Annotated in this window: 51 protein-coding genes and 1 pseudogene (2 of these 52 running past the window's edge); 25 read left to right on the forward strand and 27 right to left on the reverse strand. The window is 54.8% G+C overall.

What is annotated here, in order from left to right; translation table 11 throughout:
- Together fabF and mltG are read left to right on the forward strand one after the other, a co-directional pair.
- Positions 1–434 carry the 3' end of a beta-ketoacyl-ACP synthase II gene (fabF, locus tag ACXAF0_RS08945; protein WP_475345530.1) on the forward strand. It extends 826 nt beyond the left edge of the window, so the window shows 434 of its 1,260 coding nt (coding positions 827–1,260); its start codon lies beyond the left edge, outside the window; the stop codon is at positions 432–434.
- Between the two features lie 28 nt (positions 435–462).
- Positions 463–1,437 carry an endolytic transglycosylase MltG gene (gene mltG / locus ACXAF0_RS08950; RefSeq protein ID WP_475345531.1) on the forward strand — a complete coding sequence of 325 codons (975 nt, stop codon included), beginning with the start codon at positions 463–465 and terminating at the stop codon, positions 1,435–1,437.
- Between the two features lie 62 nt (positions 1,438–1,499).
- Here the strand turns inward: mltG and ACXAF0_RS08955 are convergent, their stop codons facing one another.
- Positions 1,500–2,291 (reverse strand): SDR family NAD(P)-dependent oxidoreductase, encoded by a 792-nt coding sequence (locus tag ACXAF0_RS08955; protein ID WP_475345532.1) that lies wholly within the window; start codon positions 2,289–2,291, stop codon positions 1,500–1,502.
- Between the two features lie 193 nt (positions 2,292–2,484).
- On the opposite strand from ACXAF0_RS08955, the gene ACXAF0_RS08960 reads away from it, so the two are divergent.
- Both ACXAF0_RS08960 and gmk read left to right on the forward strand, forming a co-directional pair.
- Entirely contained in the window at positions 2,485–3,369 is an 885-nt protein-coding gene (locus tag ACXAF0_RS08960) for a YicC/YloC family endoribonuclease (protein ID WP_475345533.1), read from the forward strand.
- A 21-nt stretch (positions 3,370–3,390) separates the two neighbouring features.
- A complete protein-coding gene (gene gmk / locus ACXAF0_RS08965; protein WP_475345534.1) occupies positions 3,391–4,023 on the forward strand; it encodes a guanylate kinase in 633 nt (210 codons plus the stop codon).
- Positions 4,024–4,046: 23 nt separating this feature from the next.
- Here the strand turns inward: gmk and rsmA are convergent, their stop codons facing one another.
- From rsmA to ACXAF0_RS09000, 7 genes are all read right to left on the reverse strand, one after another.
- The gene (gene rsmA, locus ACXAF0_RS08970) at positions 4,047–4,916 is read right to left on the reverse strand and encodes a 16S rRNA (adenine(1518)-N(6)/adenine(1519)-N(6))-dimethyltransferase RsmA (protein WP_475345535.1); all 870 of its coding nucleotides are present in this window, start codon (positions 4,914–4,916) and stop codon (positions 4,047–4,049) included.
- Between the two features lie 5 nt (positions 4,917–4,921).
- Positions 4,922–5,938, reverse strand: coding sequence for a 4-hydroxythreonine-4-phosphate dehydrogenase PdxA (pdxA, locus tag ACXAF0_RS08975; RefSeq protein ID WP_475345536.1), 1,017 nt, complete (start codon positions 5,936–5,938; stop codon positions 4,922–4,924).
- A 24-nt stretch (positions 5,939–5,962) separates the two neighbouring features.
- Positions 5,963–7,243: a peptidylprolyl isomerase gene (locus ACXAF0_RS08980; protein WP_475345537.1), complete on the reverse strand. Its 1,281-nt coding sequence runs from the start codon at positions 7,241–7,243 to the stop codon at positions 5,963–5,965.
- Positions 7,244–7,249: 6 nt separating this feature from the next.
- The gene (locus tag ACXAF0_RS08985) at positions 7,250–9,436 is read right to left on the reverse strand and encodes an LPS-assembly protein LptD (RefSeq protein WP_475345538.1); all 2,187 of its coding nucleotides are present in this window, start codon (positions 9,434–9,436) and stop codon (positions 7,250–7,252) included.
- 3 nt (positions 9,437–9,439) lie between these two features.
- Entirely contained in the window at positions 9,440–10,603 is a 1,164-nt protein-coding gene (gene lptG / locus ACXAF0_RS08990) for an LPS export ABC transporter permease LptG (RefSeq protein WP_475345539.1), read from the reverse strand.
- Positions 10,540–11,658: an LPS export ABC transporter permease LptF gene (lptF, locus tag ACXAF0_RS08995; RefSeq protein ID WP_475345540.1), complete on the reverse strand. Its 1,119-nt coding sequence runs from the start codon at positions 11,656–11,658 to the stop codon at positions 10,540–10,542. The genes lptG and lptF overlap by 64 nt, the downstream gene beginning before the upstream one ends.
- Positions 11,659–11,872: 214 nt before the next feature.
- The gene (locus tag ACXAF0_RS09000; protein ID WP_475345541.1) at positions 11,873–13,639 is read right to left on the reverse strand and encodes an acyl-CoA dehydrogenase; all 1,767 of its coding nucleotides are present in this window, start codon (positions 13,637–13,639) and stop codon (positions 11,873–11,875) included.
- Positions 13,640–14,020: 381 nt separating this feature from the next.
- On the opposite strand from ACXAF0_RS09000, the gene ACXAF0_RS09005 reads away from it, so the two are divergent.
- Positions 14,021–15,517 (forward strand): S41 family peptidase, encoded by a 1,497-nt coding sequence (locus ACXAF0_RS09005; RefSeq protein WP_475345542.1) that lies wholly within the window; start codon positions 14,021–14,023, stop codon positions 15,515–15,517.
- A gap of 89 nt (positions 15,518–15,606) precedes the next feature.
- Here the strand turns inward: ACXAF0_RS09005 and ACXAF0_RS09010 are convergent, their stop codons facing one another.
- The 3 genes from ACXAF0_RS09010 to ACXAF0_RS09020 form a co-directional block, all read right to left on the reverse strand.
- Complete coding sequence (locus ACXAF0_RS09010) at positions 15,607–16,494, reverse strand: NAD(P)-dependent oxidoreductase (RefSeq protein WP_475346235.1); 888 nt, start codon at positions 16,492–16,494, stop codon at positions 15,607–15,609.
- 105 nt (positions 16,495–16,599) lie between these two features.
- Positions 16,600–17,664, reverse strand: coding sequence for a polyphosphate kinase 2 (gene ppk2, locus ACXAF0_RS09015; protein ID WP_475345543.1), 1,065 nt, complete (start codon positions 17,662–17,664; stop codon positions 16,600–16,602).
- A 238-nt stretch (positions 17,665–17,902) separates the two neighbouring features.
- Complete coding sequence (locus ACXAF0_RS09020) at positions 17,903–18,145, reverse strand: DUF1127 domain-containing protein (RefSeq protein ID WP_475345544.1); 243 nt, start codon at positions 18,143–18,145, stop codon at positions 17,903–17,905.
- Between the two features lie 138 nt (positions 18,146–18,283).
- Here ACXAF0_RS09020 and ACXAF0_RS09025 point away from each other — a divergent pair, with 138 nt between their 5' ends.
- The gene (locus tag ACXAF0_RS09025; protein WP_475345545.1) at positions 18,284–19,225 is read left to right on the forward strand and encodes a transcriptional regulator GcvA; all 942 of its coding nucleotides are present in this window, start codon (positions 18,284–18,286) and stop codon (positions 19,223–19,225) included.
- A gap of 8 nt (positions 19,226–19,233) precedes the next feature.
- Here ACXAF0_RS09025 and ACXAF0_RS09030 read toward each other — a convergent pair whose 3' ends face one another.
- The gene (locus tag ACXAF0_RS09030; RefSeq protein ID WP_475345546.1) at positions 19,234–19,650 is read right to left on the reverse strand and encodes a DUF1489 family protein; all 417 of its coding nucleotides are present in this window, start codon (positions 19,648–19,650) and stop codon (positions 19,234–19,236) included.
- Between the two features lie 216 nt (positions 19,651–19,866).
- Here ACXAF0_RS09030 and ACXAF0_RS09035 point away from each other — a divergent pair, with 216 nt between their 5' ends.
- The 4 genes from ACXAF0_RS09035 to ACXAF0_RS09050 all read left to right on the forward strand — a co-directional run bounded on the left by ACXAF0_RS09035 (position 19,867) and on the right by ACXAF0_RS09050 (position 24,339).
- The gene (locus tag ACXAF0_RS09035; protein ID WP_475345547.1) at positions 19,867–20,160 is read left to right on the forward strand and encodes a DUF2849 domain-containing protein; all 294 of its coding nucleotides are present in this window, start codon (positions 19,867–19,869) and stop codon (positions 20,158–20,160) included.
- 11 nt (positions 20,161–20,171) lie between these two features.
- Entirely contained in the window at positions 20,172–21,827 is a 1,656-nt protein-coding gene (locus tag ACXAF0_RS09040; RefSeq protein WP_475345548.1) for a nitrite/sulfite reductase, read from the forward strand.
- Positions 21,814–22,332: a DUF934 domain-containing protein gene (locus tag ACXAF0_RS09045; RefSeq protein ID WP_475345549.1), complete on the forward strand. Its 519-nt coding sequence runs from the start codon at positions 21,814–21,816 to the stop codon at positions 22,330–22,332. The genes ACXAF0_RS09040 and ACXAF0_RS09045 overlap by 14 nt, the downstream gene beginning before the upstream one ends.
- A gap of 339 nt (positions 22,333–22,671) precedes the next feature.
- Positions 22,672–24,339 (forward strand): methyl-accepting chemotaxis protein, encoded by a 1,668-nt coding sequence (locus ACXAF0_RS09050; protein ID WP_475345550.1) that lies wholly within the window; start codon positions 22,672–22,674, stop codon positions 24,337–24,339.
- Here the strand turns inward: ACXAF0_RS09050 and ACXAF0_RS09055 are convergent.
- A complete protein-coding gene (locus ACXAF0_RS09055; RefSeq protein WP_475345551.1) occupies positions 24,336–24,851 on the reverse strand; it encodes a GNAT family N-acetyltransferase in 516 nt (171 codons plus the stop codon). The two genes, ACXAF0_RS09050 and ACXAF0_RS09055, sit on opposite strands and share 4 nt — an antisense overlap.
- Before the next feature lie 56 nt (positions 24,852–24,907).
- On the opposite strand from ACXAF0_RS09055, the gene ACXAF0_RS09060 reads away from it, so the two are divergent.
- Complete coding sequence (locus ACXAF0_RS09060; protein WP_475345552.1) at positions 24,908–25,885, forward strand: DUF2971 domain-containing protein; 978 nt, start codon at positions 24,908–24,910, stop codon at positions 25,883–25,885.
- Here the strand turns inward: ACXAF0_RS09060 and ACXAF0_RS09065 are convergent.
- The 4 genes from ACXAF0_RS09065 to ACXAF0_RS09080 are packed head-to-tail and all read right to left on the reverse strand — an operon-like array spanning position 25,882 to position 31,234.
- Entirely contained in the window at positions 25,882–26,799 is a 918-nt protein-coding gene (locus ACXAF0_RS09065) for a hydroxymethylglutaryl-CoA lyase (RefSeq protein WP_475345553.1), read from the reverse strand. The two genes, ACXAF0_RS09060 and ACXAF0_RS09065, sit on opposite strands and share 4 nt — an antisense overlap.
- Entirely contained in the window at positions 26,799–28,802 is a 2,004-nt protein-coding gene (locus tag ACXAF0_RS09070) for an acetyl/propionyl/methylcrotonyl-CoA carboxylase subunit alpha (protein WP_475345554.1), read from the reverse strand. The genes ACXAF0_RS09065 and ACXAF0_RS09070 overlap by 1 nt, the downstream gene beginning before the upstream one ends.
- A 1-nt stretch (position 28,803) precedes the next feature.
- The gene (locus tag ACXAF0_RS09075) at positions 28,804–29,616 is read right to left on the reverse strand and encodes an enoyl-CoA hydratase/isomerase family protein (RefSeq protein WP_475345555.1); all 813 of its coding nucleotides are present in this window, start codon (positions 29,614–29,616) and stop codon (positions 28,804–28,806) included.
- A 7-nt stretch (positions 29,617–29,623) separates the two neighbouring features.
- Positions 29,624–31,234, reverse strand: coding sequence for a carboxyl transferase domain-containing protein (locus ACXAF0_RS09080; RefSeq protein ID WP_475345556.1), 1,611 nt, complete (start codon positions 31,232–31,234; stop codon positions 29,624–29,626).
- A 360-nt stretch (positions 31,235–31,594) separates the two neighbouring features.
- On the opposite strand from ACXAF0_RS09080, the gene ACXAF0_RS09085 reads away from it, so the two are divergent.
- Positions 31,595–32,434 carry a hypothetical protein gene (locus ACXAF0_RS09085; RefSeq protein ID WP_475345557.1) on the forward strand — a complete coding sequence of 280 codons (840 nt, stop codon included), beginning with the start codon at positions 31,595–31,597 and terminating at the stop codon, positions 32,432–32,434.
- Between the two features lie 11 nt (positions 32,435–32,445).
- Here the strand turns inward: ACXAF0_RS09085 and ACXAF0_RS09090 are convergent, their stop codons facing one another.
- Positions 32,446–33,078 (reverse strand): DsbA family protein, encoded by a 633-nt coding sequence (locus ACXAF0_RS09090; RefSeq protein WP_475345558.1) that lies wholly within the window; start codon positions 33,076–33,078, stop codon positions 32,446–32,448.
- A 122-nt stretch (positions 33,079–33,200) separates the two neighbouring features.
- Entirely contained in the window at positions 33,201–33,674 is a 474-nt protein-coding gene (locus ACXAF0_RS09095; protein WP_475345559.1) for an Lrp/AsnC ligand binding domain-containing protein, read from the reverse strand.
- Between the two features lie 205 nt (positions 33,675–33,879).
- Between ACXAF0_RS09095 and putA the strand changes: the two genes are divergently transcribed.
- The 3 genes from putA to ACXAF0_RS09110 all read left to right on the forward strand — a co-directional run bounded on the left by putA (position 33,880) and on the right by ACXAF0_RS09110 (position 38,960).
- Positions 33,880–37,683 (forward strand): bifunctional proline dehydrogenase/L-glutamate gamma-semialdehyde dehydrogenase PutA, encoded by a 3,804-nt coding sequence (putA, locus tag ACXAF0_RS09100; RefSeq protein ID WP_475345560.1) that lies wholly within the window; start codon positions 33,880–33,882, stop codon positions 37,681–37,683.
- A 249-nt stretch (positions 37,684–37,932) separates the two neighbouring features.
- Positions 37,933–38,562 carry a BON domain-containing protein gene (locus tag ACXAF0_RS09105; RefSeq protein WP_475345561.1) on the forward strand — a complete coding sequence of 210 codons (630 nt, stop codon included), beginning with the start codon at positions 37,933–37,935 and terminating at the stop codon, positions 38,560–38,562.
- Between the two features lie 164 nt (positions 38,563–38,726).
- On the forward strand, positions 38,727–38,960 hold the full coding sequence (locus tag ACXAF0_RS09110; protein WP_062957449.1) for a (2Fe-2S)-binding protein: 234 nt from the start codon (positions 38,727–38,729) through the stop codon (positions 38,958–38,960).
- 93 nt (positions 38,961–39,053) lie between these two features.
- On the opposite strand, the gene ACXAF0_RS09115 is transcribed toward ACXAF0_RS09110, so the two are convergent.
- Positions 39,054–40,103 (reverse strand): Glu/Leu/Phe/Val dehydrogenase dimerization domain-containing protein, encoded by a 1,050-nt coding sequence (locus ACXAF0_RS09115; protein WP_475345562.1) that lies wholly within the window; start codon positions 40,101–40,103, stop codon positions 39,054–39,056.
- Between the two features lie 542 nt (positions 40,104–40,645).
- Here ACXAF0_RS09115 and ACXAF0_RS09120 point away from each other — a divergent pair.
- Positions 40,646–40,879, forward strand: a complete 234-nt coding sequence (locus ACXAF0_RS09120) for a hypothetical protein (RefSeq protein ID WP_475345563.1) — start codon at positions 40,646–40,648, stop codon at positions 40,877–40,879.
- 112 nt (positions 40,880–40,991) lie between these two features.
- Here ACXAF0_RS09120 and ACXAF0_RS09125 read toward each other — a convergent pair whose 3' ends face one another.
- The 4 genes from ACXAF0_RS09125 to ACXAF0_RS09140 form a co-directional block, all read right to left on the reverse strand.
- The gene (locus ACXAF0_RS09125; RefSeq protein WP_475345564.1) at positions 40,992–41,582 is read right to left on the reverse strand and encodes a DsbA family protein; all 591 of its coding nucleotides are present in this window, start codon (positions 41,580–41,582) and stop codon (positions 40,992–40,994) included.
- A gap of 403 nt (positions 41,583–41,985) precedes the next feature.
- The gene (locus ACXAF0_RS09130) at positions 41,986–43,107 is read right to left on the reverse strand and encodes a hypothetical protein (RefSeq protein WP_475345565.1); all 1,122 of its coding nucleotides are present in this window, start codon (positions 43,105–43,107) and stop codon (positions 41,986–41,988) included.
- Between the two features lie 83 nt (positions 43,108–43,190).
- On the reverse strand, positions 43,191–44,327 hold the full coding sequence (locus tag ACXAF0_RS09135) for an NAD(P)/FAD-dependent oxidoreductase (protein ID WP_475345566.1): 1,137 nt from the start codon (positions 44,325–44,327) through the stop codon (positions 43,191–43,193).
- A 57-nt stretch (positions 44,328–44,384) separates the two neighbouring features.
- A complete protein-coding gene (locus ACXAF0_RS09140; RefSeq protein WP_475345567.1) occupies positions 44,385–45,374 on the reverse strand; it encodes a hypothetical protein in 990 nt (329 codons plus the stop codon).
- 238 nt (positions 45,375–45,612) lie between these two features.
- Here ACXAF0_RS09140 and ACXAF0_RS09145 point away from each other — a divergent pair, with 238 nt between their 5' ends.
- The 6 genes from ACXAF0_RS09145 to pgmG all read left to right on the forward strand — a co-directional run bounded on the left by ACXAF0_RS09145 (position 45,613) and on the right by pgmG (position 51,951).
- Entirely contained in the window at positions 45,613–46,512 is a 900-nt protein-coding gene (locus tag ACXAF0_RS09145; RefSeq protein WP_475345568.1) for a division plane positioning ATPase MipZ, read from the forward strand.
- Positions 46,513–46,579: 67 nt separating this feature from the next.
- Complete coding sequence (locus ACXAF0_RS09150) at positions 46,580–47,302, forward strand: VWA domain-containing protein (RefSeq protein ID WP_475345569.1); 723 nt, start codon at positions 46,580–46,582, stop codon at positions 47,300–47,302.
- The gene (locus ACXAF0_RS09155) at positions 47,302–48,129 is read left to right on the forward strand and encodes a DnaJ domain-containing protein (protein WP_475345570.1); all 828 of its coding nucleotides are present in this window, start codon (positions 47,302–47,304) and stop codon (positions 48,127–48,129) included. The genes ACXAF0_RS09150 and ACXAF0_RS09155 overlap by 1 nt, the downstream gene beginning before the upstream one ends.
- Before the next feature lie 113 nt (positions 48,130–48,242).
- Positions 48,243–49,130: a UTP--glucose-1-phosphate uridylyltransferase GalU gene (gene galU / locus ACXAF0_RS09160; RefSeq protein WP_475345571.1), complete on the forward strand. Its 888-nt coding sequence runs from the start codon at positions 48,243–48,245 to the stop codon at positions 49,128–49,130.
- Positions 49,131–49,210: 80 nt separating this feature from the next.
- Positions 49,211–50,527: a UDP-glucose dehydrogenase family protein gene (locus ACXAF0_RS09165; RefSeq protein WP_475345572.1), complete on the forward strand. Its 1,317-nt coding sequence runs from the start codon at positions 49,211–49,213 to the stop codon at positions 50,525–50,527.
- A gap of 8 nt (positions 50,528–50,535) precedes the next feature.
- Positions 50,536–51,951, forward strand: a complete 1,416-nt coding sequence (pgmG, locus tag ACXAF0_RS09170) for a phosphoglucomutase/phosphomannomutase PgmG (RefSeq protein WP_475345573.1) — start codon at positions 50,536–50,538, stop codon at positions 51,949–51,951.
- Positions 51,952–51,991: 40 nt separating this feature from the next.
- Here the strand turns inward: pgmG and ACXAF0_RS09175 are convergent.
- Together ACXAF0_RS09175 and ACXAF0_RS09180 are read right to left on the reverse strand one after the other, a co-directional pair.
- Positions 51,992–52,934 (reverse strand): annotated as a pseudogene (locus ACXAF0_RS09175) (IS110 family RNA-guided transposase).
- A 266-nt stretch (positions 52,935–53,200) separates the two neighbouring features.
- A complete protein-coding gene (locus ACXAF0_RS09180; RefSeq protein ID WP_475345574.1) occupies positions 53,201–54,469 on the reverse strand; it encodes a serine hydrolase in 1,269 nt (422 codons plus the stop codon).
- A 283-nt stretch (positions 54,470–54,752) separates the two neighbouring features.
- Between ACXAF0_RS09180 and ACXAF0_RS09185 the strand changes: the two genes are divergently transcribed.
- Positions 54,753–55,433, forward strand: coding sequence for a hypothetical protein (locus ACXAF0_RS09185; RefSeq protein WP_475345575.1), 681 nt, complete (start codon positions 54,753–54,755; stop codon positions 55,431–55,433).
- Between the two features lie 267 nt (positions 55,434–55,700).
- On the opposite strand, the gene ACXAF0_RS09190 is transcribed toward ACXAF0_RS09185, so the two are convergent.
- On the reverse strand, positions 55,701–56,297 hold the full coding sequence (locus ACXAF0_RS09190; protein ID WP_475345576.1) for a hypothetical protein: 597 nt from the start codon (positions 56,295–56,297) through the stop codon (positions 55,701–55,703).
- Here ACXAF0_RS09190 and ACXAF0_RS09195 point away from each other — a divergent pair.
- Positions 56,290–57,120 carry a phasin family protein gene (locus ACXAF0_RS09195; RefSeq protein WP_475345577.1) on the forward strand — a complete coding sequence of 277 codons (831 nt, stop codon included), beginning with the start codon at positions 56,290–56,292 and terminating at the stop codon, positions 57,118–57,120. The genes ACXAF0_RS09190 and ACXAF0_RS09195 overlap by 8 nt on opposite strands.
- A 323-nt stretch (positions 57,121–57,443) precedes the next feature.
- Positions 57,444–57,671 carry the 5' portion of an ATP-dependent Clp protease adapter ClpS gene (clpS, locus tag ACXAF0_RS09200; protein WP_008890601.1) on the forward strand. Its footprint extends 99 nt past the window's final position, so 228 of the gene's 327 nt are visible here — the first part of the coding sequence; the start codon lies at positions 57,444–57,446; the stop codon falls past the right edge of the window.

The raw sequence follows: 57,671 nt of genomic DNA on the forward strand, positions 1-57,671 counted from the left end.
TCACCGCACCGGCCGAAGACGGCAATGGCGGTTTCCGTTCGATGCGCAATGCGATCCGCAATGCGGGTCTGAACCCGGAAGACGTCGATTACGTAAATGCCCACGGTACTTCGACTCCGTTGGGCGACGAAATCGAACTGGGTGCCGTCAAACGTCTGTTTGGCGATCATGCCCAGAGCATGTCGATGTCTTCGACCAAATCGGCAACCGGTCACCTTCTCGGTGCTGCCGGTGCGATTGAAGCAGTGTTCTCGATCCTTGCGATCCACGAAGGCGTCGTTCCGCCGACCCTGAACCTGCGCGATCCTTCGGAAGCCTGCAAAGGCATCGATCTGGTTCCGTTGGAAGCCAAAAAGCGCAAAGTCAATGTTGCGCTGTCGAACTCGTTCGGCTTCGGTGGCACCAACGCGTCGCTTGTGTTCAAAGCCGTTTAAACAGCAGAGCAAACCCGGGAGCATTCCCTTGAAGCGTTTTCTGCTTTTTCTTGGCTTTCTGATCATCACCGCTGCTCTCACCACAGGTGGGGCAGCGGTGTATGTTTATGTGCAATACACATCCCCCAGTAACATGGCGCAGGAACGCGACATCATCATCCCGCAGGGGACCGGTGTGCGCGGTATTGCCGAGATTTTCCAACGTGAAAACATCATCACCGAGCCGCTGATCTTCCTGGCAGGTGTCCGTGTCAGTCAGTTGGACCGGTCACTGCGTGCGGGGGAATACCATTTCCCGGCGCGTGTCAGTCCGAAGCAGGCGGCAGAAATCCTTGCGACCGGTGACACGGTCAAACGGTTTGTCACCATCCCCGAAGGGCTCCGTTCCGGTGAAATCGTTGAGCGGATCAATCTGGTTGACGGGCTTGATGGCGAGATCACCGATATTCCATCGGATGGCACACTGTTGCCGGAAACCTATCAGTTCTCGTTTGGGGATACGAAGCAAAGCATCATTGAGCGCATGCGTGCGGCCCATGACGAGATGGTCGAGCAGCTTTGGCCGGGCCGTCAGGAAGGCTTGCCGTTCGATACCGTTGAAGAGGCGGTCATTCTGGCCTCCATCGTTGAGCGCGAAACCGGTGTTGCGGGCGAACGTGCGCGGGTTGCCGGGGTGTTTGTCAATCGACTGCGTCGGGGGATGCGCCTGCAGTCTGATCCAACAGTTGCCTATGCCATCAGCCCGGACAAGCGTCTTGAGCGCGCCTTGACGCGCAAGGACTGGCGTTTTGACAGCCCCTATAACACCTATGTGACCGCTGGCTTGCCGCCGGGCCCGATTACCAATCCAGGCCGTGACGCGTTTTATGCTGTCCTGCATCCGGCCGCGACCGAGGATATCTATTTCGTTGCGGATGGTACGGGCGGCCATGCCTTTGCCCGTACGCTCAAGGAGCATAATCGCAATGTCGCCAAATGGCGGCGGATCCGTGACGGGCAATAAGCTGGCTCGTGATCGGGCGAAAATGACAAAGGCGGCATCATGTGAATGCCGCCTTTCTTGTTTTAAGGGTCGCTTGGGCTGTCGGGCGATGATGTTTTCTTCGGGATCTTTGAGGCGGCAAGATCAAGCAGCCATTGCGGCGCCATCTTCAGCATCCCGATGATCAGGTTCATTTGCCAGGGGAAGGCGATCATGCCCTTGTTGCGTTCAAGGCCGCGCACGATCTTGCGGGCGGCTTTGTCGGCCTGCATGAAGAACGGCATCGGGAAATCATTGGCATCGGTGATGCGGCTTTTGACAAAGCCCGGGCAGATCACATTGACCTTTATCCCATCAGATGCCAGTGCGCCGCGCAACCCTTCTCCGTAAACTCTTACCGTTGCCTTGCTGGCGCAATAGGCCGGGGCAGAGGGCAAACCGCGCCAGGAAGCCTGTGATGCGACAAGGGCGATCTGACCTCGCTTGCGCGTGCGCATAACCTTGATCGCCGGATCAATAGTGTTGAGCACACCGGCAACATTGGTGGCAAAGATATCGCGGACTTGTTCGGGGCTTTCACCAAGCCCACCGGTCCCGGCCGAAATACCGGCATTGGCGATCACAAGGCTGAGCGGGGCGATTTCGTCACAATGGGTGACATAGGCTTCCATGGTTTCACGGGATGTCACATCCAGAACATCGGCATAGACATTTGCTCCGGCTGCCCGGCAATCATTTTCCACCAGTTGCAGGCGCGTTTGATTGCGCCCGCTGATAAAAAGCGTCACGCCGGTGCGGGCAAAATGGCGGGCAAGAGCCGCCCCTATGCCGGAACTTGCACCCGTGATCAGAATGGCATTGTACTGAAAGGACATTTTCGCTCTTACGCGGTTTTGAATTATCGACTTTGATTTTCGCGGAACATGCTGCAGCAATAGGGCAGCATTATGAAACAGCAGCAATCAATACCATATTGTCGATATCGCATGGATGATCGGTGTTCACCCTTGGCGGAATTGGGGGCAATCGTTATAAACGCCGAAACACAAAAGCAGATTGGATGAAAGTATGACCGTTTCAAGCATGACCGGCTTTGCGCGCGTTGATGGCGCAGCAGATGGTTTTGGCTGGACCTGGGAGTTGCGCAGCGTCAATGGCAAGGGCCTTGATGTTCGCTTGCGTCTGAATGGCGGGTTCGAACGCCTTGAAGCCAAGGTACGCGATGCGGTGTCCAAACGTTTCAAGCGCGGCAATATGGGCGTCACGCTCAATGTGTCGCGTTCTGGTGATACGAATGCCTATTCGGTGAACCGGGAACTGCTTTCCGAACTGGTCCAGATCGCCGAGGAATTTGATAATACCAGCAGCCTGACGGGCGGCTCGATTGCCGACCTTTTGAATGTACGTGGCGTGCTTGAGGCCTATGAGCCACAGGAAGACGAAGCAACCCGGGACGCCAATGATGCCGCTGTGCTGGCAAGCCTCAATGAGGCGATCGATCAGATGGCCGCCCACCGTGCGGAAGAAGGCGAAAAACTTGATGCGATGCTGCGCGGGCATATCGATAATATGGAGGCAACCGTCACCCGCGCCCAGAATTGTGAAGCCGCCCGTGCCGAGGCGATCAAGGACCGCCTGAAACGTCAGGTCGAAGAATTGATGGATGCGGGCAAGTTCGATCCGGAACGCCTGCATCAGGAAGCCGCGATCCTGGCGACCAAGGCCGATATCCGCGAAGAGATTGATCGCCTGAAAGCGCATATTACGGCCGCCCGCGACATGCTTTCAAAGGGTGGATCAATCGGGCGCAAGCTTGATTTCCTCTGTCAGGAATTCAATCGCGAAGCCAACACCTTGTGCTCAAAGGCCAATGATATTGAGCTGACCAATTGCGGGATGGAGCTTAAAGTGATCATTGATCAGCTCCGCGAGCAGGTTCAGAACGTCGAATAAGCGGGCAGGGAAGGAAGTTTGATGACTGATCCACATAACCGCCGTGGCGTGATGCTGGTTTTCTGTGCCCCGTCCGGTGCCGGCAAAACGACCATCACCCGTCAGTTGCTTGAAAATGATGACAAGATATCGTTGTCGGTATCGGCAACAACGCGTGAAGCCCGCCCGGGTGAGGAAGAAGGCAAACACTACTTCTTCAAGTCGGTTGATGATTTCAAACACATGATCGCCGATGACGAGTTGCTGGAATGGGCCGAGGTGTTTGGCAATTACTATGGCACGCCGCTTGGCCCGGTGGACAGGGCCCTTTCGGAAGGGCGTGACGTGCTGTTTGATATCGACTGGCAAGGCGCGCGTCAGCTGCGCGACAAGGGCGGCGACGATGTTGTGTCGGTCTTTATCCTGCCGCCATCATCGGGCGAGTTGGAGCGCCGCCTGCGGGACCGTGGGCAGGATGCTGATGATGTGATCATGAAGCGCATGGCCAAGGCCGGTGCGGAAATCAGCCATTGGGAAGAATTTGACTATGTGCTGATCAATGATGATCTCGATCGTTGCATCGCCGATGTTCAACACATTATCGGCGCCGAACGGATCAAACGTGAACGACAAACCGGCTTGCCGGGCTTTGTCAAAAAGCTTCTGACCGACTGATACAGAATATGACAATGGCCGCTTTACGAAGCGGCCATTTCATCATGAACCTGTGTCAGGCGAACGAAGTCTGCGACTGTCAGTTCCTCGGCCCGGGCTGTCTCCGTAATGCTGGCCTTTGCAAGCAACTCACCGACATTGACGTTTAACGTTTTCAGGCTGGCGCGCAGCATTTTGCGGCGCTGGCCAAATGCGGCCTGGGTGATTTTCGCCAGGCTATCAAGATTGATATCTGTTCCCCGGTCCGCCTTGGGACGGAGCTGCACGACCGCCGAGGTTACCTTGGGGGGTGGGGTAAAGGCACTGCGGTGAACATCAAACAGGATGTCACAGTCACACAGATACTGACACAGCACCGACAAACGCCCATAGGCCTTTGTTTTCGGGCGGGCCACGACCCGCTCGGCAACTTCCTTCTGGAACATCAGGGTCAGGCTGGCGAATTGATCAATCTGCATCAACCAACCCAGCAACAACTGCGTACCGACATTGTAAGGCAGGTTGGCGACAATCTTGCGCGGGGCGGGGCCCAATGTCGTGACATCAACATCCAGCGCATCGCCATCGATGACGTGTAGCGCACCCGGATAGTGATTGCTGATCTGTTCCAGAACCGGTTGGCAGCGCGGGTCACGCTCAATCACCGTCAGGTTCTTCGCACCGTGAAACAGCAAGGCACGCGTCAGCCCACCTGGACCCGGCCCAATTTCAATAACGGTGGCGTCTTCCAACGGGGCGGCCGCACGTGCGATGCGCCCGGTCAGGTTCAGATCAAACAGAAAGTTCTGACCGAATTTCTTTTGTGCCGACAGGTCATGGGTTGCGATGACCTCGCGCAGCGGCGGAAGGCCGTCATTGGCAAGTTTGCCGGTTGGTTCGCTTTGTTCTGACACGTTGATCAGGCTCCTGTCGCAAGGCGTTTGGTTGCCATTTCTGCAGCCATCCTAAGGGCCGCGATCAGGCTATCGGCACGTGCAATCCCTTTGCCCGCGATATTCAGTGCGGTGCCGTGATCGGGCGATGTTCTTATAAATGGCAATCCCAACGTGACATTCACACCACCATGAAAATCAAGCGTCTTGACCGGAATCAGCGCCTGATCGTGATAGGGGCACAGGGCGACGTCATAATTGGCGCGTGCTTCTTCATGGAACATGGTGTCAGCCGGAAGCGGCCCGATAACATCAATACCTTCGCTGCGAAGCTGCTCGATGGCTGGGACCATAATGGTTTGTTCCTCGGTCCCCATCGCACCGTCTTCGCCCGCATGCGGGTTCAACCCGGCGACAGCAAGGCGTGGTGCCGCAATCCCGAAGGCATTTTGAAGTGAGTGATGTGTGATCCGGCAACGCTCGACAATCAGTGCGGTTGTCAGCTGTGTCGGTACATCCTTGAGCGCGATGTGGATGGTCAGCGGTACCACACGCAACTGGCTGTTTGCCAGCATCATGACCGGGATTGTGCCCGGACCGGCAAGCTCAGCCAGAAATTCTGTATGACCGGGATGGCTGAACCCGGCCTCATACAACGCGCTTTTCTGGATCGGATTGGTGACAACAGCACTGGCATCGCCATTGGTAGCCAGTTCGACAGCCCTTGTGATGCTTTCAATCACGACACTTGCCGTTTTTGCAGACGCTACACCGGAAATTGCATCAACAGTGACATCCGCGATCTCCAAGACCGGCAGGGCGCGATCAAAGATTGATGTTGCTGCGTCAATCGTTTTGACGACCTCCAACGGGACATCAGTCCCGCTTTGCGCGATCGCCTGTTTGACAATGCTGACAGGTGAGATCAGGCAGAATGGTGCGATCCCGTCCTCTGCGCGCCGCAGCCATGCCTTCACCGCAAGCTCCGGCCCAATGCCGCCGGGTTCGCCGATGGTCAGTGCGATGGGTGCGGGTTTCGTCATCCTCTCTGGGTCCTGTCGACCGGATTACATCCGGATATCGATAAAGGCCTGACGGCGCAGTTCACGCAGTTTACGACGCGCCAGGATATCAAGACGTTCCATCCGCAGACGGTTTTCAATGTCCTGACGGGTGGGCAGGTTGCTCTCTTCGGTGATGTTACAGATCATCACCATCAGGGCACCCCCATCAACGCGAATGATGTTCGATGGCGTGTTTTCATCAAGGTTTCCGACAGCTTGGCGGATCGGGCCTGACAATTCTTCCGGCGAAATGCCTTCCATCTTGCCGCTTAGCTCAGAACCAAGGTCAACGGCGACATTTGCCATGGCCTGACAGCTATCGGCGGTTTCGCGGGTGTTTTGCAAAACCGCGACTTTGGCATCAATCTGATCCTGCGGCATGTCGCCGCTGATCGGGACAAACAGCTGATAAAGATCAAGACGTGTATCGGTTACCGCATTGGTGTCACCCACACGACGATCGAGCAGTTTCAGGATGTAATATCCACGGATGGTCTGGATCGGGGCGCTTACGTCACCGGGCTGAAGCTGGTTGACCGCCTGTTGCAATTCACCGGCCATCTCGCCGGCATAAAGCCAACCAAGGTCACCACCATTTGCAGCACTGGCACTTGCCGAAAACTGGCGCGCCAGACCGCTAAAATCAGCACCCTGATTTACAGCATCGAGGATTTCCTGCGCAGTTTGATAGACGCGCGTGCTGTCCTGGGGATTGTCGACGGGCAGGAAGATTTCCTGAACCCGGTTGCGCGGCTTGTTCTGATTGCTGATGATGCGTTCAAGGTTTTCATCGATCTCGGCCTCGGAAATCTGAACCTCACTCCGCATGCTGCCCAGGACTTTTTGCCAGGCCACCTGCGGGCGAATCTGGTTTTCAATCGTGCCCGGCGCGACTTGTCGCTGAGCGAGGTAAGGTTCAAGCGCACCATCCGGAAGGCCGGCATTCTGCTCAATCATGGACTTGCCGCGTGCAATGTCCTCATCCGTCACTTCGATGCCACGGCGCTCGGCTTCCTGCAACTGCAGCTTTTCATTGATCAGCTGCTGCAAAATCTGCGGCGCCATCTCGTTGCTGCGTTGGGGCGTCATCTCGATATTCGAGGACACGGCCACCAGCTTGATACGCTCCACCAGATCAATCACCGAAATCGGATCATCGTTGACCACTGCCGCAACGCCAACAGGCGACTGCGCTCGGGCCGGTGAAGACGGCATTAGCACTGCAAAAGCAGCCATCACGGTGCAGATTTTCAAATATGTGGAAATCGAAAGCTTGGAAATCATTTTTACTTACAATCCGGCTGCAGATGCAAACTCGCCGAGTGTCTTGAACACTAGACGGAAAAGGAATTCGTCAGACTCACCAAGGTCCTGATCCTGATAGAAGGTTCGGCGGACTCGGCCATCAAAGATGAAGCACTCGTCTTCATAAACGAAACCGATACCATATTCCAAGGGATCAGACTGATCGACGTCATAGCGTCCATAGGCGCGGCCAGACCAGTATTGGCTGAATTGACGTTGTGCCTGGAAGTAGAACTCTTCGCGCTCGTCGAACTCTTCACTGCCGGCGTCATCAGTGAAGTGAACATAAGATGTGTTGATTCTTAAGGTATCCATGGAACCGGCGGACAAGTTGACCTGATTGCGGCGTGCGGAAAAATTATCATTGTCCAGTCGATAACGATACGTCAGATCAAGGTACTTGTTTGGTGATACAGTTACGCGTCCAACATAATCAGAAAGGTGTTCTTCAAGGCCGGAGCCAACGGCAAATGTATCATTCTCGTTTGCGCGATAGCTTTGGCCGAACATGGCACTGGTATAGCCGCCATCGGGGCCGTAAACGCCCCACTCAAGTCCATAGCTCGCCCTGAAACCATCTTCTGCCCGATCGAGCCCACCAAAGCGGTCGTGTGCGAAGAGATTGATGTCATCAAATTCAAAGGACTGAGAGTCTTCGTTTGATATTTCCGTAGGGTTGCCCTCATTGGGAGACCAGGCGGCCATGGCAATTGGCGTGATGACCTGATGATAATTACCTTGGTTGCTCACAAAAGGCATCTGCCAATCAAGTGCTGCGAGAGGCAGGATACGACCTGCATATCCACTGTACTCGTCCCTTCCTTCGCGACTTACATCGGAGACAAGGTAATTGTCGCTGCGGACCGAAAGGCTCAATTTTGTCACATCGCCCATTGATCCAACATGCGGGAGTTCCCAACCAGCCTTTGCTGAAAAACGATGTGAGTCCGCACCCTCTTCACGGGTTAAGGATAGTGCATCAAGATCAAGCGTTGTGATGCTACCATATTGCGCAGGTGCCGACTGTCCATGGAACTGTATGTGCGGAAGTACGACCGGGGTGGTGTCCCGATCATCATCTTCTTTTAGTCCCTGGAAGTAGTAAGCATCTGCCCGAGTGTAGCTTGCGCCTCGGAAACCCTCTGTAAAAAGATTCGATGTCAATTCAGATGGTGATGCAAATCCGTAGCGTGACAAGTAGGTTTTTTCAGTGGCCTGTTCCGCGTCAAAACCCCAGCGCCAAGTCGGATCAATGTCAAAACGACCTTCAGCATCTATATGACCTTGCCAGTTGTCTTCGCTATCATTGGTCACACTGCCAACAACTTCCATTTCGCCGCTGTCAAAACGCTGACGGTATTCGGTTGCAAGCAGCGGGCCTTCATCCGTTGTGTAAGTCGGGGTGAAGGTAATGTCCTTGCTTTTGTCAATCGCCCAGTAATATGGCTGGCTGAAATAGGTGCCGACATGACTGGTGCTGCCGAAAGACGGGGCAAGCAGACCGGATTGACGTTTTACGGTTGGGTCCGGGTGCTGGAAATAGGGTGAGTACAAAACAGGGATTCCGGCAACTTCCAGCCGGGCATCTTCATATTCCACCGTTTTGCTTTCTGCGTCATGTAGGACGCGTGCGGCACGAATACGCCACAATGGGGTTGCGCCGGAACCATCATCTTCGCAAACCTTGCAAGGGGAGTAGACAGCCTTGGCGATCTCCGTGAAATTGCCACCACTTCGCCTGGCGCCAGAGCCAGCAATCCGGGTATTCTCATCAAGCAGGACATAAATATCTCTGACGATGCCATCCTTGAAGTCGCCGCTGAGTTCGACATAACTCGCAAACGTTACTTCGCCACTTGGTTCGGTAATGCTGACATTACCTGATGCTGTCAGAACATCCTGTGACTGGTCGTAGCTCACTGTATCGGCCAGCAAAATCCGGCCTTCACGCGATATCTCGACATTGCCACGTGCAGTGACGGTTTGAAGGTCCTGATTGTAGTCAACCTCATCCGCACTAAACAGAATGGCTGGTTCCTGCTGGGGAGCTTCGGGGACAGTGGTTTGTGCCGTGGCAGGATGCAAGGTTGCAAAGCTGCCCCCAGCAAAAATCCCACAGCCCAGAATAGTGCCTGTTGCCAGTCTTTTTATCATTCCCCCCGCCATGACCATAGGCTAGCCGTCCTCAAGATGTAGCAATGTGGTAACCCCCAGCAACAAAGATATCCCCGCAGGCGCCCAAGCCGACAAAACCGGAGGAATACCGCCTGAAACGCCGAGTGCCGAAATCACGTCTGTGCAAAAATACAGTATGAAACCGGTCGCAACACCGCCTCCGATAACAAGCGAGGCCCGACGACGTCGCGAAAACTTAAGGCAAAATGCCGCTGCAATCAAAACCATGGCACATAATAGTAAAGGCCTCGACAACAGACTGTGAAAATGAATCTGATGACGAGTGGCGTTAAACCCAGCGCGTTCAAGCAAAGTGATAAAGGGTTTAAGGTCCCAGAAAGACATGGTTTCAGGCGAGGCGAAACTGTCCTGAATTTTTCGCGCGGTCAGGTTTGTCGGCAACATCATCTCTTCGGAGAAAGTGCTGGCCTGTCCGGGGACAAAGGTCCACGCTTCGTAGAAATGCCAAGTCCCCGGTTCGAGAACCGCACGCCCGGCATCAATCCGGGTCGTGAAATCATCAGCGTCTTCAAATCTGAAAATTGTGACGTTTCGCAGATCGAGCTGGTCGCCTTGCTGGCTGCTGACCGAACGTGCAAAGATAACGGCTTGCCCATCCTGCGTTCCCTGACGCAACCATAGCCCGCTTGAAGACAGGTTCATGACACTGGCGTTGTTTTGCAGATAGCGCGCTTCAAGCGTTTCGTATTTTTGCAGCAGGATCGAGGACAATGGATTGAGTGCACCAACCTGAATGCTGCCAAGAAGAAGCGCGGACAGGATTGGTGGCAGCATGAATTGCCATGCAGAAACACCAGCCGCACGCGTCACAACCAGTTCCTGATTCCCGGTTAATTTCCAGAAAGAAAACATTGAACCGAACAGAACAGCAAAGGGCAGGACTTTCTCCGTCATGAACGGAATACGACTGGTCGCCATTTGCAAGACAATACCAACCGTTGCATCTGGTTTGTTGCCCGCACGACGCAGTAGCTCAATCGTGTCCCCGATTAGGATCAGACCAATCAGTAGTATCAAAATAGACAAAACGGAAATCAGGACATGCTTACCAAAATACCATGTCAGAAGCGGCGAAATTCTCATGCTTCTGCCTCTTGGTTCACTGCGCGCCGAGCCTTGACTACCGGTCCGCGGAATGTCCAATAGAGTCCGAAGGCAATCGGAATGATCGCGTTCATATACATCAGCGGAACAAGAGCGGGATTTTTGGCTGCCAGGTTTTTCATGGCGATACCGGTTGCCTGACACAAAACCATGACCCCAATGGCGATCAAAAGCCTGCCGGTCTGACCGCGTCTAGAGAAACTGCTTGAGACCAGCACAGCCAATGCAACGCTCGCAAAGGCAATGGCGTTGAGAGGCGAAAGTATTCGGTCATGGCCTTCCGCTCTGAAAGCGTAGATGTCGCGCTCTTGGATGTCTGGCGGTGTTCCTGTCAAAAGGTTTTGCACACTTCGTTCTCTTGCGTCTTGATAACGCAAACCCTCCTCGGTCGATCCATGCGCGATATCAACCGCATATCGATCAAAATACAGGATCGACATGGTGCCGTCGTCGGCGTTTACTTCTTGGCGGTTGCCATCCAGCAGGACGATGCGCGGCCCTTCGTTGGTGCGGACCAAGGCACCGTGTTTGGCCATCATGGTGGTTTGTGCATCCGGATCGCGGGCATCATGGACCAGAATGCCAAGCAGCTCATTGTCCCGGCCTACTTCGCGGACATAGACGGTTAAGCCGTCGAGGTCGGTGAAGCTGCCTTCCTGTAACAGAACCGACGAAAAATCGTTGCGGATCGAGAACTGCAGTTCCTTGAACTGTGTGTAGCTGTAGGGCAGGTAAAAAAGGGTCAGGAAATAACAGACAGCTGTCGAAAGCAGTGCAACGATCAATGCAGGTTTGGCCAACGACCACTGGCTTAAACCCGCCGCGCGCATAATGATCAGCTCGCGGTCCTGGATCAGTTTGTTATAGGTAAAGACAATAACGAAAAACAGTGCGATCGGAATAATGATCGTCAGAAAGCTGGGCAACAGTAAGGATGTCAACTGCAGAAACACAGTAACCGACAAGCCGCGGTTCACGATCATCTCGACAAAGCGCAAGCTTTGCGACAGCCAGATGACACACAGAAGACCCAGTGTGACAAAGACCATCATGATCAGCTGCTGTTTGAGCATATATCGGGTTAAGCGATTCATTGGGCGGATTATAGAGAAGCAATCGAAAACCGAAACAGGAAATTATCGTCAAACCCGTTCAAATCTTGCGGGATTTCCGAATGTTGACCTGCTTGCGCGGGAATGATCGGCTTGGTTGAATTGGAGCAATCAGAAAGTCGCACCATCGTTCCGTTTTGGCAGCGATGGTGCGGCTTGGTTCTGATCAACAAGCACGGCGAAAATGTGACTGTCGTTAATACAATTTCGGGTCCGTACAATTTCGCACTTGGGCGGCCATGAAAGCCGCTTCTGGCAGGAGTTGTTTAAAGAAAAACATGCAGCTTTTTGTTTTGGATTTACGGAAGTCTTCTGGCGTTTCGGCACTGTTCGCAGCATTGAGCGCGCGCAGCATCAACCATCCGGAAAGACACAAGGCAGCTTGGCGCAAATATGGCGTGGCCAATACCTGCGCCATGTCCGCATCCGCCGCACAGCGTTCAAGCACGATAGTTGTCGATTTTTCAAGATCGGCAATTGCGTGATCCAGTTCACCGCTTGCCTTCGTAAGGTCGGTCGTTTCATGGCCCGTTTTAAGCTCGCGGATGGTTTCCTTGATCTCGGCGAGCAAAGCGTTAAGGGCATCGGCTTGATCGCGCAGCACCTTACGCCCGATGAAATCAAGCGCCTGAATGCCATTGGTGCCCTCATAGATCGGAGCGATACGCGCATCACGAAGGTGTTGGGCAGCACCGGTTTCCTCAATAAAGCCCATACCGCCGTGAACTTGTACGCCAAGCGATGCGTTATCAACGCCCAGATCGGTCGACCAGCCCTTGACCAGCGGGATCAGGAGGTCCGCGCGCGCCTGTGCTGAGAAGCGTTCCCCCGCGCCAGGCAGGTGATGGGCGAGGTCAAGTTGGGTGGCGGCGTAAAGCGAAAGCGCACGTGCTGCATCGGTTGAGGATCGCATGCGCATCAACATGCGTTGCACATCGCCATGAACTGCAATCGGCGCTTCTTCGCCAGTTCTGCTATCCCGGCCCTGTTTGCGGGTATTGGCATACTCAAGGGCCTGCTGATAGGCGCGCTCGGAAATGGCAACACCCTGTTGGCCGACCGCAAGGCGGGCATTGTTCATCATTGTGAACATGTATGCCAAGCCTTTGCCTTCTTCACCAACCAGATAGCCGGTCGCGCCGCCCTTGTCGCCAAACTGCAGAACCGCTGTCGGGCTGGCATGAATGCCAAGTTTGTGTTCAAGCGACACACAGGTCACGTCATTGCGGGCACCGATTTCACCGCTATCAGAGACCAGATACTTCGGAACGATAAAGAGCGATATGCCTTTAACACCTGCCGGCGCATCCGGTGTGCGGGCCAGCACAAGATGCACTATATTTTCCGTCATCTCGTGATCGCCATAGGTAATGAAGATCTTCTGGCCGGAAATTTTATAGCTGCCATCATCCTGTGGAACCGCTGTGCTGCGAACCTTTGATAGATCGGATCCCGCCTGCGGTTCGGTCAGGTTCATGGTGCCGGTCCATTCGCCTGAGATCATGCGCGACAGATACAATTCCCGCTGCTGATCCGATCCATGGGCAATCAGCGCCTCGATCGCACCGGATGTCAGCATCGGGCAAAGCGCAAAGGCCATGTTGGCCGCCTGCCACATTTCGGCAACCGCAGCCCCCAGTAACATCGGAAGCCCCATGCCCCCTTCGCTTTCAGGGGCGGAAATACCTTGCCAACCACCTTCGCAGAACTGCGCATAGGCATCGCGCCAGCCGGTTGGCGTCCGTACCGTGCCGTCTGCCTGAAGTTTTGCACCTTCCTGATCGCCGATCCGGTTAAGTGGGGCGATGACGGAGCCTGCAAATTTGCCGGCTTCTTCAAGGATGGCGTCTACCAGATCGGGGCTGGTTTCGGTGTAAGGCGGTAGCGTGGAAACAGTATCCAGACCGATCACGTCATGGATCAGAAAACGGATATCTGAAATGGGGGGCGTAAAGTCGCTCATGAAAAAAGACGTCTCCCTGAAATGTGAGCCGCCCGCTCGGAACAGTCAGCTTTGTGCCGACCTTGTTTTGTTGTCGCGTAGCATACCGATACAGCGAACCAAGATCGAGTCCGTTTCGCATGGATATCCAAAAGGACGCATTGAACATTGGTTGAAGCCCCGCATTTTGGCCCCAACACTGGCGAAATGACACAAGCCTACCGATATGTTGCCAAGGCGTACACTTGAACGCCCCGACAGGTAAAAGTTGCGTGATATCGTGCTGATTGCATGCCAAGGGGTCGCCAATCGAAAAAAGGCAGGCTAGACTTGCCGCAATTGAAGGTCGAGTGATGCCCGATATGCATTCGGTCGAAAAAGTCGAAGGACAGGAGCAAGCTGTTGCTGCGTAAAGGAATATTGCCAATTTTGTTCGCGGTGCTGATTTCGTTCGCCGGGACAAGACTGGTGGCCTGTGCCGGACCGGCATGGCCAAGCAATGAAGAACGCAGATTTCTCGATGCCTACCGCACTAGTGTAACCGCGGGTGCGAGCGAGGAGCAGTTTGCCCATGCCGACAAGCTGTATGTCGAAGCGCTGGAAGTGCTGTCGGAAACCTATGTCGAGAAAATTGATCGCATGGCGTTTATCGATAACAGCATTGCCATGCTGGGTGATCTCGAAACCGATGACACATCGCCGATCGGGGTTGTCGGTGCGGTGCTTGATGACAGCCTGCACGATCTTGATCCCCACAGCGCCTATATGACGGACGATATGTTCCGCCGTTTGCAGGAAAGCACAGAGGGCAGCTTTGCCGGTGTCGGTATCGTTATTGCGCTTGATGATGAGCAGCGCATCCGGATCGTCTCCCCGATTGACGATACCCCGGCCGCACGGGCTGGTTTGAAGCCCGATGACCGCATCACCCATATTGATGGCTATCAGATGGTCGGCGAACCGATTTCCGAGGCGGTCCGACGCATGCGCGGGCGCGTTGGCGATCCGGTGACACTCACCATCAAACGTGTCGAAGACAGCTTTGATGTCACGGTAAAGCGTGCGCGGATCGAAGTCCCATCGGTGACGGCAAGCATCATTGATCAGGATATCGGCTATATCCGTGTGTCACGCTTCGATGCCACCACCCTTGATCAGACGCAGGAATACTTGCGTGAGCTCGAAGACCGGATCGCGTCGCCGCGTGGCGTGATCGTTGATTTGCGGCGCAATCCGGGCGGTTTGCTCGATAGCGCCGCCGACATTGCGGACCAGTTCCTGAAAGACGGTTTGATTGTTGCCACCGAAGGCCGTGGTGAGCGGAAATTGCGCAGCTATGAAGCTGACCGTTCCGATTTCTTTGATGAAGTACCGATGGCGATCTTGCTCGATCGTGGTTCTGCATCGGGTGCGGAACTGATGGCGGCCGCCCTTCGTGAAAACGGGCGCGGCATCATCATTGGTGAGCGTTCCTTTGGCAAAGGTTCCATGCAGCGCATCATGCCGCTGGCGTCTGGCGGGGGGCTTAAAATCACGACGGGGTATTACACCACGCCGGAAAACCACATTGTGCAGGGCCATGGCGTAATCCCCGATATCGAAGTCACCTTGGCCGATGCCGAAGAGTTCGAACGCGAAATTGATCTTGAGCACGCCTTGCCGTCGCGCCGTCGCGACCCGCGCCAATCGTTGGCAACGCTTGAAGCGGCAAGCTGCGAACAGGATATCGAGATCGAGCGCCTTGGCAAATCAAGCCGCGATAACCTGGAAGAAAATCTGGCAGAGGGCGAAGAACCGCCACGGGATTCCGTTCTTGAATGTGCCGTCGGCTATTTCGATAACGGCCCGCTGGCTAATTACCGCAATCAGGTCGAGCCGCTTCTGCGTGCCGGTCTGTAACAGGTTCGCCTGATAAGGCATGAATGAAAAAAGCGCGGCCCGCCAAGGCCGCGCTTTTTGTTTGTTTCGATCTTTGGATCGCCCTCGGCTTAGCCGCGAGACAGCAGATCAATCAGGCTAGACGTGTCCCAGCGATTGCCACCACGTTCCTGCACCTGGGCATAGAACTGATCAACAAGTGCGGTGACCGGCAAACGCGCCCCATTGCGTTTGGATTCTTCAAGGCAGATGCCCAGATCCTTGCGCATCCAGTCAACTGCAAAGCCAAAGTCGAACTTGTTTTCGACCATGGTGCTGCCGCGGTTTTCCATCTGCCAGCTGCCAGCAGCCCCTTTGGAAATCACATCCAGAACCTTTTCCATATCAAGGCCGGCCTTCACGCCGAAATTGACACCTTCGGAAAGGCCCTGCACCAGACCGGCAATGCAGATCTGGTTGACCATTTTGGTGAGTTGTCCCGAACCGCTGTCACCCATCAGTTTGCAGGACTTGGCGAAGGCATCAATGACAGGGGCCGCACGATCAAACGCATCCTGATCACCGCCACACATCACAGTCAAAACACCGTTTTCGGCGCCGGCCTGACCACCGGAAACCGGGGCATCGATGAATGAAATGCCCATATCCTTGGCAGCAGCGTAAAGTTCGCGCGCGACATCCGCCGATGCGGTGGTGTTGTCAATCAGGACAGCCCCCTTGTCCATGCCGGCAAACATGCCCGCATCGCCCAGCATCACGCTGCGCAGGTCATCATCATTGCCAACACAAGAAAATACGAATTCTGCACCCTTTGCCGCCTCGGCCGGGGTGGGGGCAGATGATCCGCCATATTCAGAAACCCATTTTTCCGCCTTGGCAGCGGTACGGTTGTAAACGGTAACGTCGTGACCTGCTTTTTGCAGGTGACCGGCCATCGGATATCCCATGACACCTAGACCGATAAATGCACATTTTGCCATTGTTTGCCTCCCGAAGATTTATATGCATCCAGTAAAGGTTGCGGTGAGGGCAATGTCAATGAACGCAAATGTGACCGGGACAATGTTTTCACGATCTGGAAGGCCAGAGGTTGAGGAGTCCGCTCAATCCTCGTCCAGTTCTTCAGCCACGCTGTGAATTATCCGCCGGTCATAAACCAGGATTTCCGGGCGCTTTCCGGGATAATCAAATTGCGACAGATAGAAACGAATTGCGTTGATGCGCGCACGTTTCTTGTCATCGGACTTTACGATCACCCACGGGCTGTCGGTCGTCGACGTATGGAAGAACATGTCGCGTTTGGCTTCGGTATAGGACTCCCACAGGTTCTGGGACGCCAGATCTACCGGGCTCAGTTTCCATTGTTTCAACGGGTCAGTCTGACGCTGCTTGAAGCGGCGGGCCTGCTCCTTCTTGCTGACCGAGAAATAGAACTTCGTCATGTGAATGCCGGACCGGATCAGCATGCGTTCAAGTTCCGGCACGGATTGCAGGAATTCGCTGACGTCAAACATGCTGCAGAACCCCATCACGCGTTCAACCATCGCTCGGTTGTACCAGGACCGGTCAAACAGGGTCATTTCACCCCCGCTTGGCAGGTGTTCGACATAGCGTTGGAAATACCATTGCGTCAGTTCGCGGTCGTTCGGCTTGCCAAGGGCAACAATGCGCGCACCACGCGGATTAAGGTGTTCGGTAAACCGTTTGATGGTGCCGCCTTTGCCCGCGGCATCGCGCCCTTCGAAAATGATCAGGGATTTGAGGTTTTCCGCCTTGATCCAGTTTTGCAGTTTCAGCAGCTCAATATGAAGCGGCGCAATCAGTTCCAGATACTGCTTGCCGCGCATCTTCTTGGCCCGGGCCTTGGGATTAAGGTCAATGTCTGGCGGCAACTGATCTTCGGGAATGTTGGCGAGGTTCTGGCTGGTGGCCTTGCTTGAGCCGGACGGGAAATCGTCAAGTCGGTCCATGGTCATGTTCTCGGAGTCCAGCAAGAACCGATCCTTTGCTTCGCTATCAAGGGTGGAAAGGGTTTCGGTCCGGTTGGCTGCAGATCGGCTTTTGGCCGTTCGGCGCGTCGCATCGCCCACTGTATCGCGCATGGCATCGCCTTTGTCATGCTTGGCAGGTTTGTCGGATTTTTTTGCCGCTTTCTTTTCCGCAGTCATACGCCGGGTCCCATCGGTTATGGCCAGATACAGCGATAACTTTGCGGGATTATTCAATTCGCCGCAATGCAATGGATCAAATTATCGCAGATAGGGCGGTCTGTGGTCTCGGCCACGAAAATGCCCGGCCAATGTGGGGGCATTGACCGGGCGATAAGCGGGGTGTGCGGTGGCACGAAGGGTGGATCTGCCGTGCGGGTCATTCCGTGGGGGCGGAGGCGACAGATCCCGTGCGGGGTTAACGCAGTTTGAAAGACTGCCGGTATTCTTCTTCGGCCTGGGCGCGGGTAATGCCGATGTCCGAAAGTTGCTGGTCCGACATTCTCAGCAACATCCGGCGTTCTTCACGGACGGCAAGAAAGCGTGAAAACCGGTTGGCGAGGTCATTCAGGCGACCAAGAAGGTTGAAAACGGACGTACTGATTGATGCTCTGGGTTGGCGCTCCACGGCAGACGGAGCGGGGCTCAGGGAATAAGCCATCATTCTCTCCATAGGTTAATATTGCTAATGCAATGTTTGCTGTTGAAGCCATAGTGAGGCTATATTCGTCGCAGAACAAACGAGTATTTCTGATCATATGGATTAGGAATGCTAATCCATATGATCAGAGCAATATTGATGCGGCTTCCGCCCTTGCAATCCGTGCGTGCCTTTGATGCCGCTGCCCGCCATCTGAGCTTTACCAAGGCGGCCGAAGAACTGTTTGTGACCCAAGGCGCGATCAGTCAGCAGGTTCGCCAGCTTGAAGAATATCTTGGCTTCAAGCTGTTCCATCGTTTGCCGCGCCAGATCCATCTGACCGAAGAAGGCGCACAGCTGGCCCAGGCAACCACAGCCGGCTTTTCACGCATCGCGGATGAGATCGAACGCCTGACCCGGGTTGAAGAAACCGGTGTGGTCACGGTCAGTGTCCTGCAAAGTTTTGCCGTGAAATGGCTGGTGCCGCGCCTTGGCCATTTTCGCGATGCCTATCCGGATATTGATGTGCGCATTCATGCCGATGACCGGCTTGTTGATCTGCGGACCGAAGGCATTGATCTGGCGGTGCGCTTTGGCAGTGGTAACTATCCCGGGCTTGTCTGCGAGAAGCTAATGCGTGACGAGTCCTTCCCGGTCTGCAGTCCGGCCTATCTTGCCGCCCATCCGGTTTCTAAGGACCCGACCGACGTCGCCGGCCATCAGCTGTTGCATGATGCGACCACCTTTATCGACCACCCGCACGCAGCCGACTGGGAATTCTGGCTTAAGGGTGTTGGTGCCGAAGGCGTCGATGTCAGTCGTGGTTTGCGGTTTAATTCCGGGGACATGGTCATTCAGGCCGCCCTGATGGGGCAGGGGATTGCCATGGCACGCACCAGCCTGGCTGCGCTTGATCTTGCGGCGGGCAATCTGGTGCGCCCGTTCCCGCAAAGTGTCGCATCAAGCGGGGCCTATTATCTGGTGTATCCCGAAGAGCACCTGCGGCGGCCGCGCGTGAAGGCGTTTGTGGACTGGCTTAAGAACGAAGTCACTGAGACGCTTCGTGAAATTGACCCGGATGAGGAAAACACACCGGCGTAAGGCGTGCCTCAGATCAGACCGAGGTCACGCAACTCATCGGCCATGTCATCGGGCAGGGCATCGGTGCCGCCGCCCTGTTTTTCATCGGGTGGGCATTTATCATCGGTGAAGTAACGCCATCCCTGAAACGCACGGTGTGGATAGGGACGGGTGGCAATCAGTTCATCATCGAGCACGATGCGGCAGTATTTCGTGCCTTCTTCATTGACGAATTCCTCGAGGTCAATGACCCGCTGGCGGCAGCGCACAGCCCCCTTGATCACCCAATAGATTGATCCGCCGTCGAGAATCTCTTTCTTGCGTTTGGGCGTCATGCGTGTGGTGTGGAAAATTCGCCCGTGCATGGCCTGAAAATAGGTCTGCCATTCCTTGAGGCTTTCGGGGCTGTCTGTGCCGACACTCAGTTTGATGATGTTCAAAGGCATATCAGGAAGGTTTCTTGTGCGGTGGGGATCAATGACTGATGAGGTAGAACCCGTACGCGGAACGGTCAATAGTGGATTATTAAAACACAAATTAAAGTGTAGTATATGTTATTTCACAAAAAAACTTGACCAATAAGGGGTGATCAGCCAAATTCTGGTGCAGAAAAGGTCCATGACAGGACCAAACCCGAGAGATTTACAGGCTGAGAGAACCGAATGTCCCTGCAAGTTGTCACGGCAAACCGTCTGGAAGACGGGTTGGTGGTGTTCCTGACCAGCGATGGTGGATGGAGCGAAAACATCAGCGATGCCCGCACTGCCGAAGGCAAGGAAGCTGCAAATGCGCTTCTGGCCGAGGCCAGTGCACCCGAGCTCGATACCATTATCGTCGGGCCGTATCTGATTGATGTCGAACAGCAGGGCGGTGACCTCGTCCCGACAAAATACCGCGAAGTTCTGCGCACCAAAGGCCCGAGTGTCCGCGAGGACCTTGGCTATCAGGCGGTATAAGGAGAAAGCCCATGTATCGTTATGACGATTTTGACCGCCAGCTTGTTCATGAACGCACCGAACAGTTCCGCGAACAGGTAAAGCGCCGCCTTGCCGGCGACATTACCGAGGAACAGTTCCGCCCCTTGCGTCTGATGAACGGTGTCTATCTGCAGCTTCATGCATATATGCTGCGCGTTGCCGTTCCATACGGCACGCTGCGCGCCGACCAGCTCCGTCAGCTTGGCATGATTGCGCGGGTTTATGACAAGGGCTATGGCCATTTCACGACGCGCCAGAACATCCAGTATAACTGGCCGAAGCTTGATGAAATCCCCGATGCGCTGCTTGACCTTGCCAAGGTTGAAATGCATGCCATCCAGACATCGGGCAACTGCATCCGCAACACCACGACCGACCAGTATGCCGGTGCCGCGGCCGATGAAATCGAAGATCCGCGTCCCTATTGCGAACTGATCCGTCAGTGGTCGACCTTCCACCCGGAATTCACTTACCTTCCGCGTAAGTTCAAGATCGCGGTCACCGGTTCGCCCAATGACCGCGCGGCCGTCAAGGTCCATGATATCGGCCTTCGCATGCATCAGAACGATGCTGGCGAGACCGGCTTTGAAGTTATCGTTGGCGGCGGCCTTGGTCGTACACCGTTTGTTGGCAAGACCATTCGTGACTTCATCGGCAAGAACGATCTGTTCTCGTATCTCGAAGCTATTCTGCGCGTGTATAACCGCTTTGGCCGTCGTGATAACAAGTACAAGGCGCGTATCAAGATCCTCGTCCACGAGGAAGGCATTGATAAAATCCGCGAGCTTGTCGAAGAGGAATGGGCCCAGATAAAGGACGGGTCTCTGCGCGTTAATGATGCGGAAATTGCCCATTATATCGAACAGTTTGCCCCGCCGGCGTTTGAAAAAATTTCGGATGATGATGCCGATTTCGAACGTCACAAGGCCGAAAACCCTCGCTTTGCCAACTGGGTGCGTTCGAACGTCATCGAACACAAACAGCCGGGCTACGCCATTGCCAATGTGTCGCTGAAGCCGATTGGGGGCATTCCGGGTGATGCGACCGATACCCAGATGGAACTGGTTGCTGATCTTTCGGAAAAATACAGCTTTGGCGATGTGCGCGTGACACATGAACAGAACCTGGTTCTGCCGCACGTCAAAAAGGCCGATCTGTTCGCGCTGTGGACTGCCCTTGATGCCGATAACCTTGGCACGGCCAACCTTGGCTATGTCACCGACATCATTTCCTGCCCGGGCCTTGATTATTGCGCACTGGCAACGGCGCGTTCGATCCCGCTGTCACAGCGTATTTCCGAACGCTTCAGTGATCTTGATCGCCAGCATGATATTGGCGAGCTCAAGATCAAGATTTCCGGCTGCATCAATGCCTGCGGGCATCACCATGTTGGTCATATCGGTATTCTTGGTCTCGATAAACGCGGCAAGGAATTCTATCAGATTACCCTGGGTGGTGACGCCAGCCAGGATGCCTCGATCGGCAAGATCGCCGGTGCCGGTTTCTCCGAGGCCGAGGTGGTCGATGCCATCGAAAGCCTGGTGACCAAATATATTGATATCCGCGACGGCGGTGAACGCTTCATCGACACCTATCGCCGTGTCGGCATGGATCCGTTCAAGGAGGTTCTTTATGGCGATCGTTAAGAATGACAGCCTGATCGAACAGGAATGGATCACGGTTGACGCCGAAGAAGACCTTCCGGCCAGCGATGAAAACCTGATCGTGCCGCTGGCGCGTTTCAAGGAAGAACGGGATAGTCTTCTGGGCCGCAATGGTGGCCTTGGGGTTCAGCTTAACCCGGGCGATGCGCCTGAAGATCTGGCAGATGATCTTGATCGTTTGTCGATCATCACGGTCAATTTCCCGGCCTATACCGATGGGCGTGGCTATTCCTATGGCCGGGTGCTGCGTGAACGCATGGGTTTCACCGGTGAGCTGCGCGCGGTCGGTGACGTCCTGCGCGACCAGATCCTGTACATGCACCGTTGCGGATTTGACTCCTATGACCTCAAGGTTGAAGGGGAAGTCGCACTGGACAAGGTCCGCGCCGCGCTGAAAGAAATGTCGGTCTATTATCAGCCAACCGGTGATGGACGTGTAACGGCGCAATCATTGCGCGAACGGCGCCGAGAAGCTTTGCAGTCATAGGCGATTTAGACCACGTTTACGACCATTGTCTTAGAAGCAATTTAAAATCGATCAAGGGGCACCCGAACGGGTGCCCCTTTTTCTGTGCTACGTTCCGAGTCACTATTTAAACAACGAAAAAGTATAATATAAAACAATAATATACGTGGTTTCCTGTTTTTTTAAGCACCTATATGCCACGGTATGCTTATGTAAATATCATATACCTCCCGCATCCCACGACCGAGTAGGTGGATAGCATCCAAAGCATAGTGCCGTAATCACGCGTATATCATGCCATGATTGTAAAAGTATAATATGACTAATGAGGCTATAGTTTAATTTGGGAGTGCCTCATTCATGCCGGTGTTTAATCGTCTCAAGATTTCTACAAAAGTGTATGGCGGGTTTGGCGTTGTGCTGGTTTTGCTGGTCCTGGCGTCACTTTGGTCGGAATTCTCGGTCAGCAGTGTCGGGGATGATTTTGTCCGCTATCGCCACATCGCCTTGCAATCAAATCAGGCCGGACGGGTACAGGCCAATTTGCTCGAAGCCCGCGTTTCGATGAAACACTACCTGCTGACCGGTGATGGGGCGGCGGCAGACAACGTCAATGAACGTCTGGCAACCGCGATCAAGCTCAATGCCGAACTCGCCCCATTGCTTGATGCGCCTGAGATGATTGAAATCACCAAAGCAGCAGCCGAAAGCCTCAATATCTATCGCGAGACCTTTGCCCGTGTCGTGTCCCTTCCAGCAGGAGACGCTACACGTGATGAGCTGGTGACCAATACGCTCGATAAAATTGGTCCGATGGTGGCCGCCAACCTTGAAAACCTCAAACTGGCGGTCAAGGCCGAACAGGATGAAATTGGCCCGCGGGCCACCAAGGCCGCGTCCCAGGCCGTGATTGTCACAGCGATTGTTGGCGGTGTTGCCCTTATTCTTGGTGTTTTTGCCGCCTGGACCATCGGAACAGGCATATCCCGTCCGATCCGCCAGATCACCGAGGTGATGAAGGAACTCGCCGGGGGCAACAAGCAGGTCGAGATTCCCGGACAGGATCGCACGGACGAAATTGGCGACATGTCCAATGCCGTGTTGGTGTTCAAGGAAAACATGATCAAGGCAGAACAGCTTGCCGCCGAGGAGGCCGAGGCCGTCAAGCGTCGCGAAAAGCGGGCTGAAAAAATCAACGAACTGACAGCCGGTTTTGATCAGGACATGGCGGTGATCCTCAAAACCCTGGCTTCTGCCGCGACCGAGATGCAATCAACCGCAACCGGGATGAGCAGCACGGCCGAGGAAACCAGTCGTCAGTCCGGCATCGTCGCCGCCGCGGCCGAGCAGGCATCAACCAACGTGCAAACCGTCGCCTGCGCGACCGAAGAACTCAGTGCCTCGATCAGTGAGATCACCCAACAAGTCAGTCAGTCGTCAACGGTTGCCAATCGTGCGGTCGAGGATGCGCAAAAAACCAACACCCAGATCCGTGGCCTTGCTGAAGCCGCCCAGAAAATCGGCGATGTGGTCGGCCTGATCAGCGAGATCGCAGAACAGACCAACCTTTTAGCCCTTAATGCCACCATCGAAGCGGCACGTGCCGGCGATGCGGGCAAGGGCTTTGCCGTGGTCGCGGCCGAGGTGAAAAACCTTGCCACGGCAACGTCAAAGGCCACCGATGAAATCACCGCCCAGATCACCGGTATTCAAAACGAGACCGAAGGTGCGGTGTCGGCCATTGCCGAGATTTCGACAACCATCGCCGAAATCAGCGAGATTTCCGCGACCATCGCAAGTGCGGTTGAGGAGCAAGGGGCCGCGACCCTTGAAATCACCCGTAACGTTCAGGAAGCATCAGCGGGCACATCCGAAGTCACCAGCAACATCGTCAGCGTCAATGAGGCGGCCGGATCGACTGGCACAGCGGCCGAGCAGGTGCTAACGGCGGCAGGTGAGTTGTCACGGGAGTCTGAGAGCCTGCGTCACAAGGTCGAGGCCTTCCTGTCGGCGGTGCGGTCCGCTTAAATCTGGTCGGGCGGGGAAAGTGTCATCAAAAGGCACGGGCCCTTGGCGGTGTCATATTCCCGCCCGGCGACAAAACCGATGGCCTCATAGCAGCGAATGGCGCGTTCGTTTTCGGGATCGGGATCGATGCCGATCATCGGCGCGCCGCGCTCAAACAATTGGGCGGTCAACATTTTTAAAAACATCTGACCATGTCCACAGCCCATCATGTCGGGCACACCGATAAAGGCATCCAGACAGCGGGTGTTTTGGGGCAGGGGATCGAAATGCGCCTGTGGCCATTGATGGGCATCATAATGCTGGGCAAAGGCAAAGGGCCGATTGCGATAGGACACAATCAGTGTTGCCATTTCGGCCAGTTCGACATCTTCGGAAATCAGCTCAATCTGCTCGCCCGGATCGCCCCACCAACGGACAACTTCGGGCACATGCAGCCACCGGCCCATCATCGGCAGATCATTTGGGGTTGCCCGTCTGAAGCTGTATTTTCTTGGAGCTATTCTCTCGTTCACTAAGTTAATTTACCTTGTTTGGTCTCAGAACGGTGTTTCGGTTTTGGAGGAAGATAGTGAGCGATACAGAGCATGTGTGGGACAAGCATGAAACCTTGTTCCATTATACGAATCAAGCAGGTTTGTTGGGGATACTGAACAGTAACGACTTATGGGCATCTAGCTACAAGTTTTTAAACGATAGAGAAGAGGTCGTTTTCTTTAAAAAGGTCCTGAGGAATAGTCTCCTGCCATTCTTCGAGAAAAACCTGAGAAATAAGCGTGACCTAGATGAGATGCAAAGTGCACTTCTTCGAGTGCATGGGTACAGCAATTTAGCATCTCAGCAAGCGGATGAATTCATTAATGTGTTATATAAAACCACCTTTCAACCGCAAGACGGTCGGATGGAGTTGGTTCATCCGTTCTTCGTATCCTTCTGCAGTCATACTGACAGCTACGAAAAGAAAAACGGCTTGTTAAGTCAATGGCGTGGATACGGTTCTGACGGAGGATTTGCTATCGAATTTGACGTCAAAGAATTGTCTCGGCAGATTAAAGAGAGTGTTGCTACGTATGAGCGAGCGGTCTCGTTTTTCTGCGATGTTTTTTACTGTGACACTGACAATTCACTACCATCCCTAAATGAGAATATTGAGCGCATCGTTGATACAGCAGAGGCTCTGCTCAGGGGGCGCGAAAACCCATTCGAAAAGTCGTATAGTCCATTCGTAACTGCAGCAACTAGAACCAAACATATTGGTTTTCGAGAAGAGCAAGAGTTTCGGGTTGTGATAGCCCCGATACTGCAGGGCGGGCCGTTCAGTGAACTAGGAGAAGGCTACAGCAAATTCAAGAAAATCTACGTTCGCGAGGGCAAAGATGGTCTAATTCCATACATAAAGTTACTCGAAGAGATTCCCGATCCTTTGCCGATCCGAAGAGTAATCGTCGGGCCATGTCGGCAGCAGCAGCAAAACTATGATGCAGTTTCATTCGCTCTCGAAGGGGCAGGAATTGAGGTGACTTTGTCGGAAACGCCTTATGTTGGCTAGTGCTTTGCTCGCAAGGCCAGATTGACCTTCGATGCGCTTGATTTTCCTATCTGATCACAAATCCAGCTTCCTGTCTCGGCAAGCTTTTCAAGATTGATACCAGTGTCGATGCCAAGCCCGTTGAGCATATAAACAACATCCTCAGTCGCGACATTGCCACTGGCCCCCTTGGCATAGGGGCAGCCGCCCAGACCAGCGACCGAACTGTCAACGGTTGCGACCCCCATCTGCAGGACGGCCAGCAGATTGGCGAGTGCCTGACCATAGGTGTCATGGAAATGTGCGGCGAGCTTTTCGATGGGGACATGTTTGGCAACGGCGTCGATCATCGCCTGTGCCTTTGCCGGTGTGCCGGTGCCGATGGTGTCGCCCAGACTGATTTCATAGCAGCCCATGTCATAAAGGGCCTTGGCAACCTCGGCGACCTTTTCAGGCGCGATGTCACCCTCATAGGGGCAGCCCAACACGCAGGACACATATCCTCGCACGGCAACAAGACCCGCCATGCGGGCGGCATCTGCCACCGGGCGGAAACGATCAAGACTTTCGACAATCGAACAGTTGATGTTCTTTTGCGAGAAACTTTCGGAGGCGGCGCCAAAAACAGCGACTTCGGTAGCGCCAGCGGCAATTGCGGTTTCAAGACCCTTCATGTTCGGGGCCAGCACCGGATAGGTCACACCGGGCTTGCGGGTGATTTGCGCCATGACATCGGGCGCATCAGCCATTTGTGGTACCCATTTCGGGCTGACAAAGGCGGTGGCTTCGATCACGGATAATCCGGCATCATTCAGACGATGGATCAGCTCGACCTTGGTGTTGGTCGGCACCATTACCTTTTCGTTCTGAAGCCCGTCACGCGGACCGACTTCAACGATTTTGACGTGGCTTGGCAGATCGGAAATCAGGGCCATTATTCGGCCTCCTCGATCGCGATCAGTTCCGCACCATCATCAACCTGATCGCCGACGCCAAAGAACACCTCCTTGACTGTGCCCGAAACGGGGGCGGAAATGGTGTGTTCCATTTTCATCGCTTCCATGACGACCAGCTTGTCACCGGCGGTGACCGACTGGCCGGTCTCGGCCATCACGGCAATGATCTTGCCCGGCATCGGTGCGGTCAGGCCGCCGCCTGTGCCCTCGGACCCACCGGCAGCTGCCAGCGGATCAAAGATATCAAGACGATCCGAACGCCCATCGCGGAAAATCATCAGACGATTACCATCACGCAGGACGGTTGCGCGTTTGCGGACGTTATCAAGGCTTGCAACGATGGCGCCGTTTTCATCGCGTTCGGCACTGGCGATGATAGCGCTACCATCGGGCATATCGATGACATAGCCCTGATCACGGTAATGCACCTTCACCAGCATGTCCGACCCGTCATGACGCAGGATCAGGTCATGGTGGTTATCGTCATTCAGCCTGAAGCCCGCCGTGCTGTGCCAAGGCGAGTAGGGGTCGTTGCTTTGGGCCGCATAGCGGGCGGCCTCGGTATCGCGGGTCAGAAGGATATCAAGGGCGGCGAATGCCAACGCCTCGTTATCGGGTGTGACAGGGGCCGGGATCAGGTCATCCTGATAGTTCGGGATAAAGCCGGTTTCGACGTCACCCCGCTCAAATGCCGGGTGCCGGGCAATATTGCCAAGGAAGCCGGTATTGGTCGTCACACCAACGATCTGAACATCATTGAGTGCCGTCGCCATACGACGCAGGGCGGCCTTGCGGTCCACATCCCACGTGATCAGCTTGGCGATCATCGGGTCGTAATGGATCGATACTTCGCCGCCTTCATAAACGCCGGTATCGACCCGCACATGATCGGTTTCACGCGGCATGCGCATATGGACAAGCTTACCGGTGGCCGGCAAGAAGTCATTCTGCGGATCCTCGGCATAGATGCGTACTTCAAAAGCATGCCCCTTGATCGAAAGCTCCTCCTGCGCCTTTGGCAGGGGCTCACCATCGGCGACACGCAACTGCCATTCCACCAGATCTTCGCCGGTGATTTTCTCGGTCACCGGGTGTTCGACCTGAAGACGGGTGTTCATTTCCATGAAATAGAACGCACCTGACGCATCAAGCAGGAATTCAACCGTACCCGCGCCCTGATAGCCGATCGCCTTGGCGGCATCGACGGCAGCCTTGCCCATCTGGGCACGCAGTTCGTCACTCATGCCCGGGGCCGGGGCCTCTTCGATCACCTTTTGATGGCGGCGCTGCAAGGAGCAATCGCGTTCGAACAGGTAAACCGCGTTGCCATGGCTGTCGGCAAAGACTTGAATTTCGACATGGCGGGGTTTGACGATCAGCTTCTCAATCAGGCAATGGTCATCGCCAAAGCTGCTCGCGGCTTCGCGTTTGCAGCTGATCAGCGCATCCTTGAAATCAGACGGGGTTTCAACCGCGCGCATGCCTTTGCCGCCGCCACCAGCCGATGCCTTGATCAGCACCGGATAGCCGATCTTGTCGGCCTCGGCCGCCAGAAGGTCGGGGTCCTGATCCTCCCCATGATAGCCTGGCACCAGCGGCACACCGGCCTTGCCCATGATTTTCTTGGCTTCGGATTTTGAGCCCATCGCACTGATGGCACTGGCCGGCGGGCCGACAAAAACGCAGCCGGCCTTTTCCAGCGCATCGGCAAAGCCGGCATTTTCCGACAGGAAGCCATAACCCGGATGAACGGCATCCGCACCCGATTGCGCAATGACTTCAAGCAGACGGTCGGTGCGCAGATAGCTGTCTTTGGGTGCTGGCGCGCCAATATGGTAGGCCTCGTCCGCATGTTTGGCATGCAGGGCCTTGGCGTCGGCATCGGAATAAACGGCAACCGTGGCAATTCCCATGCGGCGGGCGGTCTTGATCACACGGCAGGCGATCTCACCGCGGTTGGCGATCAGAAGTTTGCGCGGCATGTTATTTCTTGCTCCAGTTCGCGGGACGTTTTTCCAGAAAGGCACCGACACCTTCGCGGCCCTCGTCGCTTGCCCGTTGATCAGCAATACGGTGTGCTGTGTCGTCAATTACGGCATCTGAAATCGGCTTGTTTGCAACCGCGTAAATCAGGTTCTTGGCGGCATGCATCGCATCCGGCCCATTGGCCAGCAGAAGCGTCGCCATTTCCTGCCCACGGGCAGTCAATTCATCGGGGGAGGTGATTTCATGCACCAGACCTATCTGCTGGGCTGTCTTTGCATCAAAACGCTCAGCGGTCAGGAAATAACGCCGTGCCTGATTAACCCCGATGGCCTCAACCACATAGGGCGAAATCACCGCCGGGATCAGACCCAGTTTGACTTCAGACAAGCAGAAGCTCGCACGTTCTGACGCAATGACGATGTCACAACAGGCCGCAAGCCCAACCCCGCCGCCAAAGGCCGCGCCATTGACCAGGGCGATGGTCGGCTTTGATGCGAAGTTCAAAACCTTCATCAGTTTGGCAAGCGCACGGGAGTCAGCCAGGTTTTCAGCATGGCTATAGCCCGCCATGCGCTTCATCCAATTCAGGTCGGCACCAGCCGAAAAGCTTTTGCCCGCCCCGGTCAGAATGATCACGCGCACAGCCGGGTCCGCATCAAGCGCCTCGATCTTCGCTGTCAGGTCAGTGATCAGGACGTCGTCAAACGCATTGTGGATTTTCGGGCGGTTCAGCGTAATGGTCGCAATCCCGAAATCGCTGATTTCACAGATGGCAGCGTTGGTCATGTTATCGGTGTTTATATTGCTCATGATCACCTCACATTCTGAACACGCCAAACCGGGTTTCTTCGACCGGTTTGTTGAGTGCCGCCGACAGGCCAAGACCCAGAACCATACGGGTATCGGCGGGATCAATCACACCGTCATCCCAAAGGCGGGCTGACGCGTAATAGGGGTGACCCTGTTCTTCATACTGATCGCGGATCGGGCCCTTGAATTCTTCCTGCTCGGCTTCGGGCCAGCTTTCACCGCGTTTTTCCATGGCATCGGCACGAATTTGCGTCAGCACGTTGGCCGCCTGTTCGCCGCCCATGACCGAAATGCGGGCATTTGGCCACATCCACAGGAAGCGCGGGCTATAGGCGCGGCCACACATGCCATAGTTCCCCGCCCCGAATGATCCACCGATCAGGATGGTGAATTTCGGGACATTGGCGGTGGCAACAGCGGTGACCAGTTTCGCACCATCCTTGGCGATGCCACCACTTTCATATTTGCGGCCAATCATGAAGCCGGTGATGTTTTGCAGGAAGACCAGAGGAATGCCACGCTGGGCACAAAGTTCGATGAAATGCGCGCCCTTAAGCGCGCTCTCAGAAAACAGGATGCCGTTATTGGCAACGATGCCGACCGGATAACCAAAGATACGGGCAAAGCCGGTGACAAGGGTCGTGCCATACTGTGCCTTGAACTCATCGAACTCGGAGCCATCAACGATACGGGCAATGATTTCGCGCACGTCATAGGGCTTCTTGGTGTCAGAGGGGACCACGCCATAAATCTCGTGCGGGTCATAGGCCGGGGCGCGCGGCTCGCTCAGCGTCAGGCCGGGGTTCTTGGTCCAGTTCAGGTTCTTGACCACATCACGCGCGATTGACAGCGCGTGGCTGTCATCCTGGGCATAATGGTCGGTGACACCGGATGTTTTGCAATGAACATCCGCCCCGCCAAGGTCCTCGGCCGAGACGACTTCGCCGGTTGCGGCTTTTACCAGCGGTGGACCACCGAGGAAGATCGTGCCCTGTTTGCGAACAATGATGCTTTCATCCGACATTGCCGGGACATAAGCACCACCCGCTGTGCAGGACCCCATGACAACCGCGATCTGCGGGATGCCCTTTGACGACATGGTTGCCTGGTTAAAGAAGATGCGTCCGAAATGGTCGCGGTCGGGGAAAACGTCATCCTGACGGGGCAGGTTGGCGCCACCACTATCGACCAGATAGATGCAGGGCAGATTGTTTTCCAGCGCGATTTCCTGTGCGCGAAGATGCTTCTTTACGGTCATCGGATAGTAGGATCCACCCTTGACCGTCGCATCATTGGCGACAATCACGCATTCAACGCCCGATACCCGACCAATGCCGGTAATGATGCCTGCGGCCGGGACGTCCTCATCGCCATACATGCCATGTGCGGCAAGCTGGGAAAGTTCAAGAAACGGCGAGCCAATATCAATAAGCTGGCGAATGCGTTCGCGTGGCAGGAGCTTTCCGCGCCCTGTATGGCGATCGCGCGCGCGTTCACCGCCGCCAAGCTTGACCGTCGCGATCTGATCACGCAGATCGGAAACCAGCTTTTCCATATGCTCGGCATTGTTGCGGAAGTCTTCTGAACGGGCGTTTACCGCAGATTTCAGTACCGTCATCGTCCGTTTTCACCGTTCTTTTGTTGTGGGCAAATCGGCCCGCGTGCAGGGTGTTTATGGCTGTTGTTATGGGTGAAGTTTACGTAAACGTCAATATTAAATCGGTATTTTAGTACCGAAATTATCTATATGCTGCAAATGCGCAGAATATGAAGCGTTTTATAGGCCTTTCATAGGCTCAGGTAATCCGGATTTTTCGGCTGCTTGACGGGGGTTCTTTGCTGCGCTGCACCTAACCGGTTTGGTTTACAAATAACGCGTTCGGGGAATACACTCATGTGTGGAGACACATGGAGACGGTTGGTGTTCGGGTTTGGTTGGCGTAAAAAAGAAAAATCTTATACGGCTTTGATCTGCCTTATGTTTTTGTCGATGGTTGTTGGCCCTTATGCCGCCGCACCGGTGCATGCGCAGGAAGCCGCCAGTGACATTCATTGGCTCAAGGCCGATGTCCCACCCATCGGTATTTCAAGCGGTCCACTGGCCGGCAAAGGGCTGCATGGCGGTATCTTGAAAGCCCTTCTGGGGCATGATGCCGATCCGGGAATGGTCGAGGGACATGCAAACATGGCGCGCCTGTTCAGCCTGATGAAATCGGGCAACTTTTGCGTGCCCGGACTGCTCAGAACATCAGAACGCGAAGAATTCGTCTGTTTTACGGATCATCCGAGTGCTGTGCTTGATTCCAGTCATCTGGTTTATGCGGCCGGCAACAAGAAGCTGCGCGACAAAATTGATGAAAATGTCTCGCTCAAGCAGCTGCTTGAGGATGGTTTCGTCGTCGGGGTCGGGGCGGGCATATCTTATGGCGACGGGATCGACGAGATTATCCAGAGCTATGAGGATGAACCGGTCGTGATCCGCCATCCAACACCCAATTTCATCGAGCCGATCCTTTCGATGATTGAAATGCAGCGGGTGGATTTTTCACTGGCACCGCCTTGGGTGATTACCTGGTTGCTGGTGAACGAAAAGCTGAAGCTGCGCGATGATCGAACCCCAAAGATCATCACGCATCCGTTTCGCGAGGCATCGACAAAAATCAATTATCACGTGGCCTGCACCAAGAATGACTGGGGCCGGCAGGCGGTTGCGTTATTGGATGAAATGCTGACCCGCGCAGATGTTCAGAAGGCCCTTGATCGCAATGCCGACATGTGGATGTCGGTCAAAAAGGCGCAGGAACATTTGCTTGAATAGAGCTTGGCGGGTTAGTCAGCAGGATCGTCGATCAAGCTACCCGAAGCACCCTTGCGCAGTGAAATCCACTGGCCAAGCTGATCGATGCGGTCATTTCCGAAAAACGGTTCGTCCTCATAAAAGAAGAAGGGCGAACCAAATGCCCCCATGGCAATGGCGTCTTCAGTGACGCTGCGCACATGGTCTTTCCATTTCTGGGATTCGACAGCCGTGCGCATTTCAGTGGCATTAATAGAATGGCGGGTTGCCGCAGCAAACACGTTTTCCGGGTTGGCCATATCAAGACCATCGGCGAAATAGCCGCGATAGATATCCGTGGCGAACTTGCGGGCCAGCATCGGGGAGCGCGATTCAAGCCAGTAATAGGCACGCGTCGGTACCAGGGCTGCGTAGGGGAAATTTTTCGGGATCTGGAAGGGCACGTTCTGTAGGCGTGCGCAGCGTTCCATGTCATGGCGGAAATAGGGGCCGCGGATCGGTTGATCGAGAAGAGGGCTTTGTCCGGTCTGTTTGAAGGCCGCGCCAATCATGAAGGGGCGCCAGACGACGGTGACCCCAAGGCGTTGTTCAAATTCTTCCATCCGCTCGGCGGCGAGATACCCGTAAGGCGACGAAAAATCGAAATAGAAGGTGACCTCAGACATTTCCCAAACCCCGTTTTACGTAACCCGTTCATCACGACAATTTTTACGTGCAGATCTTTTGCCTGCTTTACTATACGTAATCTTGATCTATTAAGTTGTTGTGAATCAACAAAATAATAAAATCAGGGGACCACAATTCCGGGGCGGACTTTCACTTCTTCCATGACGACATATGTATGAGTCTGACCGACACCCTGAACAGAAGACAGCCGTTCGAGGAACTCGCGATAGGCATACATGTCCTCGACACGCAGTTTGGCAAGATAGTCAAAACCACCCGCGACCATGTGGCATTCTTCGATTTCAGGCAGCTTTTTGATCGCCGCGGCAAAAACATCAAAGACGTCCGGTGTGGTACGATCAAGAATGATTTCAACGAAGACGACCAGTGACTGGTTAAGCTTGCGCGGGTCCAGTGTTGCCATATAGCCGGTAATAAAGCCATGCTGCTCAAGCCGGCGGACACGTTCAAGGCAGGGGGTCGGGCTTAGATTGACCCGGCGTGACAGCTCGACATTGGACATGCGACCATCATTTTGCAGCTCGCGGAGGATCTGTTTGTCGATCTTGTCCAGGCTCTTGTGGTTCTTCTGCATTATGGATATCCAGCCAGTGTTTGTGACTATAAGAATGTGAAAACCGTGGATGATATATCGTATTTTATCGAAAATTGGCAGCACATTTTTCGGGTGAAATAATATTGTCGGTCACCATAGAGGTGCAACAGGCCCCGAAGCGCTTGGAAAAGCATGCGTTCTTCGGCGTTGGCAAAAGTCAAACATCAGGGAGAGGCTTGAAAATATGTTCCGTTCCGAACTGTCCCAACCAAACGAGATCCGCCAGACCATCCGCGATTCCTATCGTGCTGATGAAGAAGCTGTCGTAGAGCGCCTGATCGAAGCGGCGCGTCTTTCCCCGGAACAGACCGCACGCGTTCATGATCGCGCCTATCAGCTTGTCGCCCGTGTCCGCGAAGCCGATAACGGCAAAAGCGGCATTGATGCCCTGCTTCATGAATATGAGCTTTCCAGTAAGGAAGGCGTCATCCTGATGTGCCTGGCCGAGGCATTGCTGCGCGTACCCGACGCAGTCACCGCTGATAAGCTGATCCAGGACAAGCTGTTTGACGCCGACTGGCAAAGCCATCTGGGCCATTCCGACAGTTTCTTTGTCAATGCATCGACCTGGGGGCTGATGCTGACCGGGCGGGTGATCAAGTTTGGCAAGGCGGAAAAGGCGGACCCGGGGCGTCTGATCAAACGCATGATTGGTCGTTCCGGCGAGCCGGTTATTCGCAAGGCGTTCAACCACGCGATGCGGATCATGGGCCGCCAGTTCGTGATGGGGCGCACCATTGATGAGGCCGCCGAGCGCGCCAAGGCCAATGAGGAAAAAGGCTATCGCTATTCCTATGACATGCTGGGCGAAGCCGCCCGCACCATGGATGACGCCGATCGCTATTATAAGGCCTATGAAACCGCCATTCACGATATTGGTCGGGTTGCCAATGGCCGCGGCCCGATCGACAGCCCGGGCATTTCGGTGAAATTATCGGCGATTCACCCGCGCTATGACTTTGCCAACTATGAACGGGTCATGACCGAGCTGACCCCGCGGCTTAAGGAACTCGCCCTTCTGGCCAAGAAATACGATATCGGCTTCACCGTCGATGCCGAGGAAGCCAACCGTCTTGACCTGTCGCTTGATGTCATCGGCACGGTCTTTGCCGATCCGGATCTTGATGGCTGGGAAGGCTATGGTCTGGCTGTTCAGGCCTATCAGAAACGTGCCTATCACGTTCTGGAATGGCTGGCAGATCTGTCGACCAAGGTCGGGCGCAAGATGATGGTCCGCCTTGTGAAGGGCGCTTATTGGGATACCGAAGTCAAATTCAGTCAGGAAAACGGCTTTGACGGCTACCCGGTCTTTACCCGCAAGGCATCGACCGATGTGTCCTATCTGGCGTGCGCGAAATATATGCTGTCGCGCCGCGATGCGTTTTACTGCCAATTCGCAAGCCACAATGCCCATACCGTGGCATCGATCCTTGAAATGTCGGGCAATGACCGCACCTTTGAATTCCAGCGCCTGCATGGCATGGGCGAAGCCCTGTATGAGCAGATCGTCGATAAAAAGGGTGAAAACGTTCCGTGCCGTGTTTACGCGCCGGTCGGCACCCATGAAGATCTTTTGGCTTATCTCGTGCGGCGTCTGCTTGAAAACGGGGCCAACACCAGCTTTGTGAACCGTATTCAGGATGAACAGCTGCCGATCGAGGAAATGATTGCCGATCCGATCGAAAAGATGGCGGCACTTCCGCGCAAAGGCCATCCGAAGATCCCGGCCCCGATTGATCTTTACGGGGCAACGCGCGTGAACTCGCGCGGGATTGACCTGACCGACACGGAGAAGCTTCTGCCGCTTAGCGCCAAGTTGGCCGAGATCAAGGACAAGACCTGGAACGCAGCCCCGCTGATTGATGGCAAACTTGTTTCCGGAACACCGATTGATGTCATCAATCCGGCCAAGCTGAATGAAAAGGTCGGTGACCTTGTTCAGGCGACCGAGGCCGATGTTGAGGCCGCTGTTGTCGCCGCCGTGAAGGGCTATGAAACCTGGAACAAGACACCGGCAAGCGAGCGCGCCACGGCACTGCGGCGTCTGGGTGATCTGCTTGAAGAAAACATGGACGAGTTCATCGCGCTTTGTCAGCGCGAAGCAGGCAAGCTGTATCTTGATGGCGTTGCTGAAGTCCGCGAGGCGGTCGATTTCTGTCGCTATTACGCCAACCGGGCGGAGGAAACGTTCCGCGAAGGCAGCCCGCTTGAAGGCCGTGGCGTGATTGTCTGCATCAGCCCGTGGAACTTCCCGCTTGCGATCTTCCTGGGGCAGGTGACTGCGGCCCTTGCAGCAGGAAATGCTGTCATTGCCAAACCGGCAGAGCAGACTTCACTGGTTGCGGCCCGTGCGGCAGAGCTGATCCTTGAATCTGGTGTGCCGGGCTCGGCATTCCAACTGGTACCGGGGCCGGGCCGTGTGATTGGTAATCAGCTGATCAATGATCCGCGCATTGCCGGGGTGGCCTTTACCGGCTCGACCGAAACTGCACAGCTGATTAACCAGGCACTGGCAAAGCGCCCGGGTGTGCCATTGCCGCTGATTGCTGAAACAGGTGGTCAGAACGCGATGATTGTGGACTCGACCGCACTCCCCGAACAGGTCGTGCAGGACGCGATCATTTCCGGCTTCCAGTCGGCAGGGCAGCGTTGCTCGGCGCTTCGTGTTCTGTTTGTTCAGGAAGACATTGCCGACAAGCTCTGTGACATGCTGGTCGGGGCGATGAAAGAACTGCGCGTCGGTGATCCGAAGTTCCTGGATATCGACGTCGGTCCGGTGATTGACGAGAAATCGCGCAAGGTTCTTGAAGCCCACGCTGAGCGCATGAAAAAGGAAGCCAAGCTTCTGCATGCGTGTAACACGCTTCCGGAATGCGAAGGTGGCAATTTCTTTGCCCCGCATTGCTTTGAAATTCCGTCGATTGATGTTCTTGAACGTGAAGTGTTCGGGCCGGTCGTGCATGTGGTGCGTTTCAAGGCACGTGACATGGACAAAATCCTCGATCAGATCAATGCATCGGGCTATGGCCTGACGCTTGGTATCCATTCACGTATCGACACGACGGTGCGCGAAATCTCGCACAAGCTGCGTGTCGGGAACTGCTATGTAAACCGCAACCAGATTGGTGCGGTGGTTGGCGTGCAGCCATTTGGCGGGCAGGGCAAATCCGGGACCGGCCCGAAGGCCGGTGGCCCGCACTATGTCGAACGCTTTGCCAAGCCGATTGCACATGCCCAGACCATCTCCAATGATGATGTGGCAGATGATCGTGCGCCGATCATCGTCAAGGATGTCATCGCGACCAACGAATATGCCGCGATGCTGACGGCCCAGGAAGAATGGCAGGCAACCGATGGCAATGCCCGTGTCACCATTCTTGAAAAGCTCTCAAGCAAGATGGAGGCATCTGGCAATGATGCCCTGGTTGCCGGGGCGGATCACGTTGCGAACTTTGCAGCCCTTTCTGAAAACGGTTTTGTCGCACCGACCCGGATGCCCGGACCGACCGGTGAAACCAACGACCTTTATTGTCAGGGCCGTGGGGTGTATCTGATCCAGGCCGACAAGGACGCCGAACCGGCAAAGATTATCCGTCATCTGGCCGCTGCCCTTGCGGCTGGCAATGCGGTGATCCTTGCAGGTGACCAGAAATGGCTGGCTGAAATTCCGGCACTTGCACAGCAGGCGGGTCTGCCGGCCAAGCTGATCAAGGCTGTCGGGACCAATACGGGCCTTGGTGCGATGTATGATGGCGATATCGCCGGGGTATCCTGTGTGGCCACCCTTGATCGGGTGACCTCGTTCAAGCAGCTTTTGGCCAAGCGGGATGGTGCGATCCTGTCGCTGATTTCCGATAGCGGGGCCGAGGATGACGGCGCACTGCCCGATGAGGCGTTTCTGCATCGCTTTGCCACCGAAAAGACGATCACGATCAACACCACGGCGGCCGGGGGCAACGCATCCCTGATGTCGATGGAAGAAGACTGATCCGCATCGGATTGGCGCTTTTGCGATCCTGAAATCTGCAAATGGACCGGGAAGGGATTTCCGGTCCATTTTTCTATCTTTTATTCATCTTCTCTGAAGTAGTATGCCTGCGCCCGAAGAGCGGTTGGGCTTTTTTTCGTCAAAATTGGCTGCAATAGCTATTGGCCGGAACAGATGATGTCCTGCGGCGTTGATATTGACGCAAGAAGAATGACCCATGTCGGGCAGGCATGAACAAGGAGAACAGGAATGATCAAGGTAACCCACGGTTTTGGCCGTGTCCTGAAAACGGTATCGGTATGTGCGCTTCTGGCGGTGCCGCTTGCGGCTTGTGGGCCGTTGCAGATGCCGTTGGAAGACCGTACCGGCAATGACCAGTGGCTCGATACCCAGATCAAGTCCGGTATCCTTGGCGAGTTTTCCAAGGTCGACCACACCTATCTGATGGATGTGAACATCGATATCTGGGAACAGAATGTCATGGTCACCGGCATGGTGGATTCCAAGGGCAAGTATTATGACGTCATGTCGATGGTCAAACAGGACAACCGCATCAAGACCGTCCATGACCATCTAGTGATTGCCGATCAGGAAACGATTGATGCCTACCATGCGGCCGAAGACGAGTATGGCAAGAATGCCGTTCCGACGGATTCGGCCACCCAGTCGGTGTCGGACGTCTGGATCGAAAGTCAGATCAAGGCATTGTTATTGGCCGAAAAAGGCGTGAGTTCCGTCAACTATCGTTGGCAGTCGGTGAAAAATGTCGTCTACATCATGGGCGAAGCCCAAAGCGATGCCGAGCTTGAAAAGGTGCTTTCCATCGTGCGCCGGATCAAAGGTGTGACCAAGGTTGTGAGCCACATCACAACGGCCTGATTCGCCGATCACCTTGTGATGAAACAGTTTTTTGTAAATTCCCCGCAGGCGTTCGGCCTTGCGGGGAATTTTTTTGGTTGGGCCAGATGCAAAAGTGTTTGAAAACCATTCGCATTTATCTTAGAGGTGATTGCACGTAATTAATAACTGATTGCAATCGCACCATGTATGTCTGCATTTGTAATGCGCTCAAGGAAAAAGACGTTCGCCATGCCGCCGAGCAGGGCGGGGCGACGCGTCCAGCGGAAGTCTTCCGTTTCCATGGCTGCGCGCCGCAATGTGGTAAATGCGCCTGCCATATGCGCGCAGAACTGCTTCAGGCGAAAACCTGTGGCAATTGCGATTGTGATGATGCAGCCGCTGTAACGGCAAATATCGAACCGATTGCCGCCGAGTAGGGCGCTTCCCGATATTCAAGCGATACGAAAAAGGCGAAGCCACTTGGGCTTCGCCTTTGTTGTTTGTGTCTGACGTCAGTCTTACCTGGAACGTTATTTCTTCAGGCCGAAACGTTCCTCGGCCAGGCGGTCGGCGACAAAGCCGGTCGACAGGTTCTGGTCCTTGGCGCGTTTGAAAATCTCGCGCACGGTGTCGCCAATGCCTTCGATATGCATGTTGGTTTCGGCCACCGTTTTGCCTTCGCGGCAATAATAGACTTCAACCACACCGCCAGCATTGATGACATAGTCCGGGGCATACAGGATGTCCGCTTCGCGCAACATCTCGCCGTGGCGGTCATGCTCAAGCTGGTTATTGGCGGCCCCGGCAATGATGCCAACCTTAAGGGCCTCGATAGAGCGATCATTGATCACCCCGCCAAGGGCGCACGGGGCGAGGATATCGGCCTCAACCGACAGGATTTCATCGACTGATACGGCCGTTGCCCCGAACTCCATGACGGCGGCCTTGACGCTGGATGCATTAAGGTCCGCGACAATCAGTTTGGCCCCGGCGGCATGCAGCATCCGGCACAGGTGATACCCAACATGGCCCAGCCCCTGAACCGCAACGCGCATGCCCTTAAGGTCGTCACGGCCATGTTTGAACTGGACCGCTTCCTTGAGCCCAATGAAAACGCCATAGGCGGTAAACGGCGACGGGTCGCCGGTGCGTTCCGGATCCTTGCCATCATTGATGCCGCCGACATGGTTGGTCTGGCTTGCGATATGGCCCATGTCTTCGGGGCTGGTGCCGACATCCTCGGCCACGATATAGCGCCCACCAAGCTGTTCGACAGCACGGCCCATGGCGCGGAAGAATTCCGGTGTTTTCTGGCTGCGCGGGTCACCGATAATGACGGACTTGCCGCCGCCCAACGGCAGATTGGCAAGCGCAGACTTGTAGGTCATGCCGCGTGACAGGCGCAAAACATCATGGATGGCGTCCTGTTCGCTGGCATAGGGCCACATGCGACAACCGCCAAGCGACGGACCAAGGTTGGTGTTGTGGACGGCGATGATGGTTTTCAGACCGGTGGATTTGTCGCTGGCAAAGACGACCTGTTCATGATCATCAAAGGCGATATCGGAAAAGACGTTCATCCTCTTGCAGCCTCCTGGCAGCATCATTGTTCTGGTGCAGGCTGTTTCCTGCTTATCCCTTTATGTTTGATGCATCGGGCTGTTGATCAATTTCTAATTCCCGAAAGACGGAAAAAAGACCGTTTCGGTTGAGGGGCGGCTTTCGTGCGGAAATATTCTGAGCCTGTTGGAACGGCTTTGTAATTTTATTGCGCGCGATGTGCGGTGCACAACGATCTGAGGGACGCGCCAAGCGGCAAATTCAGCTTTTCCGGGATTCTCTTTGCGCAGCTATTCCCAAACCTTTTCCGCGGGTCATTTTATGCTGCATTGCACTTACGGTGATTTGTCCTGAATCAGGGATTTGATCATGCGGCCATGCCAAATTCGCACTTGAAACCGGAGCAATTAATCTGGAAATATCAATTAACCGGACAATTTACGGCTCGTTAAGGTGCGAAACGTAGACTCACGGTTGGGTATCTTGTGGTTGAGATTCCCGGTTCAGGACAGGTTGGCGTCTGGGCGGCGCCAGCGAACAAAAAGTAAGGAGAGCGGCGGAAATGTCTGCATTCACAGACCATCGCCAAACCGTATATGAGGTTGAACTGCACAATCAGGCTGTGCGCGAGTGTGTCAAAGAGAACCGTTCCCACGAACTCTTTGATGACCGTTGGGCTGATGTTCAGACTCATGAAGTTGCGGCAAGCGACGAAAACAAGGCCCTTGCCATGATCGAAAACAGCTATCCGTCCGAAGACGGCTTCGTTGTCGATCACGTCAAACGCCTTGGCTGATTTACGCTGAGCGGGCAGAGATATGGTCCATGGGGAAACCATGGACACAAACACATCGGGCGGGGTAATCCCCGCCCGATGTGTTTGTGGATGCCGTTATGAACGTAAATGTTCAAGGCAGGGCGCGGTCAACAAAGTCCAGTCGATCCTGACCCCAGAACATCTCGTTGCCAACAAAATAGGTCGGGACGCCAAAGATGTTGCGTTCACGCGCTGACTGGCAGTTATCGTCATAGATCTTGGCGATCTCGGGCAGGTCGGCATTTTCCAGATATTCTGTCGACAGGCCGTTTGATACCAGTGCATCGCGCACGGTTGCGTGCAATGAAATATCGCGTTCACGCAGCCATATATCCCCCATCAGGGTTTCGGTCAGGTCGCTGACATCCTTGCCGTCTTCCTGAACCGCGATGATGGTGCGCGCCGCAAGCGTTTCATCCGCCGGGAAATGTGCCGGGTGCAGGTTGATCGGAATGCCAAGATGTTCTGACCAGCGTTTCAGCTCAACCAGGCGGTATTCCTGACGCGGTTGCGGGCGCTTGGCCAATGGGACGCCACCACCATGTTCCCAGACATCGGCGGCCCGGCAAGGTTTGTGAATGATCTTCACGCCATGCTGTTTGGCGATGTCGACAACGCGGCGAAACCCGAAAAAGGACCATGGGGATTGCACGAAGAAATAATGAATGATCGGCTCGGACATGTCGGCCTCCTTGATCTGCGCTGCAGATGTTGTTTTTCAATGGTCTTAGGGACAGAACCTATTAATTTGATTGGAATGGCAGAGTTTATATTTGTGAAATCCAAGGAAAAGCCCGCTGAGCGGGTTGGTATCCCGCACGAGGGGTTTGACGTCGGAGTTTGCAAATATAAACCCTGTCCTTCGGATCGCTCAGATTTGCACGGGCTACTTTGTCGCAAAACCTTGAAAGATATAGATCTTCCGGCGGTTTGGCTTCGCGTATCCGCACAAATCTGAGCGACCATTCAAACCAAATTAATAGGTCCTGTCCCTAGACTGCCCAAGCAGGCATGCTTCGTCAAACACCGGTCACGAATTGACCGGTGAGATCCGTTCATATGTTTGTGATGGTGTTTTGCTGACCCTAGTAATCCAGCCACCAGGCATATTCATCAATGCCACTCATCAGGACCCCGTCAAAGCCAAGCTTCATGATGTTGCCAAGATAGCTGTTCTCGCTGCCAAAGATGATGCTTTGCCATTCGCGGGTCCAGTAATGGACATGGTTTTCCTGGCCCCAGCGGGCCATCAGGTTGCCTTCGCTGACGAAATCGGGGCTACCGGCCCGCCATCCACTTTGCCAGTAATAGCGATATGTCTCTGCGGTCGCGATATTGAGATAGGAAATAAGCGTGCGCGGTGTGCCGGTCGTCTTGTAGCGCAGGCGCTTCATATCATCATAGGTCAGCGGGATGGTTCCGCGATGGAATGGATCTATGATCAGGGTATCGTAATTGGTCGCCGCCAGTGCGTTGACATAGGCATCTTTGGTGCCATAGGGCGAGCTATCGAGCACCATGGCGTAATTCTTCGCCTGGCGGATATTATCGATAACATGTGGGTTGGAGCCAAATGGCGTGTTGGGCACCTTTGCCAATGATGAAAGCTGCATGCCCGGTGGCGGGGCCGCGTAATAAAGCGCATCGAGATCGGCAAGTTGCGCGCGGGCCTTATCCATATCGGCCCGGTTTTCGGTGTAGTCGACGGCAAGATATTGCAGGCCTTCAAGCTTGAGCCGTTCCAGATATCCCAGAATATATTTGGTTTCTTCGGCGTTGGTCGCTTCGCCGTAGTTTTCGAAACCATAAAACGGCGCTTCGACCAGAATGGCATCAAGCGCACGCAGGTAATTCCGCGCCGGTTCGGCGACACCGCGCGTCGCAAACAGCGTTTTTTCAAGGAACTCGGTCAGTTCCAGGCCATTCATGGCAATGATCGAAAAGTCACTGCGATAGCTTTTCGCCCAGCGGCTGATCGCGATGACGTAATCGCGCATTTCCTCAACGAAGTCTTTTTCCGGTCGGCCGGTATTGATGCCAGACCGACCATCGCTCAGGCTGTTGGGCGGTGGGATAAAGGGTTCCAGTTCCTGTGCATAGGCGCCAAGCGGTGTTGTCGCCAGCAATGCGCCGCCAAGCCCGGCCGCACCAGTTCCCAGGAAATGTCTACGCGAGATGGATTTGGGCACGCCGTGTCGCTCAGCCATCGTTGGCGTCGGTTGGATCTGCCCTGACTTGCTGTGACGTTGCTTGGCCATGCCTTTATCCATCGCTGATTAGTTTGGCGATATTATGATGCCGCCTGCATCGCGCCTTGCGCAGTAATCAGCTCGGTCACCCGGTTGCCAATCGCAAGCGATGCAGTAAGACCCGGTGATTCAATACCATAGAGCATTACAAGACCATTAAGCCCGTGCTGTTTTTCATCGGCAATCAGGAAGTCACGCGCGGCTTCGCCGGGGGCCTGAATTTTTGGCCGCACACCGGCATAGCCGGTCTGAAGGGCGTTTTCATCAAGATCGGGATAGTATTTGCGGATGGCTTCGGCAAAGGCCGCCCGGCATTCTTCGGGAACGTCATAGTTCGGCGCATCCACCCAGGTCACATCCGGGCCAAAGCGCGCCTGACCGCCCATATCAAGCGTCAGGTGGATGCCAAGCCCGGCCTGTTCCGGGGCCGGGTAAATCAGGGTGGAAAACGGCGCCTTGCCCGACAGTGTGAAATAACAACCGCGTGCATAGTGCTGTGGCGGGACGGTTGCGGGGGGCAGACCGGCAAAGTTCCGCCCCAGTGTCTGGCTGTGCAGGCCCCCAGCAACGATCAATTCCGCGCAGGTCAGGCTCATTTCTTCGCCATCGGCATCGGTGGTGTTGACGGTATAAAGTCCGTTTTCAAAGCTGACGCCGGTGACCTTGGTGTTCACGGCAAGGGTCGCGCCTTTATTTTCCGCCTCACCCAGCAGGGTGACCATCAATTGGTGGCTATCGACAATACCGGTCGATGGGCTTTCAAGCGCGCCAACGCAATGCAGGTTCGCTTCACGTTCAAGCGCTTCTTCGCGCGAAATCCAGACAAGATCATTCACGCCATTTTCGGCGGCCTTTTCCTTGATCCCAGCCAGTGCTGTCATCTGGTCTTCGGCGGTGGCGACGATCAGTTTGCCAGTGCGTCTGTGTTCAATGCCGTTTTCCTCGCAATAGCGATACAGCATCTCGCGCCCGGTGACGCAAAGCTCGGCCTTGAGGCTGCCTTTCGGATAGTAAATCCCGGCATGAATGACTTCGCTGTTACGGGCACTTGTCTCGGTGCCGATTGCATCGTGCTGTTCAATGATCAGGACTTCGCGCCCCGTGCGTGCAAGAGAACGGGCGCAGGCCAGTCCGACGACGCCGGCACCGATGACGATGGTTTGAATATCTGCAGTCATGATCACTTGTATCTTGGTTGGAATGTGGGAAATGCGGTGGTCAGGATGTGGGGGATCCTAGTTCGCTTGGCGGAAATAGACAGCCTGCCCCTGATTGTCCTTGCCGTTGCCGGTGACAACTGCGGGCGCCTCACTGGTGTAGTGGCCACGTGCAAAGCTGCTGTCGTTACAATAGACATACCAGCTGCCAAACGGTAGCGTATTGCTCTGATAAGCACCACCTTCATGGCGCCAGATGCCCTCGCAATGGCGCTGGTCGTCATCAAGGATCATGGTGCCTTCGCCAGATGGCTGGTCAAAGCGCAGTTTGCCGGTGCCACGTACCGATTGCCAGTTGGTGACGATATCAATGCCGTCAATCGGCGGCGGCGTGGTTTCACCTTCGGGCTGCTGGAGAACTGCGTCATCCGCTGGTCCGGCAACAGCCGCGGAAATCGCCGAATTTTCCGGCAGTTCAATCGTCAGACGGCCAAAGAACCCGGCGGCGAATTCCTGTGCATCAATCATCGGCAGGCCACTTAGCGGTGCACTGACGCCATTGGCAGCCTGAACCTGTGTCGGGGTGCAATAATAACCCAGCAGGCGGCTGCCGCGTTGGGCTGGTGTTTGCGGATCCCACTGCCCGACAAAGGAAACGCATTGCGATCCATCACGGGTAAAGGGTGACAGGGCAATGTTGCCATATCGTGTTTCCTGCACAAAGTTCGCGCCATTCAGGCTGCTGCGTCCCTTGAGTGCATCAAACATATCAAGCAACTGCTCGGACGCCATGGCGGTGCTGAACCGAAAGCCGGGCGCGGAGGTCGTATAAACGGTCTCAAGGTACAGGTCACTTGCGGCAGCTGGTGATTCGCTCACCGATTGCTGCGCATACCAGCGCCCGACAAAAACCGTGCTGTTATCGCGATATTGACGCAGGAAGCTGTTCTGGCCATCGGTATTGGTGGCAAACAGAACCGGGCTCTGGTCTTGCGGGATCTGTTCAAACCCGCTGGTTTGCTGAGCGAGCGCGATCTGGGGGGCTGCCACCAGAAGGCTTGCAAGCATGCTGCCGATCAAAGCCGCCCGATACTTCACATTGCGTCCTTTCAGTTTGTTTTCAGGCGCATTTTTGCGTTGCGCTACCCTTATCTTTACCTTTGTGCATCTAGATTGGCTAGGGTTCAGTCGCCTGTAGGATGTGAGTCAGATCGCTTTTACCTTGATTTTTGGGGTTAAACGGGCTCATTGGGGAGATTGGCCTTGGGGACGAAGACAATAAGCCTGAAGATACGGAGCATATACCATGACGGTGCAACAGACCGGCGCAGACGGGGACAGCGCGGGCCAGCAGACGGCAACGGACAAGCAACCGCCGTCCAATCGCGCCCATGTAATCGTGATCGGCAATGAAAAGGGTGGGTCAGGCAAATCGACAACTGCGATGCATCTGATCGTTTCCCTGATGAAGATGGGGTTCAAGGTCGGATCGCTCGATATTGACGCCCGTCAGGGAACACTTACGCGGTATGTCGAAAACCGAACCGCCTTTAACGAGAAAAAGGGCCTTTCACTGCCGGTGCCCGAACATCGCCCGATCTTTCGGAGTGAATTGTCCGATGGCAATGAAGCCAAGCTCGATGAGCGCGAACGCTTTACGACGGCCCTTGGGGAAATGGTGGTCAGCTGCAATTTCATCGTCATGGATTGCCCGGGCAGTGACAATTACCTGTCACGTTTGGCGCATGCCTGTGCGGATACCCTGATTACGCCGATCAATGACAGCTTTATTGATCTTGATATGCTGGCCCGGATTGATCCGGACAGTCTCGATATCAAAGGGCCCAGCATCTATGCTGAGATGGTCTGGGATGCGCGTAAGCGTCGTGCTGCCATTGATGGTGGCAAGATTGACTGGATTGTCATGCGCAACCGCCTTTCGCATCTTGATGCACGCAACAAGCGTGACATTGCTGAAATCGTTGAAAAACTCGCGGATCGTATTCGCTTCCGGCAGGCGCCGGGCTTTGGTGAACGTGTGATTTACCGCGAACTTTTCCTCAAAGGTCTGACGCTTCTTGATCTGCGTGAAAAGGGCGTTGGCATCCCGATGAGTATGTCGCACATGGCTGCCCGTCAGGAAGTCAGATCGCTTTTGGAAGTGATCGGCTTCAAACCGGCAGATGGCGAGGAGTTGCCGATCTGAGAGCTTCCGGCCTATATCTTGTGGGACATAAAACTGTCCAACCGGAACAGGAAACAGGCAGGCCGCTTTGACACGCAAAGACATTATCCCAGAGACATCCGGGGCAGAGGAAGTGGCAGACTTCCTTGGCAAAGCCCGCGAACTTGCGGTTCACGCCCCCTCATCCGGGCCAGCACAAGGGCGCCTGGTCTTTGCCATGGATGCAACCGCCAGCCGTCAGCCAAGCTGGGATCGTGCCGCCGAAATTCAGGCCGAAATGTTTGATGCCGTTGATGGTGTTGGTGCTCTTGATGTGCAGCTTGTGTTTTTTCGCGGGCTTTCGGAATGCAAATCAAGCGGCTGGTGTCGAAACGCCAAATCCTTCCGCGATTATATCACCAAGGTTACCTGTCGGGCCGGCCATACGCAGATCGAAAGGGTTTTGGCTCATGTCGAACGCGAAGCCGGGGATAAAAAGATCGATGCCTTGATTTATGTCGGCGACTGCATTGAAGAAAATCCTGATCATCTGGCCCCGATCGCCGGGAAACTGGCGCTCAAGGGGGTGAAGGCATTCATGTTTCAGGAGGGGCATGAATGCGACGCTGCGTTTGCCTTTGGGGAGATTGCCAGGATAACCGGCGGAGCCTTCATGCAGTTTGATGCCAGTGCGGCAGGCAAGCTCCGTGATTTGTTGGGGGCAGTGGCAAGTTATGCCGTTGGTGGGCAGTCGGGACTTTCGATCTATCAGCAGAAAACCGGGTCTGAAGAAGTCCTCAGACTTGGTCACCAATTGCGAAAGCCGCGTTGATGCAGTGGTTTTTGATTGGCATCGCGCTCTTTGTTGGGGTTGGTTTCTTTATCCGCTGGATGACAGAGGCCGAGCCCAAAGAAATCCGCAAAATTGTCTTATTTCTGATCATCTTTGTGTTGATCCTGCTCGCCGGTTGGTTGTTGCTCACGGGCAAGATCGCCGCAATGGGAGCTGCCTTGGTGGCCGCCGTGCCGTTTCTGATCCGGGTGATGAAGCTTGGATTCCTGTGGCCGATTTTTCGCAGGGTCTTTGCCGCGTCGCAAAAGCGCGCGCAGCCGGGAAGTTTTGGCAACCGCCCGGCCGGGGCGGGATCAAGTTCGGAAATTCGCACGGAATTTCTCCATATGGTGCTTGATCTCGAAAGCGGCCAAATGCGCGGTGGTGTTGTCAGCGGTCCCTATGCCGGGGCCGATCTTGACAGCTTGGGACTTGACGACTTGCAGTCGCTTTATGTTGACTGTTGCAGTGCAACCGACCAAAGCCGGGCGGTTCTGGAAGCCTATCTTGACCGTCGTCCCGATTGTGCGGGATGGCAAAGTTGGCGCCAGGACGATCACGGCGAAGACGGAGCACAAAACGGAGGAAGCGACCGCAACTATCACGAGCAAGGCCGAAATGGCGAAAGGAGTTCAAGCGCATCTGGCATGACGGCTGACGAGGCCCAGAATATCCTTGGTGTGGGTGAAAATGCCACCCGTGACGAGATCAACCGGGCTTATAAAAAGCAGATCAAGGCGGTTCATCCCGATCATGGTGGATCGGATTATCTGGCGTCAAAGATCAATGCCGCGCGAAGCCTTTTGTTACGGCTATGTAAAGATTAGCGTTAATAATGCGTGCGCTTGCTTGATCCGTGTTCTGGAAATGTGGCAGAAGCATATATGCAGGCAATTCCGATACGGACTGGCATGCGGCGGTTGAAAAAGGAAAGTATTGAATGTCAAAAAGAATCAAGAAGGCAGTTTTTCCGGTCGCAGGTATGGGAACCCGCTTTTTGCCAGCCACCAAGGCCATGCCAAAAGAAATGCTGCCGGTCGTTGACAAACCGCTTATTCAATACGCTGTCGAAGAAGCCATTGCCGCAGGCATTGAAGAATTCATTTTTGTCACCGGTCGCGGCAAAACCGCGATTGAGGACCATTTCGACCGTTCCGCCGAACTTGAAGCAATTCTGAAAGAGCGCGGCAAGGAAGATGCGCTGTCCAAGGCGCTTGAAATGATCCCGGAACATGGTCGTGTCACCTATACCCGTCAGGGCAATCCGCTGGGCCTTGGGCATGCTGTTCTGTGTGCCAAGTCGCTTGTTGGCGACGAGCCGTTTGTTGTGCTGCTGGCCGATGACCTTATCCAGTCCAAAACCCCCTGCATGAAGCAGATGGTTGACAGTTATGGCCGGACGGGGGGCAACATGGTTGCCGTCATGGATGTGCCGCGCGAAGAAGTTCACCGCTACGGTGTTCTGGAGATTGAAGGCACCAATGGGCGCCTTGTCAGCGCATGCGGCATGGTTGAAAAACCCAAACCGGAAGAAGCACCGTCGACCCTGTCGGCCATCGGGCGCTATATCCTTGATCCGGGCATCTTCGAGGTGCTTGAAAACATTCCGCGCGGCGCTGGTAATGAAATTCAGCTGACCGATGCACTGGCGGCCATGATCGGGCAAGTACCGTTCTATGGTTACAACTTTGAAGGCCGTCGTTTCGACTGCGGTAACAAGATCGGTTTCCTGAGAGCCACCATGTCATTTGCCCTGGCCCGTGAAGATATGCGTGACGATGTCCGTCAGCTCATTCACGAATTCGCCGAAGGCGAAGCAGCGCAATAACCACTTATGTCAACAATGACCGACCGGAATAGCCAAATGATCTGTTTCGGTCGGGATCTACTTACCAGGATAGAACCTCCATGCGCGTAGCTATGATCGGGACCGGATATGTTGGACTTGTTTCCGGTGCCTGTTTTTCCGAGTTCGGTACGGACGTTGTTTGTGTCGACAAGGATGTGGAAAAAATCGCCCGTCTTGAAGACGGTATCATGCCAATCTACGAGCCCGGTCTGGATGTTCTGGTCGAAAATAACGTCAAGGCGGGGCGTCTGACTTTCACCACCAGCCTCAAGGAAGGGGTAAAGGACGCCGACGCGGTCTTTATTGCTGTTGGGACCCCGACCCGTCGCGGTGATGGGCATGCCGATCTGAGCTACGTCTATGCCGCGGCCGAGGAAATCGCCGAAGCCATGAACGGTTTCACGGTTATTGTCACCAAATCGACCGTGCCAGTCGGGACGGGCCGCGAAGTCGAACGCATCATTCGTGAAAAACGCCCGGATGCCGAGTTTGCGGTGGTCTCGAACCCGGAATTCCTGCGTGAAGGCTCCGCCATCGGCGATTTCATGCGCCCGGATCGCGTCGTGATCGGCACCAGTGATGAACGGGCGCGCGAAGTGATGTCGGATTTGTATCGTCCGCTTTATCTCATCGAAACCCCGATTGTCTTCACCACCCGTGAAACCTCGGAAATGATCAAATACGCGGCCAACACGTTCCTGGCGGCAAAGATTACCTTCATCAACGAAATTGCCGATCTTTGTGAGAAAGTCGGGGCAGACGTGCATGATGTCGCACGCGGCATCGGCCTTGATGGGCGTATTGGCAAGAAATTCCTGCATCCCGGCCCGGGCTATGGCGGCTCCTGCTTCCCGAAAGATACGCTGGCACTGGTGCGTACTGCACAGGAATATGACAGCCCGCTTCGCATTATCGAGACGGTTGTTGATGTGAATGCCAAGCGCAAGAAGGCCATGGCAGAGCGCGTGATTTCGGCCTGTGGCGGTTCGGTTGCGGGTAAAACCATTGGCATTCTTGGTCTGGCCTTCAAGCCGAACACCGATGACATGCGCGATGCACCGAGCCTTGATATCGTCCCCGCCCTGATCGCAGCAGGGGCGACCGTGAAGGGCTATGATCCCGAAGCCATGGAAGAAGCCAAAAAGCTTCTGGAGGGCATTTCCTATTGCGAGAATGCCTATGATACGATCGAGGGCGCTGATGCGATGGTTGTCCTAACCGAGTGGAACGAATTCCGCGGTATGGACTTGGACCGCATCAAGGACGCGCTCAAACACCCGATCGTGGTTGATCTGCGTAACGTTTATGACCCAACCGAGATGGCTGAAAACGGTTTCAGCTATTCCTGTGTCGGTCGTGCATCTATCGGAGGCTAATCCAAATCATGACGAATTCCGCCGGACATCAATTTGATAGCTCTGTTTTGCGCGAATATGACGTGCGTGGCGTTGTAGGAGAAACCCTTCACGCAGCCGACGCCAATGCGCTCGGCAAGGCATATGGCACCATGGTGCGCCGATCCGGTGGCAAGCGCGTTGCTTTGGGTCGCGATGGGCGCCTGAGCTCCCCAGAGCTGGCGGCGGCATTGGCTGAGGGCATTCTGTCGACGGGTTGTGACGTGGTGCGCATCGGCCGTGGTCCGACCCCGATGCTTTATTTCACGGTCTATGACGAAAAAACCGATGCCGGAATCATGGTGACGGGGTCGCACAACCCGTCAAACTATAACGGCTTCAAGATGCTCAATGCCGGCAAGTCCGTGTTTGGCGACGCCATTCAGGAGCTTGGGAAAATCGCCGCTAGCGGTGATTTTGAAACCGGGCAGGGCAGTGCATCCGATATCGAGATCGGAGATCGCTTTGTCGAACGCCTTCTGGCAGAGCTTGATTGTGATGTGCCAAACCCGATGACGATTGTCTGGGATTGCGGCAATGGTTCTGCCGGGGATGTTGTCCGCAAATTGACGGCAAAGCTGCCGGGTACGCATCATCTGCTGTTTGATGATATCGATGGCAATTTCCCGAACCACCATCCGGACCCAACGGTTGAAGCCAACCTGGTTGACCTGAAGGCGGCAGTTGCCAAACACAATGCCGACTGGGGTGTTGCCTTTGACGGTGACGGTGACCGGATTGGCGTGATTGATGGCAAGGGCAATGTGCTTTGGGGTGATCAGCTGCTTCAGATTTATGCCGCTGATGTTCTGGAGCGTCAGCCGGGTGCCGCGATCATTGCCGATGTGAAAGCCAGCCAGACCCTGTTTGACGAGGTCAACCGGATTGGTGGCAAGGCCATCATGTGGAAGACCGGCCATTCCCTGATCAAGACCAAAATGATCGAGGAAAAAGCACCGATCGCCGGTGAAATGAGCGGTCATATCTTCTTTGCTGAGCGTTATTACGGCTATGACGACGCAACCTATGCTGCCGTGCGCCTCTATCGCATTCTGGTGCAAAGCGGCAAAAGCCTTGCTGAGTGGCGCGAAGCCATGCCGGTTGCCGTCAATACGCCGGAAACCCGCATCGACTGCCCGGATGATCGCAAGTTTGCCCTGATTGAGGAAGTCCGCGCGCGTCTGGCAGAAGCCGGTGCGGAAGTCAGCGGTATCGATGGTGTCCGTGTCAGCACCGAAGATGGCTGGTGGTTGCTGCGTGCGTCAAATACCCAACCTGCCATCGTAGCCCGTTGTGAGGCCACCGATGACGCTGGCTTGGAGCGCCTTAAGGGGCAGGTGACCGATCAGCTTGTGAAAAGCGGTCTGTCTTCGGATGACTTCTTTGCCCCTGGTGGCGGTCACTAATCTTGCTCATTGCGCAATAAACAAGAAAAAAGCAGCGGTGTTAAGTGTCAAGGACCGCTGCATGATATATGCGCATCCTTGCGTTTGCCCTTACAATGATTTTGCGCATGACGGCGACAAGCGCGACCTTTCCGGGTTTTCCCTTTTGTTTGAGGCGTTGGTAGAAGGCTTTCATCTCCGGATCGAAGCGAATAGCAGGTAGTGCGGCGACATAGAGAACGTCGCGCACCTGTTGTCTGCCGCCGGCAATCGTTCTTTTGCCCCGCATGAGGCCGCTATCACGATTGAGCGGTGCCACACCAACCAGTTTGGCAATCTGGCCTTTGTCCAACCGTCCGAGTTCAGGCAATCCAGCCAGCAGGAAGCAAGCGGTTCTCATCCCGATACCTTTCAGCGACATCAGAACATTTGCTCGGGCCTGCAGGTCCTCATCTTCGGCCAGGCAGTTTTCCATTGCCATGATCACCTCGCGGCGCTGCTCAACAAGAAAGTCGAGCGTTTCCTCAATCCATCCCAGCGTTTTATCGATCTGCTTTTCCCTGCGATTCTTTTCCTGAACGATCATGTGGGGAAAGTTGGCGATAGCGTTGTACGAGGTCGGACAGTTCAGACTGCCGTGCTGAAGGGGACTCGAGCAAGCGGGTTTCCATGCGCCTGCCGTAATCTGCGATAACGAAGGCGTCAATCCGGTCGGTTTTGGACAGTTGGCCGCTGGCGCGGGCGAACTGGCGGATATATTTCGCATTCACCTTTGCAACGGGCCGGCGTGCCGCCAGCAAGGCTTCAACAATTGATCGTTCATAGCCTCCTGTCGGTTCAACAAGGATACGCTCAACATCCTCATACCCGGCAAGCCAACCAAGAAAGCTGGCAATGCCCGAAGGCGTATTGGCAAAAGTTTTTGTCCGGTTTTCAGGTAACAGGCAAATATCAAAGGTGGATTTCGATATATCGATCCCCACAAAACGCGTAGTATAAGTCATTGGCTTTGTCCCTCTTATACACGAGCGTAAAAGCTCTCTCAGCGGTTCGACGAAGCCTCAGGGTGCGCAGAGGGTTCTGCTTTTTTACGACCGTCAAGGGTCCTGCCCGCAAGGGCTCAACCGCTCTGTGCTCCGTGAACGGGTGGTGGCCACCACCCGTTCAAACAAAAGAGGCAGAAGGATCATAACAAATCCTTCTGCCTCTCAATGTATAAGCCCGTCAGATATTCTGACGGGCTTTTTTGAGTCTTTGGTGCTTGCTGTCGTTAGCCAGCATCGCCTGAATTAACCGGGATGCAGGCGACATTTTCACGTTTCAGTGCGGCACAGGCCGCGCGTGCTTCGTTCTCGCCGTCAAAGCCCAGCAGACGGGCGCGATAAACAATACCGGTGCCACTGGTTTGCTGCTCGACCGCGGCACGGGTCAGGCGCAGGACGTCCGGTGCGGTACGTGCTGCCGCCAGAACGGCTTCCTGTGCACGGCGCTGGTCGCTAAAGGCGCCAACCTGAATGCCCCAACCGGTATCGGTTTCCGGCTTCAGGCGGGTTACAACAGTCTGGGTGTCAACACGGCCCGGCTGTTCGGCTTCGCGCATGGTTTTGCGTTTGGCGATCAGAAGCTGCGCGTCGGCTGGCAGGATCTTGTCTTCCGGGCTGATGCGCGGACGTGGAACGACGATTTCGCCTTCCTTGGTCAGTTTGACATAGGCCTGATCAAGAAGCTTTTTCATCTGGGCGTCGCGGGTGCGCGCGGTGCGCCCCCCAAACACAACACCAATCAGGCGTTTACCATTGCGATTGACCGACGCCACAAGGTTAAAGCCCGATGCATTGATATAGCCGGTCTTGATCCCGTCCGTACCGTAATAGGACGCCAGAAGGTTGTTGTGGTTGCCATAGGTGCGGTTGCCAAAACGGAACTTCTGGGTCGCAAAGTAATGGTAATAGCTGCCGTAATTCTTGCGCAGGGCGACGGCCAGTTTGATCATGTCGCGTGCTGTGGTCATCTGACCACGGTTGGGTAGCCCCGAAGCATTCCGGAAGGTCGTGCGCGACATGCCAAGACGGCGCGCCTCAGACGTCATCATCTGGGCAAACTTGATTTCCGTGCCGCCAAGATGTTCGGCCACAACAACAGCGATATCGTTGGCGGACTTGGTTACAAGTGCGAGAATGGCGTCCTTGACCGAAATGGTTTCACCCGCTTTCAGCCCAAGTTTCGACGGTGCCTGGCCCCAGGCACGTTTGGAAACCTTCATGCGAGTCGAAAGCGAAACTTTACCGTGCTCGAGCGCATCAAAGACCATGTAAAGGGTCATGATTTTTGTCAGCGAGGCCGGATAGACTTTGTGATCCGGACGGTATTCATGCAAGGTTTCGCCAGTGTCGCCATCGATGATCATCGCCGTATAGGTCCGCGCCTGTGCAGCGGAGGGCGAAAGAACAGTGACTGAGATGATTGCGACCAGACACAAAAGCACAGAAACAAGCCCACGCACACAACGCGAGCGTGTCACAGACTGAGCTTTGGCCATTGCATTTGGCCCAGCAAGGGTCATTAAACGCATTATATCGGGCTCGGCTTTCAGGTTTCCCCAAGAACTAAATAAGCTCAATGTCGCATCCCAGCCTTAAACAAATGTTTAAGAGCATCAATTTTAGACGGTCGTCATTCGGGCCTTGAGATGGCCATTTTTATACGCGAAAGTACCTTTTATATCTCCAGATTGGCAAAAAATCGAGGATCGAATGTCCGAAAAAAGGGTTCCAGTTCACACCGCTGCACGCAAAATCCATGGCCGTTGGGGGCGTACAAGCGTGGCTGCGCTGCTTGTCGCGGGGCTTGCCGGATGCACATTTACCCAGACCAGTGATGTCAGCAATCCGATCGTGCGCAAGGGGTCCTGGTTCTCGTATCTGAATGCCGACGACCTCCGTCAGGCCTGTGCGGCCGGTGATGCTGAGGGGCAAATCCGCATTGTTTATAATGCCGACTATTACAAGGAAGTCCGGGTCTTTGAACTCGACCCGTATCCGGGTTTTGAGGAATTCAACCTGACCACCCGCGTCTTTGGCCCGCTGGAGGTCAAGGACATCAATGTAGAACTCAATGCGCCGCTTGGTGCGTTCGGCGGCGAAGAAGCTGTCGACCGGATAGATCGCGAATCCTATCTCGCCATTATCGATGCTTTGCAGGCCGAGGGCTTCGGAACGCAAAGCCGCGATGGCCTGCGTCTGTATTCTGACGACTATTACTGGGTCGCGATTGGATGTTCGTCTGGCGGCATCACGCTCGGCGCTTGGGCGTCTGGTGTCGATGATATGCGTGCGCTTGAATTTCCGGATGTATTGGCAAGTTTGTCGTCGATTGAGCGAGAGCTGCCTGAGCCGCCAGCTGCTGAAAATGCTCGCTCCCAGGGGGCGGCTCAGCTGCATTACGTTCAGAATAACGACTCTCGTGATTTCTACCGTACCGTGCGTGGAAACATGCTGCGTTAAGCAGCGTCAGGCCTGTGAGCAAGCGTCGGAGTGCCATGTTTGTAGGGCATCAGTTAAAATAGAATTTGCTGCAATGCAGCAAATTTGTTGGCTAGTGCCTTGATCAAACTGATGTTTTATAATTTCCCTTGGTGTTCCGGCGTTTTTGGTACGTCAGATTCCCTGATTTGTTCTGGAAATGTCACTAAACTGTGCTTGACGAAGTGGGGTTTTTCCATCTAGGGTTATGCTGCAATGCAACATTGATCCGGGGTGATGTCCCGGCGATCAGGAGGTTGAGGCTATGGCTGTTTCCAGGAAGAAAACGTCCGGGAAAACCGCAACGAAGCCGGTTACCACGTCGTCATCCAAATCTGCACCTGCATCTGTACCGTCGGTTTCCGAGGCGGCTCCTGTGAAACGCAGGGTCATGACCTCTTCCGAAATCGAAGCAGAGGCCCAAAAGGCATCCGTCGCGGATGCAAAGGCGCCGCCGTCAAAGCCCGCTGAAACCGATAGCTCGACCAAAACAGCTGCCAAAGCCCCTGACGGCGCGACGGCCATGAGTTCAGCACCTGCTGCTAAAGAGGCAAAGGCCGTTGAGGCTGTTAAGGCGGAATCAATGTCAGTCAACACCGCCAAAGTTGCTAACGTGAATGACGTCAGAGAGGCGGCTCCCTCAGAAAAGGCGACAAGCGGCATGTCGGCCTCGGGTGCGAAAACCGCATCGAAGACTCCGTCGTCTTCACCTGCGTCGAAACAGACCAAATCTCCCGTTGCAAAAACAGGGGCCGCGCGACCGGCTGCAGCTGCAAAGCCCAAAGCAGCCAAATCGACAGCGCCCGTATCGTCCACCAAAAGTGAAAAGGCCAGTACCGTGAGCACGAAACCCAAATCCGCGGCAACCAGCAAATCGACCGCATCTTCCGCCCCGAAAAAGACCACCACTGCCAAGGCAGCTCCGAAAAAGGCTGATGCTGCCCCGGCAAGCGAGGCATCAAAATCTGACCCGGCACCGAAGGCTGCAGCGCCAGCTAAGCAGGAGGCAAAACCGGCAGCACCGAGCGCAGCGGCCCCCGCAAAGCCAGTATCTTCGCCAGCGCCGGCCAAACCGGTAGAAGCCCCCAAGCCGGTCGCAGCCAAGCCAAAGGCAGAGTCAAAGCAGCCTGATGTTTTCGGCTTTGGCGCACTGTTTATGGATGGAACGACAATGGAGCCCTATTTCGAGCTGTGGAAAACGCCCGAAGCCGAAGCAATGGTTGCTGCGGGCAACGATGCATTCGAAGACAGTTTTTCAGCCGCCAATGAAGCATTCGGCAAAATCTTTGAGACCATGACCGGCCAAGCAGATGTATTTTCTGGTGCCGGGTCGCGGGTTGCAGCCCAGTATGAAGAGCTGCTTGATACCCAAAAGAAAAGCTTCGAGGACGTCTGGCAGGCCACCATGTCGATGTTTGAAAAGACCGGTGGCATTGGCACCGAGCTTTCCAATTGGATGCAAAAGGAGTTCGAAGCTTCCCAGGATGATCTTGATGAATTGACCAAGGTCGAAAGCCTTGCCGATCTTCAGGAGCTCCATAACCGCATTATCAATCGGTGCTATGCCAACAGCGTGGCTGAAGGTGAGAAAATGCAGGAAATGATGTTTGGCGCGCTTTCGGACGGACTGGAGGCAATCAGCAAGGCAACAAATGTCGCGATGAAGTGATGGCGGGACTCCCGAGGTTGGATCACAACCATCCTGACAATCCGAATTTCCGGGCGGACATGGCAATCAGCCATGTCCGCCTTTTCTTTGCGTTTTTCGGTTCTGGCGAAAATTCCGCACAACCTTGGCGGCAATCATAAGGAAGTTTGTCGGCTCATCTTGCAGTGCGTTATTCGCGGCCTAAATGAATCGAAGATGGACAACAAACGAAACACGGATGCACAATAAATTCGTAGTGATAACCGCGTAGCGGACTTTGAAAGAGTTTGGCAATGACCTATCATGGAGTTCATGCAGGAAATAAGGGTTCCGGTAAGTAGAAGATGACTGAACAGGATAATGACGGCACTGATCTGCCAAACACGGGGATCGTAACAAAGACACGGCCCAAGACGAAAAAGCCGTCCATGTACAAGGTGCTGTTGCTGAATGACGACTACACACCCATGGAGTTCGTCGTTCACGTACTGGAACGGTTTTTTGAAAAGGGACGTGAAGAAGCCACCGAGATCATGCTTCAGGTACACCGCAAGGGTGTAGGGGTGTGCGGT

This window comes from Thalassospira sp. ABD4_177 (assembly GCF_056160125.1).

Coding starts and splice junctions, on each gene's coding strand:
- ACXAF0_RS08955 (WP_475345532.1), bottom strand. CDS start 2,291: ATGTCCTTTCAGTACAATGCCATTCTGATCACGGGTGCAAGTTCCGGC.
- ACXAF0_RS08960 (WP_475345533.1), top strand. CDS start 2,485: ATGACCGTTTCAAGCATGACCGGCTTTGCGCGCGTTGATGGCGCAGCA.
- gmk (WP_475345534.1), top strand. CDS start 3,391: ATGACTGATCCACATAACCGCCGTGGCGTGATGCTGGTTTTCTGTGCC.
- pdxA (WP_475345536.1), bottom strand. CDS start 5,938: ATGACGAAACCCGCACCCATCGCACTGACCATCGGCGAACCCGGCGGC.
- ACXAF0_RS08980 (WP_475345537.1), bottom strand. CDS start 7,243: ATGATTTCCAAGCTTTCGATTTCCACATATTTGAAAATCTGCACCGTG.
- ACXAF0_RS08985 (WP_475345538.1), bottom strand. CDS start 9,436: ATGGTCATGGCGGGGGGAATGATAAAAAGACTGGCAACAGGCACTATT.
- lptF (WP_475345540.1), bottom strand. CDS start 11,658: ATGAATCGCTTAACCCGATATATGCTCAAACAGCAGCTGATCATGATG.
- ACXAF0_RS09000 (WP_475345541.1), bottom strand. CDS start 13,639: ATGAGCGACTTTACGCCCCCCATTTCAGATATCCGTTTTCTGATCCAT.
- ppk2 (WP_475345543.1), bottom strand. CDS start 17,664: ATGACTGCGGAAAAGAAAGCGGCAAAAAAATCCGACAAACCTGCCAAG.
- ACXAF0_RS09020 (WP_475345544.1), bottom strand. CDS start 18,145: ATGGCTTATTCCCTGAGCCCCGCTCCGTCTGCCGTGGAGCGCCAACCC.
- ACXAF0_RS09025 (WP_475345545.1), top strand. CDS start 18,284: ATGCGGCTTCCGCCCTTGCAATCCGTGCGTGCCTTTGATGCCGCTGCC.
- ACXAF0_RS09030 (WP_475345546.1), bottom strand. CDS start 19,650: ATGCCTTTGAACATCATCAAACTGAGTGTCGGCACAGACAGCCCCGAA.
- ACXAF0_RS09035 (WP_475345547.1), top strand. CDS start 19,867: ATGTCCCTGCAAGTTGTCACGGCAAACCGTCTGGAAGACGGGTTGGTG.
- ACXAF0_RS09040 (WP_475345548.1), top strand. CDS start 20,172: ATGTATCGTTATGACGATTTTGACCGCCAGCTTGTTCATGAACGCACC.
- ACXAF0_RS09045 (WP_475345549.1), top strand. CDS start 21,814: ATGGCGATCGTTAAGAATGACAGCCTGATCGAACAGGAATGGATCACG.
- ACXAF0_RS09050 (WP_475345550.1), top strand. CDS start 22,672: ATGCCGGTGTTTAATCGTCTCAAGATTTCTACAAAAGTGTATGGCGGG.
- ACXAF0_RS09065 (WP_475345553.1), bottom strand. CDS start 26,799: ATGGCCCTGATTTCCGATCTGCCAAGCCACGTCAAAATCGTTGAAGTC.
- ACXAF0_RS09070 (WP_475345554.1), bottom strand. CDS start 28,802: ATGCCGCGCAAACTTCTGATCGCCAACCGCGGTGAGATCGCCTGCCGT.
- ACXAF0_RS09075 (WP_475345555.1), bottom strand. CDS start 29,616: ATGAGCAATATAAACACCGATAACATGACCAACGCTGCCATCTGTGAA.
- ACXAF0_RS09080 (WP_475345556.1), bottom strand. CDS start 31,234: ATGACGGTACTGAAATCTGCGGTAAACGCCCGTTCAGAAGACTTCCGC.
- ACXAF0_RS09085 (WP_475345557.1), top strand. CDS start 31,595: ATGTTTTTGTCGATGGTTGTTGGCCCTTATGCCGCCGCACCGGTGCAT.
- ACXAF0_RS09090 (WP_475345558.1), bottom strand. CDS start 33,078: ATGTCTGAGGTCACCTTCTATTTCGATTTTTCGTCGCCTTACGGGTAT.
- ACXAF0_RS09095 (WP_475345559.1), bottom strand. CDS start 33,674: ATGCAGAAGAACCACAAGAGCCTGGACAAGATCGACAAACAGATCCTC.
- putA (WP_475345560.1), top strand. CDS start 33,880: ATGTTCCGTTCCGAACTGTCCCAACCAAACGAGATCCGCCAGACCATC.
- ACXAF0_RS09105 (WP_475345561.1), top strand. CDS start 37,933: ATGATCAAGGTAACCCACGGTTTTGGCCGTGTCCTGAAAACGGTATCG.
- ACXAF0_RS09110 (WP_062957449.1), top strand. CDS start 38,727: ATGTATGTCTGCATTTGTAATGCGCTCAAGGAAAAAGACGTTCGCCAT.
- ACXAF0_RS09115 (WP_475345562.1), bottom strand. CDS start 40,103: ATGAACGTCTTTTCCGATATCGCCTTTGATGATCATGAACAGGTCGTC.
- ACXAF0_RS09120 (WP_475345563.1), top strand. CDS start 40,646: ATGTCTGCATTCACAGACCATCGCCAAACCGTATATGAGGTTGAACTG.
- ACXAF0_RS09125 (WP_475345564.1), bottom strand. CDS start 41,582: ATGTCCGAGCCGATCATTCATTATTTCTTCGTGCAATCCCCATGGTCC.
- ACXAF0_RS09130 (WP_475345565.1), bottom strand. CDS start 43,107: ATGGCTGAGCGACACGGCGTGCCCAAATCCATCTCGCGTAGACATTTC.
- ACXAF0_RS09135 (WP_475345566.1), bottom strand. CDS start 44,327: ATGACTGCAGATATTCAAACCATCGTCATCGGTGCCGGCGTCGTCGGA.
- ACXAF0_RS09140 (WP_475345567.1), bottom strand. CDS start 45,374: ATGCTTGCAAGCCTTCTGGTGGCAGCCCCCCAGATCGCGCTCGCTCAG.
- ACXAF0_RS09145 (WP_475345568.1), top strand. CDS start 45,613: ATGACGGTGCAACAGACCGGCGCAGACGGGGACAGCGCGGGCCAGCAG.
- ACXAF0_RS09155 (WP_475345570.1), top strand. CDS start 47,302: ATGCAGTGGTTTTTGATTGGCATCGCGCTCTTTGTTGGGGTTGGTTTC.
- galU (WP_475345571.1), top strand. CDS start 48,243: ATGTCAAAAAGAATCAAGAAGGCAGTTTTTCCGGTCGCAGGTATGGGA.
- ACXAF0_RS09165 (WP_475345572.1), top strand. CDS start 49,211: ATGCGCGTAGCTATGATCGGGACCGGATATGTTGGACTTGTTTCCGGT.
- pgmG (WP_475345573.1), top strand. CDS start 50,536: ATGACGAATTCCGCCGGACATCAATTTGATAGCTCTGTTTTGCGCGAA.
- ACXAF0_RS09180 (WP_475345574.1), bottom strand. CDS start 54,469: ATGGCCAAAGCTCAGTCTGTGACACGCTCGCGTTGTGTGCGTGGGCTT.